General features: G+C 47.1%; 52 protein-coding genes (1 of these 52 running past the window's edge). 29 read left to right on the top strand and 23 right to left on the bottom strand.

The window, feature by feature from the left end:
- The 6 genes from ssuC to QN395_RS04990 all read right to left on the bottom strand — a co-directional run.
- A protein-coding gene (gene ssuC, locus QN395_RS05015; RefSeq protein ID WP_323492146.1) for an aliphatic sulfonate ABC transporter permease SsuC crosses the window boundary here: on the bottom strand, positions 1–732 show its 5' portion. The gene continues 195 nt to the left of window position 1, outside the view; the window shows 732 of its 927 coding nt (coding positions 1–732); it begins with the start codon at positions 730–732; the stop codon falls past the left edge of the window.
- A 9-nt stretch (positions 733–741) separates the two neighbouring features.
- The gene (gene ssuD, locus QN395_RS05010; RefSeq protein WP_322120049.1) at positions 742–1,902 is read right to left on the bottom strand and encodes an FMNH2-dependent alkanesulfonate monooxygenase; all 1,161 of its coding nucleotides are present in this window, start codon (positions 1,900–1,902) and stop codon (positions 742–744) included.
- An 87-nt stretch (positions 1,903–1,989) separates the two neighbouring features.
- Positions 1,990–2,991 (bottom strand): sulfonate ABC transporter substrate-binding protein, encoded by a 1,002-nt coding sequence (locus QN395_RS05005; RefSeq protein ID WP_322120050.1) that lies wholly within the window; start codon positions 2,989–2,991, stop codon positions 1,990–1,992.
- Entirely contained in the window at positions 2,991–3,908 is a 918-nt protein-coding gene (locus tag QN395_RS05000) for a sulfonate ABC transporter substrate-binding protein (RefSeq protein ID WP_322121634.1), read from the bottom strand. Before QN395_RS05000 ends, QN395_RS05005 begins: the two co-directional genes overlap by 1 nt.
- Before the next feature lie 236 nt (positions 3,909–4,144).
- Positions 4,145–4,786, bottom strand: a complete 642-nt coding sequence (gene ssuE / locus QN395_RS04995; RefSeq protein ID WP_322120051.1) for an NADPH-dependent FMN reductase — start codon at positions 4,784–4,786, stop codon at positions 4,145–4,147.
- A 116-nt stretch (positions 4,787–4,902) separates the two neighbouring features.
- A complete protein-coding gene (locus QN395_RS04990; RefSeq protein WP_322120052.1) occupies positions 4,903–5,943 on the bottom strand; it encodes a sulfate ABC transporter substrate-binding protein in 1,041 nt (346 codons plus the stop codon).
- An 87-nt stretch (positions 5,944–6,030) separates the two neighbouring features.
- On the opposite strand from QN395_RS04990, the gene QN395_RS04985 reads away from it, so the two are divergent.
- From QN395_RS04985 to QN395_RS04940, 10 genes are all read left to right on the top strand, one after another.
- Positions 6,031–6,216 carry a hypothetical protein gene (locus QN395_RS04985; RefSeq protein WP_322120053.1) on the top strand — a complete coding sequence of 62 codons (186 nt, stop codon included), beginning with the start codon at positions 6,031–6,033 and terminating at the stop codon, positions 6,214–6,216.
- A gap of 326 nt (positions 6,217–6,542) precedes the next feature.
- Positions 6,543–7,517, top strand: a complete 975-nt coding sequence (locus QN395_RS04980) for a sulfate ABC transporter substrate-binding protein (RefSeq protein WP_322121635.1) — start codon at positions 6,543–6,545, stop codon at positions 7,515–7,517.
- A gap of 181 nt (positions 7,518–7,698) precedes the next feature.
- Positions 7,699–8,424, top strand: a complete 726-nt coding sequence (locus tag QN395_RS04975; RefSeq protein ID WP_322120054.1) for a response regulator transcription factor — start codon at positions 7,699–7,701, stop codon at positions 8,422–8,424.
- Positions 8,414–10,054: a sensor histidine kinase N-terminal domain-containing protein gene (locus QN395_RS04970; RefSeq protein WP_416200123.1), complete on the top strand. Its 1,641-nt coding sequence runs from the start codon at positions 8,414–8,416 to the stop codon at positions 10,052–10,054. Before QN395_RS04975 ends, QN395_RS04970 begins: the two co-directional genes overlap by 11 nt.
- Before the next feature lie 87 nt (positions 10,055–10,141).
- Positions 10,142–10,483 (top strand): DUF4212 domain-containing protein, encoded by a 342-nt coding sequence (locus tag QN395_RS04965; protein ID WP_322120055.1) that lies wholly within the window; start codon positions 10,142–10,144, stop codon positions 10,481–10,483.
- Complete coding sequence (locus QN395_RS04960; RefSeq protein ID WP_322120056.1) at positions 10,483–12,537, top strand: sodium:solute symporter family protein; 2,055 nt, start codon at positions 10,483–10,485, stop codon at positions 12,535–12,537. The genes QN395_RS04965 and QN395_RS04960 overlap by 1 nt, the downstream gene beginning before the upstream one ends.
- Positions 12,538–12,674: 137 nt before the next feature.
- Positions 12,675–14,132 (top strand): circularly permuted type 2 ATP-grasp protein, encoded by a 1,458-nt coding sequence (locus tag QN395_RS04955; RefSeq protein WP_322120057.1) that lies wholly within the window; start codon positions 12,675–12,677, stop codon positions 14,130–14,132.
- 80 nt (positions 14,133–14,212) lie between these two features.
- Positions 14,213–15,163 (top strand): alpha-E domain-containing protein, encoded by a 951-nt coding sequence (locus QN395_RS04950; RefSeq protein WP_322120058.1) that lies wholly within the window; start codon positions 14,213–14,215, stop codon positions 15,161–15,163.
- Between the two features lie 133 nt (positions 15,164–15,296).
- Positions 15,297–16,136 (top strand): transglutaminase family protein, encoded by an 840-nt coding sequence (locus QN395_RS04945; protein ID WP_322120059.1) that lies wholly within the window; start codon positions 15,297–15,299, stop codon positions 16,134–16,136.
- Between the two features lie 188 nt (positions 16,137–16,324).
- Positions 16,325–17,200, top strand: coding sequence for a peptidase (locus QN395_RS04940; RefSeq protein ID WP_322120060.1), 876 nt, complete (start codon positions 16,325–16,327; stop codon positions 17,198–17,200).
- Between the two features lie 124 nt (positions 17,201–17,324).
- On the opposite strand, the gene QN395_RS04935 is transcribed toward QN395_RS04940, so the two are convergent.
- The gene (locus tag QN395_RS04935; RefSeq protein WP_322120061.1) at positions 17,325–17,885 is read right to left on the bottom strand and encodes a DNA-3-methyladenine glycosylase I; all 561 of its coding nucleotides are present in this window, start codon (positions 17,883–17,885) and stop codon (positions 17,325–17,327) included.
- A gap of 183 nt (positions 17,886–18,068) precedes the next feature.
- Here QN395_RS04935 and QN395_RS04930 point away from each other — a divergent pair, with 183 nt between their 5' ends.
- A complete protein-coding gene (locus QN395_RS04930; protein ID WP_322120062.1) occupies positions 18,069–18,584 on the top strand; it encodes a redoxin domain-containing protein in 516 nt (171 codons plus the stop codon).
- Positions 18,585–18,605: 21 nt separating this feature from the next.
- On the opposite strand, the gene QN395_RS04925 is transcribed toward QN395_RS04930, so the two are convergent.
- The 3 genes from QN395_RS04925 to QN395_RS04915 form a co-directional block, all read right to left on the bottom strand.
- A complete protein-coding gene (locus QN395_RS04925; RefSeq protein WP_323492145.1) occupies positions 18,606–19,178 on the bottom strand; it encodes a hypothetical protein in 573 nt (190 codons plus the stop codon).
- Positions 19,179–19,299: 121 nt separating this feature from the next.
- Positions 19,300–19,818 (bottom strand): hypothetical protein, encoded by a 519-nt coding sequence (locus QN395_RS04920; protein WP_322120064.1) that lies wholly within the window; start codon positions 19,816–19,818, stop codon positions 19,300–19,302.
- A 45-nt stretch (positions 19,819–19,863) separates the two neighbouring features.
- Positions 19,864–20,256 carry a VOC family protein gene (locus tag QN395_RS04915; protein ID WP_322120065.1) on the bottom strand — a complete coding sequence of 131 codons (393 nt, stop codon included), beginning with the start codon at positions 20,254–20,256 and terminating at the stop codon, positions 19,864–19,866.
- A gap of 343 nt (positions 20,257–20,599) precedes the next feature.
- Here QN395_RS04915 and QN395_RS04910 point away from each other — a divergent pair, with 343 nt between their 5' ends.
- The 3 genes from QN395_RS04910 (at position 20,600) to QN395_RS04900 (ending at position 23,512) form a co-directional block, all read left to right on the top strand.
- Positions 20,600–21,364, top strand: coding sequence for a ZIP family metal transporter (locus tag QN395_RS04910; RefSeq protein WP_323492144.1), 765 nt, complete (start codon positions 20,600–20,602; stop codon positions 21,362–21,364).
- A 79-nt stretch (positions 21,365–21,443) separates the two neighbouring features.
- Complete coding sequence (locus tag QN395_RS04905; protein ID WP_322120066.1) at positions 21,444–22,214, top strand: C1 family peptidase; 771 nt, start codon at positions 21,444–21,446, stop codon at positions 22,212–22,214.
- 143 nt (positions 22,215–22,357) lie between these two features.
- Positions 22,358–23,512 (top strand): putative zinc-binding peptidase, encoded by a 1,155-nt coding sequence (locus QN395_RS04900; RefSeq protein WP_323492143.1) that lies wholly within the window; start codon positions 22,358–22,360, stop codon positions 23,510–23,512.
- 351 nt (positions 23,513–23,863) lie between these two features.
- Here the strand turns inward: QN395_RS04900 and QN395_RS04895 are convergent, their stop codons facing one another.
- The 3 genes from QN395_RS04895 to QN395_RS04885 form a co-directional block, all read right to left on the bottom strand.
- The gene (locus tag QN395_RS04895; RefSeq protein WP_322120068.1) at positions 23,864–24,721 is read right to left on the bottom strand and encodes a sulfurtransferase; all 858 of its coding nucleotides are present in this window, start codon (positions 24,719–24,721) and stop codon (positions 23,864–23,866) included.
- Between the two features lie 11 nt (positions 24,722–24,732).
- Positions 24,733–25,698 carry a DMT family transporter gene (locus QN395_RS04890; protein ID WP_322120069.1) on the bottom strand — a complete coding sequence of 322 codons (966 nt, stop codon included), beginning with the start codon at positions 25,696–25,698 and terminating at the stop codon, positions 24,733–24,735.
- 119 nt (positions 25,699–25,817) lie between these two features.
- Positions 25,818–26,927, bottom strand: a complete 1,110-nt coding sequence (locus QN395_RS04885; RefSeq protein WP_322120070.1) for an aromatic ring-hydroxylating dioxygenase subunit alpha — start codon at positions 26,925–26,927, stop codon at positions 25,818–25,820.
- A 728-nt stretch (positions 26,928–27,655) separates the two neighbouring features.
- On the opposite strand from QN395_RS04885, the gene QN395_RS04880 reads away from it, so the two are divergent.
- Positions 27,656–28,537: a triacylglycerol lipase gene (locus tag QN395_RS04880; protein WP_323493095.1), complete on the top strand. Its 882-nt coding sequence runs from the start codon at positions 27,656–27,658 to the stop codon at positions 28,535–28,537.
- 176 nt (positions 28,538–28,713) lie between these two features.
- Entirely contained in the window at positions 28,714–29,685 is a 972-nt protein-coding gene (locus QN395_RS04875) for a lipase secretion chaperone (protein WP_322120072.1), read from the top strand.
- Positions 29,686–29,698: 13 nt separating this feature from the next.
- Here QN395_RS04875 and QN395_RS04870 read toward each other — a convergent pair whose 3' ends face one another.
- Both QN395_RS04870 and QN395_RS04865 read right to left on the bottom strand, forming a co-directional pair.
- The gene (locus QN395_RS04870) at positions 29,699–30,361 is read right to left on the bottom strand and encodes a phytanoyl-CoA dioxygenase family protein (RefSeq protein ID WP_323492142.1); all 663 of its coding nucleotides are present in this window, start codon (positions 30,359–30,361) and stop codon (positions 29,699–29,701) included.
- A gap of 52 nt (positions 30,362–30,413) precedes the next feature.
- A complete protein-coding gene (locus tag QN395_RS04865) occupies positions 30,414–32,675 on the bottom strand; it encodes a DUF1631 family protein (RefSeq protein WP_322120074.1) in 2,262 nt (753 codons plus the stop codon).
- 437 nt (positions 32,676–33,112) lie between these two features.
- On the opposite strand from QN395_RS04865, the gene QN395_RS04860 reads away from it, so the two are divergent.
- The 4 genes from QN395_RS04860 to QN395_RS04845 all read left to right on the top strand — a co-directional run bounded on the left by QN395_RS04860 (position 33,113) and on the right by QN395_RS04845 (position 38,504).
- Entirely contained in the window at positions 33,113–33,385 is a 273-nt protein-coding gene (locus tag QN395_RS04860; protein WP_322120075.1) for an exodeoxyribonuclease VII small subunit, read from the top strand.
- Positions 33,382–34,269 carry a farnesyl diphosphate synthase gene (locus tag QN395_RS04855; RefSeq protein ID WP_322120076.1) on the top strand — a complete coding sequence of 296 codons (888 nt, stop codon included), beginning with the start codon at positions 33,382–33,384 and terminating at the stop codon, positions 34,267–34,269. Before QN395_RS04860 ends, QN395_RS04855 begins: the two co-directional genes overlap by 4 nt.
- 3 nt (positions 34,270–34,272) lie before the next feature.
- Positions 34,273–36,165: a 1-deoxy-D-xylulose-5-phosphate synthase gene (gene dxs / locus QN395_RS04850; protein WP_322120077.1), complete on the top strand. Its 1,893-nt coding sequence runs from the start codon at positions 34,273–34,275 to the stop codon at positions 36,163–36,165.
- A 152-nt stretch (positions 36,166–36,317) separates the two neighbouring features.
- The gene (locus QN395_RS04845) at positions 36,318–38,504 is read left to right on the top strand and encodes a prolyl oligopeptidase family serine peptidase (RefSeq protein ID WP_322120078.1); all 2,187 of its coding nucleotides are present in this window, start codon (positions 36,318–36,320) and stop codon (positions 38,502–38,504) included.
- A gap of 204 nt (positions 38,505–38,708) precedes the next feature.
- Here QN395_RS04845 and QN395_RS04840 read toward each other — a convergent pair whose 3' ends face one another.
- Positions 38,709–39,260 (bottom strand): cob(I)yrinic acid a,c-diamide adenosyltransferase, encoded by a 552-nt coding sequence (locus QN395_RS04840; protein WP_322120079.1) that lies wholly within the window; start codon positions 39,258–39,260, stop codon positions 38,709–38,711.
- Between the two features lie 139 nt (positions 39,261–39,399).
- On the opposite strand from QN395_RS04840, the gene QN395_RS04835 reads away from it, so the two are divergent.
- Positions 39,400–40,290 (top strand): LysR substrate-binding domain-containing protein, encoded by an 891-nt coding sequence (locus tag QN395_RS04835; protein ID WP_322120080.1) that lies wholly within the window; start codon positions 39,400–39,402, stop codon positions 40,288–40,290.
- 85 nt (positions 40,291–40,375) lie between these two features.
- Here the strand turns inward: QN395_RS04835 and QN395_RS04830 are convergent, their stop codons facing one another.
- From QN395_RS04830 to QN395_RS04810, 5 genes are all read right to left on the bottom strand, one after another.
- Entirely contained in the window at positions 40,376–42,739 is a 2,364-nt protein-coding gene (locus tag QN395_RS04830; protein WP_323492141.1) for a putative bifunctional diguanylate cyclase/phosphodiesterase, read from the bottom strand.
- Positions 42,740–42,842: 103 nt separating this feature from the next.
- Complete coding sequence (locus tag QN395_RS04825; RefSeq protein WP_322120082.1) at positions 42,843–43,745, bottom strand: aldo/keto reductase; 903 nt, start codon at positions 43,743–43,745, stop codon at positions 42,843–42,845.
- Between the two features lie 149 nt (positions 43,746–43,894).
- Complete coding sequence (alaC, locus tag QN395_RS04820) at positions 43,895–45,139, bottom strand: alanine transaminase (protein WP_322120083.1); 1,245 nt, start codon at positions 45,137–45,139, stop codon at positions 43,895–43,897.
- A 293-nt stretch (positions 45,140–45,432) separates the two neighbouring features.
- Complete coding sequence (locus tag QN395_RS04815; RefSeq protein WP_323492140.1) at positions 45,433–46,614, bottom strand: anhydro-N-acetylmuramic acid kinase; 1,182 nt, start codon at positions 46,612–46,614, stop codon at positions 45,433–45,435.
- A gap of 107 nt (positions 46,615–46,721) precedes the next feature.
- The gene (locus QN395_RS04810; RefSeq protein WP_322120085.1) at positions 46,722–48,089 is read right to left on the bottom strand and encodes a M23 family metallopeptidase; all 1,368 of its coding nucleotides are present in this window, start codon (positions 48,087–48,089) and stop codon (positions 46,722–46,724) included.
- Positions 48,090–48,376: 287 nt separating this feature from the next.
- On the opposite strand from QN395_RS04810, the gene tyrS reads away from it, so the two are divergent.
- The 4 genes from tyrS (at position 48,377) to QN395_RS04790 (ending at position 51,665) form a co-directional block, all read left to right on the top strand.
- Entirely contained in the window at positions 48,377–49,645 is a 1,269-nt protein-coding gene (tyrS, locus tag QN395_RS04805) for a tyrosine--tRNA ligase (RefSeq protein WP_322120086.1), read from the top strand.
- A gap of 55 nt (positions 49,646–49,700) precedes the next feature.
- Positions 49,701–50,162, top strand: a complete 462-nt coding sequence (gene dtd, locus QN395_RS04800; protein ID WP_322120087.1) for a D-aminoacyl-tRNA deacylase — start codon at positions 49,701–49,703, stop codon at positions 50,160–50,162.
- Between the two features lie 22 nt (positions 50,163–50,184).
- Positions 50,185–50,832: a histidine phosphatase family protein gene (locus tag QN395_RS04795; protein ID WP_323492139.1), complete on the top strand. Its 648-nt coding sequence runs from the start codon at positions 50,185–50,187 to the stop codon at positions 50,830–50,832.
- Between the two features lie 113 nt (positions 50,833–50,945).
- On the top strand, positions 50,946–51,665 hold the full coding sequence (locus tag QN395_RS04790) for a hypothetical protein (RefSeq protein ID WP_322120089.1): 720 nt from the start codon (positions 50,946–50,948) through the stop codon (positions 51,663–51,665).
- Between the two features lie 79 nt (positions 51,666–51,744).
- On the opposite strand, the gene QN395_RS04785 is transcribed toward QN395_RS04790, so the two are convergent.
- Positions 51,745–52,302: a 5-formyltetrahydrofolate cyclo-ligase gene (locus tag QN395_RS04785; RefSeq protein ID WP_322120090.1), complete on the bottom strand. Its 558-nt coding sequence runs from the start codon at positions 52,300–52,302 to the stop codon at positions 51,745–51,747.
- 239 nt (positions 52,303–52,541) lie between these two features.
- Between QN395_RS04785 and QN395_RS04780 the strand changes: the two genes are divergently transcribed.
- The 4 genes from QN395_RS04780 to QN395_RS04765 all read left to right on the top strand — a co-directional run bounded on the left by QN395_RS04780 (position 52,542) and on the right by QN395_RS04765 (position 57,496).
- The gene (locus tag QN395_RS04780) at positions 52,542–54,458 is read left to right on the top strand and encodes a transglycosylase SLT domain-containing protein (protein WP_416352041.1); all 1,917 of its coding nucleotides are present in this window, start codon (positions 52,542–52,544) and stop codon (positions 54,456–54,458) included.
- Positions 54,459–54,516: 58 nt separating this feature from the next.
- Positions 54,517–55,242 (top strand): glutathione S-transferase family protein, encoded by a 726-nt coding sequence (locus QN395_RS04775; RefSeq protein WP_322120092.1) that lies wholly within the window; start codon positions 54,517–54,519, stop codon positions 55,240–55,242.
- A gap of 107 nt (positions 55,243–55,349) precedes the next feature.
- Positions 55,350–56,627: a multifunctional CCA addition/repair protein gene (locus QN395_RS04770; protein WP_322120093.1), complete on the top strand. Its 1,278-nt coding sequence runs from the start codon at positions 55,350–55,352 to the stop codon at positions 56,625–56,627.
- Between the two features lie 185 nt (positions 56,628–56,812).
- Positions 56,813–57,496, top strand: a complete 684-nt coding sequence (locus QN395_RS04765; protein WP_322120094.1) for a GNAT family N-acetyltransferase — start codon at positions 56,813–56,815, stop codon at positions 57,494–57,496.
- Here QN395_RS04765 and QN395_RS04760 read toward each other — a convergent pair.
- The coding region (locus QN395_RS04760; RefSeq protein ID WP_323492137.1) for a hypothetical protein at positions 57,470–57,671 on the bottom strand (202 nt) is incomplete at its 5' end. The genes QN395_RS04765 and QN395_RS04760 overlap by 27 nt on opposite strands.

Below are 57,671 nucleotides of genomic sequence, written 5' to 3'. Positions count from 1 at the left end.
GATTAATAAGACCCAGACCAGGCCAAGTGAAAACCGCACTCCGACCAAAATCGATGGCAACGCACCCGGCAAAATCACATCACGATACAGCGGCCAGCCTGACAGTCCATAGCTTTGCGCCATTTCAATCAAACCCTTGTCGACCGACCGAATGCCATGAAAAGTGTTCAGATAGACCGGGAAAAAGACCCCGATCGATACCAAAAATAACTTTGCACTCTCTTCAATTCCAAACCACAAAATAACCAATGGAATGAGTGCCAGAGCGGGAATATTGCGTATCATTTGCAAGCTCGTATCCAGCAAAGTCTCTGCAATTTTGAAGCTACCCGTGAGCAAACCGAGCAGCAAACCCAAGCCACCGCCGATGAAAAAGCCGGATGATGCGCGCCATAAACTGGTTTTCGTATGCAGCCATAAATCACCAGAAACCGCAAGCGTCCAGAAAGCCTTTGCGACCGCCCACGGCTCCGGCAAAATTCGACTGGACAACCAGCCAACCTGAGCCGCAAATTGCCATAGTCCGATTAACAGTACTGGGACTACCCACGGTAAAAATGAACGCAGTGAACTCCCCAGCAATGATTTGGCATGCCGGATCACTGTGTGGCTAAGCACACCAAATCCGTCTTCGGCTAGCGAACTAGAGGTCGGTGACTGCTGACGAAAACGGGACTGTACGCCGTTCGCAAAAACGAACTCATCGGACACTTCCGTGATGAAGGGCTCCATACATCCTCTCTAACTTTGTGAAACCTTGGGCTCAATACTATTGGCAATAATCTCGCCGAAAGGGCCTGTCATCGTACTGACTTGTCCCGCAGTTGCCTTACCAATCAGAGGGAATACCAGTTCAGCAAAACGGTAGGATTCTTCAAGATGCGGGTAGCCAGACATGATGAAGGTATCAATACCTAAATCAGCATATTCCTGCATGCGGGCGGCAACCGTCTCTGGGTCGCCCACCAATGCTGTGCCAGCACCGCCGCGCACCAGGCCAACGCCTGCCCACAAGTTCGGGGAAACTTCCAGCTTGTCGCGCTTACCGCCGTGCAAAGCCGTCATACGCTGCTGACCGACTGAATCCATTTTAGAAAATGCTGCCTGCGCGCGGGCAATGACTGCATCATCGACATGACTGATCAACTCTTCTGCGGCTTTCCATGCGGCATCGTTGGTCTCACGGACAATCACATGTAAGCGGATGCCAAATCGCAAGGTACGGCCATGTTTCGCAGCGCGGGCACGCATATCCCTAATTTTTTCTGCGACGGCAGCAGGAGGTTCGCCCCAGGTCAGATACACATCCACCTGCTCGGCTGCGAGTTCATGTGCAGCCTCAGATGAGCCACCGAAGTACAGTGGTGGATAAGGCTTTTGTACTGGCGGATACAAAGTCTTTGATCCCTTGACCTTGATATGTTTGCCTTCAAAATCAAAACCACCACTCGCACCATCAGCGCCCTCACCTGACAGAGAGGCACGCCAGACCCGCAAGAATTCGTCTGTGATTTCATAGCGTTCAGAATGGTCCGTCCATAAGCCATCGGCTTCCAGCTCCACTTGATCGCCGCCGGTCACGACGTTTATCAACAAACGACCGTTAGAGAGACGGTCAAAAGTCGACGCCATACGAACAGACAAACCAGGCGTGCTCAGACCTGGACGGATAGCGACCAAAAATTTAAGATTCTTTGTCGCGCCAATCAAGCTCGAGGCAACGACCCAGGCATCTTCGCAAGACCGTCCCGTCGGTAATAACACACCGTCATAACCTTGGGTATCGGCGGCCACTGCGACTTGGCGCAGATAGTCGTAGCTAATTTGGCGCGCACCCTTCATGGTACCTAAATAGCGGCTATCACCGTGGGTAGGGATAAACCAAAATACATTGAAACTCATGACAAATCCTCGAAAATAAGTACGACTTCAGTATGAAATATGAAATTTGGGATATTGAATTTTGTGATTTTATTGCGTCGGTGTATCTCACTTAGCCCCAGGCGGCAACCAGACAGCATCTCTAATATTGACGGACTTCGGTATCAACTTCTGCTGGTAAAAATTGTCGGCCACACGTTGCTGCTCATCGATAATATTCTGCGTTAAGTACACCACTGGAGAGCGCGGTCGGCGATCTAAATAGGTAGCGATGGTCGCTTTATCCAGGCCAGTACTGGCGGCAATTGCCGCAATTGCCTCCGGACGATTGCTATGTACAAAAGTGTCGCTCTTCGTCAACTCCTCAAACAATAGTTGAATGACTTTTGGATATTTTTCTGCAAAACTACGGCTAGATAAATAGTGCGATAAGTTATTCACCAATCCGTTACCCGTCACCAGCACACGCGGCTTGGCAGTTTGTTCAATCGCAGCCCAATAAGGATCCCAGATCGCCCAAGCATCAACGCTACCGCGCTCAAATGCGGCACGTGCATCAGCCGGCGCGAGATAAATTGGTGTGATATCGCTCCACTGCAAACCGCCTTGCTGAACCGCACGCAGCACGTGGTAATGCGCGCTGGAACCTTTTTGAAAAGCGATCTTTTTTCCTTTCAGATCACTCAGCGTTTTGATGGGAGAGTCTTGCTTTACCAAGATTGCACTGACTGACGGCTTTGCAGGTTCTGCGCCAACATACACCAGACTGCTACCTGCAGCCTGGGCAAAAATCGGCGGTGGTTCACCGGTCGTCGCAAAATCGATACTGCCGACGGATAGCGCCTCTAACATTTGAGGTCCGGCGGTAAATTCGAACCAGGTAATCTTGACGCCCCCTGGCTTTGCGCTCCCTAACAGCTGTTCTAACGATTGACGTTGCTTTAACAAAGTGAGGTTGACCGAACTCTTTTGAAATCCAATACGCAGTTCGGAAGGCAGGTCAGCTTTCGATAATGCCGCCATCGCAGAATGAGGCAGGATCATTATCGTAGTAGCTGCGACGACAAATTTCAGAAGCGATATCGCATGACGGAAGGGAGAACTCATCATCACTTCGCCACGTTAAATACAACATCTTTAATGCTGATTTTTTTAGGAATCAACTTAAGATCAAAAAAGACATCTGCAATACTCTGCTGCTCTTTAATGACTTGCTCTGAAATCGGCCTGACGCCAAAACTAAAACGCTTGGTCGCCAGATCAACGATGGAAGCGTCCAACCCTAATTGTGTCTGCAGTACGGTCGTGACTTCTTTCAGATTTTTACTGCCCCACTCATCAACCTTGGCAATTTCTTCTAGGACAGTGCGTAAAATATCCGGATGCTTTTGTGCATATGGACGGGCTGCCAGATAAAACTGGTGATTGCTGACGATCCCTCTACCGTCGATCAAAATACGCGCATCCAGTTGCTTTTGCGCTGCAGCTAAAAATGGATCCCAGATCACCCAGGCGTCGACGCTGCCGCGTTCAAAGGCAGCACGGGCATCGGCAGGTGCCAAATAAATCACTTCTATATCTTTGTAGGCAATGCCGGCTTTTTCCAGCACCTTGACCAGCAGATAATGCACATTCGAACCTTTATTCAGTACGATCTTTTTACCTTTCAGATCGGCTGCGGTTTTCAATGGGGAATTTTTCGGTACGATCACGGCCTCGCTAGACGGTGCTGGCGGTTCGTTACCGACATACAGCAAATCAGCGCCTGCAGCCTGAGCAAAAATCGGTGGCGCTTCGCCCACGGTACCAAAATCAATACTGCCGACATTCAAGCCTTCCAACAATTGCGGTCCTGCCGGAAATTCAGTCCATTTAACGTCGATGCCTTGTGCCGCCAAACGGGTATCCAATGCGCCAGTCCCTTTTAACAACGTTAGCGTGCCGTATTTTTGATAACCGATACGTAATATGGTTTTGGCTTGCGCCGAAGCTAATGTAGGAAATACGCTCAATGACCCGCCAACCATGACGCTAGCGATGGCAGCGGATAGTGTTGTCAAGGAACGGCGTTTTGCTCGCTGCTCCAAGGTCAATTCTGATGCCGTTGAAAATAGCGAATGCGATTTTTTTTGGTTTTTGCTCATGATATGTTTCAGTCTGTCAGGTTTGAAATGGTGCTATCCCTACCGCGAGCTACAAGCGGTATAAGTCGGAACAAATAATCCAAGTGGAACGCTAAGAAAAATTCTTAGCCATCAACAAGCTAAGCCGTACAGGGCACTTTCTCAGCAGCTTGACTAAGACTCACGGACGTTACATCGACTGGCAAAGTAACTGAAACTGACGGTACTGAAGCAGACTTCAGGCGATTGAATTCGCTCAACGCCAATCCTTCATTCAGGTGATGTATCCCATTATGCAAACGCTTTTCGATCGCAGGATCAATTCGTAATCCATCTTGTTCGGACCACTCAATTTGAGCGTCTGTCGCATAAACGCTGGGCAGAATATGTCGGGCGTCTAAGGCCGCTAATACTGGACGTAAAGCATAATCCAGAGCGAGCATATGTGACTGGCTGCCCCCCGTTGCAATTGGCAGAACTAATTTGTCTTTCAATCCATCCTGGGGCAACATATCTAAAAATAATTTTAGTAAACCGCTGTAGGCAGCTTTATAGACTGGTGTCGCAACAACAACCGCATCGGCCTCGGCGATCTGCTGACGAATCGCTGCCAGCTCAGTATTTTTAAAGTCTGCATGCAATAAAGCCTGAGCCGGCAGATCACGCAATGAAATATGACTTACATCATGACCAAGCTCACTTAATTTATTGCCGACAAAGTGCAACAGACGACTCGACCGCGAAGGTGTTGAAGGGCTGCCAGATAATAATAGGATGGTCATGATGGAATACTCTTTTTTAGTTTGCCGATGCGAATTAAGAATCATCGCAAAACGATTTGGTAAAAGAAAAATTTAACCCTCTTCCCTCATTTTCATTTTGCGAAAATTCAATATCATTATTTCTTGCTTGGCTGATAGATCTGATCAAATACGCCGCCGTCAGCAAAGTGTGTTTTTTGTGCTTTGGTCCATCCACCAAAAGTGTCATCAATATTGAACAATTTGATCTTGGCAAAATTGCCCGCGTATTTTTGGGCAGCTTTTTCAGAGGTTGGACGATAGTAGTTTTTAGCAATAATTTCTTGTGCTTCTTCCGTGTACAAATAGTTCAGATAAGCTTCAGCGACTTTACGCGTACCGCGTTTATCGACAACCTTGTCAACAACGGCAACCGGTGGCTCTGCCAGGACACTGATGGAAGGAGTGATAATTTCAAATTTATCTGCGCCAAATTCTTTGAGCGCCAGATAAGCTTCGTTTTCCCAAGCCAGCAACACATCGCCAATACCGCGTTCTGCAAATGTGACGGTTGATCCACGCGCACCGGAATCCAGAACAGGAACATTTTTAAAGACTTTAGATACATAGTCTTTTGCTGTGGCTTCACTACCGCCCGGCTGTTTCAATGCATAGCCCCAAGCAGCTAAATAGCTCCAGCGAGCGCCGCCAGAGGTTTTAGGATTGGGTGTAATGACAGAGACACCAGGCTTGATGATGTCAGCCCAGTCTTTGATTCCTTTTGGATTGCCTTTGCGCACTAAAAAGACAATCGTTGAGGTGTACGGAGAACTATTATGTTGAAGGCGTTTCTGCCATGCTTTATCCAACAAACCTGTCGCAGCAATTGCATCGGTGTCATAGGCCAATGCTAGTGTCACGACATCGGCATCAAGACCATCAATTACCGCGCGAGCTTGCTTGCCAGAACCACCATGCGACTGCTTGATACTGACGTTGTCACCCGTTTTGGCTTTCCATTGCTTTGCAAATGCCTGATTTACCTCCTGATACAGCTCGCGAGTAGGATCGTAAGAGACATTGAGCAAGGTAACATCAGCGGCATGGGCAATACCGGAATGACCGCCAGCAGCGGCAACGATTGACAATGAACTTACTAAAATGAGCTTTTTAAGGGAATTGATGCGTGGCAGTTTCATCTACAGTCCTTGAACTAAATTATTTTTCGAGAAGTGAAGAGTAAAACGGCCAGAATGAAAGGAGAACGAATAGTTTCGCGTTTTAATATGACTTTTACGTATATGGAAAAAGTCGATTTGTTCTTGGGTCAATTACTTATCTGGTATGAAAAGATGACGCCAGAGATCATCGCCAACCAGCAACGCGTAACAGATACCTTCGCTCAATTGAAGCTGATTCCCAAAACCATCAAGGTCAATGATAAGGTATGGAACTGGAAGCCAGCGAAGTAAGACTCAAGACAAGCTTAAATATATGATTAAATAAAAGCTTAAATACAAACCTAAAAAGTCAGCCACTCGGTTAAGTATTAAAATTAGATATACTCCCCTATAAATTCAAAAAATATTACCTATTGACCAGACTTTATTTGGACAACTTAAATATACTTAATGGGAGTATATTAATTTAACCCCCTAAGAATAAGTCGTCTTTCTCATGAATTCAGTTTTTTTACGAAAGAAAATGTATGTCCATTCATCCAGCTAACAAACTCCCTTTTTCGCTATTTCACGCAACGGCGTTGAAACATACGATGCGTCCTTTGTTGGCGAGTGCCATGTTATTGGGATCGATCTTCATGGCAGCGCCTGCTGCCCACGCAGATACCGCATTGCTTAACGTCTCTTACGACGTCACACGCGAGCTGTTTAAGGATATCAACCCGGCATTTATCGCCGAGTGGAAAAAAACCACAGGCGAAACCATTACCGTCAACCAATCACACGGCGGCTCTAGCAAACAGGCGCGTTCGGTAGCCGATGGTCTGGAGGCGTCTGTCGTTACCATGAATCAGGCTAATGACATTGATTTCCTGGCCGACCAAGGTGTAGTTGCCGCTGATTGGGCAAAACGTTTTCCGAATAACGCAGCGCCGTTTTATTCCACCATGGTATATCTGGTGCGCAAAGGCAATCCTAAAAAAATTGCTGGTTGGGATGATTTGATCAAACCAGGTTTGAAAGTCATTATTCCTAATCCTAAAACCTCAGGCAATGGTCGTTATTCTTATCTGGCGGCTTGGGGTTCTGTGATTAAAAAAGGCGGTACCGAGGCGCAGGCGCGTGATTTTGTCTCCAAACTATTTAAAAACGTACCGGTACTCGATGGTGGCGGACGCGGCGCCACTACTACGTTCACCCAACGTGAAATCGGCGATGTGCTGGTGACATTTGAGAATGAAGTACAGCTAGTACGCAATGAGTTTGGCGATAATTTTGAAGTAGTCTATCCAAGCTCATCTATTCTGGCGGAATCGCCCGTTGCGGTTGTTGATAAAGTCGTGGACAAGAAAAATATCCGCAAGCAAGCAACGGCTTACCTGCAATTCTTATACTCGGAAGCAGGTCAAGATATTATCGCCAAGCATTTCTTGCGCCCTCGCTCGGCGATCGCCGCAAAAAAATATGCGACGTCGTTTAAACCAATTACCTTGTTTACCGTCGATGAAGTTTTCGGTGGCTGGAAAAATGCGCAGAAAAAGCATTTTGATGATGGTGGCGAATTCGACAAGATTTTTCAATCGCATCGGTAAACAGCTCATCTCAGGAAAGAATACCAATCGGACTTACGTCAAATTGTCGCATTTTGGTATCGAGAAGAGACCGCAACCATTCATTTAGAGCTTGTCACAGCAGACCACTCATCTTGCTGTGACAAAGTCCGCTAAACGCAATAAACTAAGCTGAGAGACAAACACTATAAGAAAATACCCCATGCGCATATTGCTCGCCGAAGATGACAGCGTACTTGCCGACGGACTGACCCGTTCGCTCAGACAGTCTGGCTATGCCACCGATTGTGTCGCCAATGGCGAAGAAGCGGATACGGCTTTAACGACCCAAGATTTTGATTTGCTGATACTGGATTTAGGTCTGCCACGACTCAGCGGGCTAGAAGTATTGCGACGTTTGCGTGCGCGTAATTCCCATTTGCCGGTGCTAATCTTAACGGCCGCGGACTCCATTGAACAACGCGTCAAAGGCTTGGATCTGGGTGCAGATGATTACATGGCGAAGCCCTTTGCCTTATCAGAACTGGAAGCCCGAGTAAGAGCATTAACCAGACGCGGCGCTGGTGGCGGCCCTACCGTGATCAAACACGGACCGTTGACTTATGATCAGGTCGGTAGAATTGCTTACATTCATGAGCAAATGCTGGATTTGTCTGCACGTGAGCTGGGTTTATTAGAAGTCTTATTGCAAAGAACAGGCAGATTAGTCTCTAAAGAACAGTTGGTGGATCACCTGTGCGAATGGGGCGAAGAAGTCAGTAATAATGCGATTGAAGTTTACGTCCACCGCTTAAGAAAAAAAATTGAAATCGATGGTGTGCGCATCGCCACAGTACGCGGCTTGGGATATTGTCTGGAGAAGTTTTTTGTCGCTGCCTCGACGAACACCACCACCACCACACCAAAAACGATCAAGCATGATGGATGACGAAGGCGCAAAAGTAGCGATGGCATCGCAAGCGCCGGAGCATCTTGCTCGCAAAGATAACAACACCAATAGTCACAGCCAACCGCCAGAAAAAATCCAGCGCTCGCTTTTTGGTGAAATTCTCGATTGGATGCTGGCACCGCTGTTATTGCTCTGGCCTATGAGCATCGCCATCACGTATCTGGTCGCCAAATCGATTGCCAATCAACCGTTTGACCGGGCGCTGGAAGACAATGTGCTGGTACTGTCACAGCAAGTCAAAGAAGTCGATGGTAAAGTCGTCACGCAATTATCGAACCCTGCCCGCGATATTTTGCGTGCAGATGATTTGGATAGTATTTACTTCCAGATCAAAAATAGCAAAGGCGATCTGATCGATGGTGATAAAGATTTGCCCATGCCAGCCGAAGATGACCGCCCTACCCCCGGCACTGTACAAATCAGAAATGAATACTTGCACGGTATCGACATTCGGGTCGCGTATAGCTACATCAATCTGAACAAAGTTAACAAAGAAATCAGTGCGAAAGTAGCCGCGAAACTAACTGGAAATTCAGTAGATCATTCGGCTGACAAATCTAGGCAAGCAGTGCTGTCTTCGAGCCAAGTACAAGAATCCCAACTAGTCTTAGTACAAGTTGCGGAGACCTTAGAAAAACGCGCCGTACTTGCAAATGAAATTATCAAAGGCGTAATCCTGCCACAATTTATTATTTTGCCGATAGCACTTGCCTTAGTCTGGTTTGCTTTGAGTCGCGGACTATCGCCGCTAGCCGAATTACAACACAGAATACGCGCCAGGCGGCCCGACGATCTTAGTCCGATAGACTCGCGCCACGTACCGGAAGAAATCACGCCTCTGGTGCGCTCACTCAATGAGATGTTAGAACGTTTAGCACAAACTATCGTCATCCAAAAACGCTTTATCGCTGATGCAGCACATCAGATGAAAACTCCACTGGCTGGTATGCGCATGCAATCTGAATTAGCCTTGCGCCAGACCGATCAGACAGAAATCCATCGTTCACTTTTGCAGCTAGCTAAAAGTTCGGAGGCGGCTACCCGCCTGATCAACCAACTGCTGACTTTAGCAAGGGCAGAAAATCAAACGCCAGCCACCAAACCCTTAGAGTCGATTGAGCTCTGTGAGCTGGTACGCAGCACCGTACATGACTGGATACAGACCTCGTTCTCTTATGAAATTGATCTGGGATTAGAGCAGCCAGATTTTCCTGTTTTTATATTTGGCAGTCCGCTGATGCTGCGCGAGTTATTAAGTAATCTGATTGATAACGCGATTCGCTATACACCAAAAGGGTTAAGCGTCACCGTCAGAATCCGGGTGAGTGAAGAGCAGGCGCTGGCAATATTGGAAGTGGAAGACAATGGACCCGGGATTCCAGTATCAGAACATGAGCATGTGTTTGAACGCTTCTATCGTATTCTGGATAACAATGTACAAGGCAGCGGATTAGGGCTTTCTATCGTGCGCGAAATTGCTCAGCAACATAATGCGCCTATCGACATTATGGCGAATCCACGCAATCAAAATCCGCATTATCCAGGCTGTATATTCCGGGTGTCATTTCAGATGAATCCCCATGCCAGTTTACGTGGGGATATTAGCTAGCTTAATGCTAAATAGCTTAATAGCTTAATAGCAGCTCAATTTTAGAATCCCTCAACAAATGTTATTTAGAGACCTAAAAACCTTGATATGGAAGCAGATAAAAGTATCAGTGCGCTGGATAAATCAAAAGCTACTGCAGCCACTCACTGGCGGCGCAGCAGATACCTGACTGCATTTTTACTGACGAGCTGGTTTTTTTTGACATTTGGCATTCTGTTTTTTGCCAGAGAATTATCTGCCTATACTTTTTTTGGATGGCCGTTTTCTTTTTATATGGCAGCGCAAGGATTGACCTTATTTTACGTGGCGCTGCTGGCTATTTTCTCACTGTGGATGCGTAAAATTGAAGACGCTTACCATACTGAAATTTCAGAAAAAAATCCTGATCTATCTCAAATAAAGGATAGTAACTTAAAGGATATCCGCTAATGGCACAGGCTGGATTCTCTAAACGACTAACGCGCTATTACGCCTGGTACACGCTGCTGTTCATCCTTTTTTTGATCAGCCTTGCGGTACTGGAAAAAGAAGGCGTACCCCGTGCCTGGATAGGTTATCTGTTCATGTTCTCTACCATCGTGATTTACGCTGGTATTGGCGTCATGAGCCGCACCTCGGATATTTCTGAATACTATGTCGCTGGCCGGCGTGTACCGGCTGTTTTTAATGGGATGGCAACGGCGGCAGACTGGATGTCGGCAGCCAGTTTTTTAAGTCTTGCGGGCGGCTTATATTTACAGGGCTTTGATGGTCTTGCCTACATCATTGGCTGGACCGGTGGTTTTTGTCTGGTTGCGTTGTTAATCGCACCGTATATACGCAAATTTGGGCAGTACAGTATTGCGGATTTTTTAGGCACCCGTTATGCCGGCGCGAATGGTAGCAATATCGTGCGCGTCCTAGCCGTGATTGCGACGATCTTTATTTCATTCACCTACGTCGTCGCCCAGATTTATGGTGTTGGTTTAATCACCTCGCGCTTTACCGGTGTGGATTTTTCTATCGGCATTTTTTTAGGCCTGGCAAGTATTCTGGTCTGCTCTTTTTTGGGTGGTATGCGGGCAGTGACATGGACCCAGGTTGCGCAATACATCATCATCATTATTGCGTACATGATCCCGGTCACATGGTTATCAGCAAAGCATGCCCAAACACAGACCCAGATGCCGATCCCGCAAATTGCCTACGGTTCCAAACTATCGCAATTAAGCGCTAAAGAAAAACTGTTTGCGAATGATCCGAAAGAACAAGAAGTCCGGGCTATTTTTAAACAACGCGCTGAGGTATTCCAGCAAAAAATCCAGCATCTGCCTGCCTCATGGGAAGAGGGGCGATTGGAATTACAGCACCAGCTAGATGAGCTTAAATCTGGTAATGCCTCACTGATAGAAATCAAAGCAGCAGCGCGGGTATTAAGCAATTATCCTAAAACACCGCAAGAGGCGCAGCTGCGATGGACTGACGCCAAGAGTGCCAATCTGGCACGCGCAGAACCCAGCGTCACTACTTACATGCCGTATGCCGCAAAAGATAAAAACGAATCTGACATCAAGCGTAATAATTTTTTGGCCTTAGTATTTTGTCTGATGATGGGTACTGCGGCCTTGCCCCATGTACTAATCCGTTACTACACTACGCCATCAGTGCGAGAGAGCCGTGAGTCGGTCTTCTGGTCACTATTTTTTATCATGCTGTTGTACATCACGATCCCCGCTCTGGCGATTTTAGTAAAGTACGATATTTATACCTCACTGGTCGGTACCGAATTTTCTAAATTGCCATCATGGGTCACCTATTGGGCCAGCATCGACAAACTTAATCCGCTGGTGAATATTACTGATATCAACCACGATGGCATTGTCCAGCTGGCAGAGATTGCGATTGATGGTGACATCGTCGTGCTCGCGACACCTGAGATTGCAGGTTTGCCTTATGTCATTTCCGGTCTGGTTGCCGCAGGTGGTCTGGCGGCAGCTTTATCGACTGCGGATGGTTTGCTGCTGACGATTTCCAATTCGCTGTCGCACGACATTTATTACAAAATTGTTGATCCCAGTGCTTCGACACAAAAACGGGTGACAATTTCTAAGCTACTGTTGTTAGTAGTAGCACTAGTTGCTGCCTATGTGGCATCGCTTAAACCTGCGGATATTTTATCGCTAGTCGGTGCGGCATTTTCACTGGCAGCATCTACCCTGTTCCCTGCACTGGTATTGGGCATCTTTTGGAAACGTGCGAACCAACAGGGTGCCATTGTGGGTATCATCATCGGTTTTATTGTGTGTGTTTATTACATGCTCAACACACATCCACTATTCGGTGGTAGTGTATTAAATCAATGGTGGCATATCGCTCCGATTTCCGCCGGGGTATTTGGTGTGCCGGCAGGGATCATCAGCATGCTACTGGTCAGCCTGATGACACCTGCACCAGATCCTCGCACAGTGGATTTGATCGACTATATTCGAGCCCCTGATGTTTGATCTAGGTTTGATATGGCTTTGATCCAAAGATGACGTAACGTGAAGTATGTTTTGCAATGCCAAAAATACACTGGCATAGTTCTTGATAGTAGAAACTGAAACTATAGTAAAAACTCAAATAACAGCGAAACCACATCATGGCAAAATTTTTTAATGAAATGGCTGCTGATGGCATAGAGTCAGCAAGCTCAGCAGCTGGCTCGGCAGCAAATATAGAAAATCACATCCGTGATCATTACCGCGAATTTAATACCTGGTTAAAGCAACAATCTCCAGAGACTATACAACGTAAGCGTGCAGAAGCTGATCTGACATTCCGTCGCGTCGGTATTACCTTTGCAGTGTATGGCGACGATGCCGGTACCGAACGCCTGATCCCCTTTGACATTATTCCCCGCATTATTCCTGCTAGCGAATGGTCACATTTACAGACTGGTCTAGTACAGCGCGTCAAAGCCTTGAATATGTTTATTCATGATATTTATCACGATCAAAACATCATCAAGGCGGGCATTATTCCCGCTGAACAAATTTATAAAAATGCGCAATACCGGCCAGAGATGCAAGGTATTTCGGTCGCCTCGGATATCTATGCCCATATCGCCGGTGTCGATATTGTGCGCGCCGGTGCCGGTGAGTTTTATGTGCTGGAAGATAATCTGCGGGTACCGTCTGGCGTGTCCTACATGCTGGAAGATCGCAAGATGATGATGCGACTTTTCCCGGAATTATTTGCCCGTAACAAAATTGCGCCGGTAGATCATTACCCTGATATGTTGCTGGACAATTTACGCTCGGTTGCACCGGTCGGCGTGAATGACCCGACGATCGTCGTGATGACACCAGGGATGTATAACTCCGCCTATTTTGAACATGCATTTTTAGCGCAGCAGATGGGCGTGGAACTGGTAGAAGGTAAAGATTTATTCGTCAACGATAACGCAGTATTTATGCGCACCACACGCGGACCTAAACGCGTCGATGTGATTTATCGCCGGGTGGATGATGACTTCCTCGATCCGCTGGCCTTCCGTCCGGATTCGTCGCTTGGTGTGCCTGGTTTGTTGTCGGTGTATCGCGCTGGTCGCGTGACCCTAGCAAACGCAATCGGCACCGGTGTGGCAGATGATAAATCGATTTATCCGTTTGTACCGGACATGATTAAGTTCTATCTGACTGAGCAACCGATCCTGAATAATGTCCCGACTTACCAATGCCGCAAACCCGAAGATTTAGCCTATACCTTAGCGCATTTACCTGAGCTGGTTGTTAAAGAAGTACATGGCGCGGGTGGCTACGGTATGTTGGTAGGACCTGCATCGACCAAAGCGCAAATTGAAGATTTCCGCCAGCGTCTGCTCGCCAAACCTGACGGCTATATCGCACAACCGACGCTGGCATTATCGGCTTGTCCGACTTATGTTGAGAGTGGCATCGCGCCGCGCCATATTGATTTACGTCCATTTGTGTTGTCCGGCAAAACCATCTCGATGGTACCTGGTGGTTTGACCCGTGTGGCCTTACAAGAAGGTTCGCTGGTGGTTAATTCATCGCAGGGTGGCGGGACAAAAGATACCTGGATACTAGAAAAATAGTTTCCTCATTCGTTTGCTGATATCAGACCGGATCAAGTCCGATCGAATGCCCAAATAACTTGCCGCGCTGGAGAAAATTTATGCTGAGCCGCACCGCTGATCACTTATTCTGGATGGCACGCTATACAGAACGCGCCGAAAATACTGCCCGTATGCTGGATGTAAATATTCAAACATCGATGCTCCCGCAATCAATTGAGAGTGCAGAGCAAGGCTGGCGTGCGATGCTGGGTATTTCGGAATTGCAGTCCGCATTTGATAAAAAATACGGTGTACTCAATGCGAAAGACGTACTCGATTTTATGTTGCGTGACCCGGACAATCCATCGTCCATCGCAGCCTGCCTGACCGAAGCGCGCGAAAACGCCCGCGCCGTTCGTGGCACGCTAACCACCGAGGTATGGGAGACCCAAAACGCAACCTGGCTGGATATGCAGCAACATCTGAACAGCGGCGTACTGGAAAACGATCCTAGCCAGTTTTTTGAATGGGTCAAATACCGCTCACATTTGTCCCGTGGTGTGACGCTGGGTACGATGCTGAAAGATGAAGCTATCCACTTCATCCGTCTGGGTACTTTTTTAGAACGTGCCGATAACACTGCGCGTATTTTAGATGTGAAGTTCCATGGCGCCAAAGAAGCAGGCATTAGTGAAAAAGCTACTCAAAGAGATTTCTATTATTGGGCAGCTTTATTACGCTCAGTCTCCGGTTTTGAAATTTATCGTAAGGTATATCGCGACGTTATAACACCAGAGCGCGTGGCAGAGCTGCTGATATTGCGCGGCGACATGCCACGTTCTTTACTGGCCTGCATGGACGAGGTGGTACAAAACCTGAAGCAAGTCAGCAATGATGTCTCGGCCGATACTGAACGCTTTGCCGGCAAGCTACATGCAGAACTGCAATTTGCCTGCATTGAAGATATTCTGGAAGCTGGCTTGCATGAAACACTGACGGAATTTTTGCAAAGAATCTTTGAACTGGGCAATCGTGTCAGCCGTAACTTCCTGGTGCCGCTTGCGGCATAAATCACAAAACAATAAAGAAATAAAAAATATACTCCCCTCCAGTAATTTTAGATCGCCCATAGAATATTTGGACAATTGACCGATTATTTGAAAAATAAATGGGAGTATATTAAATGGGAGTATATTAATTCGTATGAAACTCTCAATCAGACACGAGACCATCTACCGGTATACCGCGCCTTTGGCTTACACCATACAGCAACTTCGTCTGACACCAAGGGAAGAGTTACAACAGCACGCATTGTCCTGGCACATCACTACTTCGGGTCAGCGTCACGCCTACACCGATGCGTATGGCAACCTGTCGCATATGCTAACTATCACTGGTCAGCATGATGCTTTGTCCATCGTCGCACAGGGTTTGGTCGAAACAATCTACCCATACCAAGGTCGTTTGAACGCAATCGAAACCTTGTCGCCGCTAATTTTTTCTGTCGCCACACGCTTGACCGAACCGACACCACAAATTATGGATTTCGCCGCCAGTAGTTTTGCGAGAAATTTTGCAGGGAAAACATTCAACACGCACGGGAAAACTAAAACCCCGGAAGCACTCAAATTAGCTGAGCTTATTTTTGGTGCAATCGAGTATCAAAGCGGTGCAACACAAGTGACGACCAGCGCAGACGATGCGCTAAGTCTGGGTCGCGGCGTTTGTCAGGATCATGCACATCTGTTTTTAGCCTGCTGCCATGCTCACAGTATTCCGGCGCGCTACGTTTCTGGCTATATTGATCCCGGTACCACTAGCCATGCAGAAAGTCATGCCTGGGTAGATGTTTGGGTGGAAGACAGTGATTTCTCGGGTTGGGTCAGTATTGATGTAACACATGCACGTTTGATGACCGATGCTTATTGCCGTCTGGCAGTCGGACGCGATTATGATTCCGCTGCGCCTATCCGTGGCGTGCGACGCGGCGGTGGAGAAGAAATGTTGGACGTCAATGTACAAGTCATGCCAGTTCAACAATAAGTACCATTTATAGTACTTGCATCTTCGAGGCGGTTTTGCGTAAGTCCTAAGAAACCGTTGGCAATTCACAAACGGATTACACACTATCTGACAATCAAGCGACATTCCACAGGCACTTAAGAGCCCTAAATCAGCTAAACCATTTTGCCTTAAGGTAAAATATGGCTTTAGTTTATTGGCTTGTAACAATGACATATTGTGTTGGCATGCGCCTGGACGCTGGGCTAGTTTTTCTCTCTGACTCTCGTACTAATGCGGGTGTGGATCAAGTTGGTACGTTCCGTAAAATGAGCGTATTTGAAAATCCGGGCGACCGTATGATGGTCTTGATGACCGCAGGCAATCTCTCTATTTCCCAATCGATACGCCAATTAGTCGCAGAACACGTGTGCTTTGATGGCAGCACGATCTGGAATGCGCCCAACATGTACGAAGCTGCCCGTATCGTCGGTGAAGCGGTGCGTACAGTACATAAACGCGACGCACAATCTCTGTCAGAATTCGGTATCGATTTTAATGTGAGCCTGATCTTTGGTGGACAAATTAAAGGCGAACGTTGCCGCTTGTTTCAGATTTATTCAGCCGGTAATTTTATTGAATCGCATAATGAAAATACCTATTTCCAGATCGGTGAAGCCAAGTACGGCAAGCCGATTATTGATCGGGTAGTCAATCCATTGACACCGCTGGACGAAGCCGCAAAATGTGCGCTGATCTCGATGGATTCTACCTTGCGTTCCAATGTATCCGTCGGCTTGCCATTAGATATGCTGGTGTACGAAACCGATCGTCTGGCCGTCACCCGTTTCGTCACGATTGATGAGAAAAATCAATACTTCCAGATGATACGCAGTACTTGGGGCGAGCAACTCAAACACGTATTTGAAGGCATCGACGATCCGATCTGGGACGCAGCACCGGACGCCACCATGAACGTGCTGTCCTCTACCAATATGAATAGCAAACCAGTGCGTATCGCCCTGCCGCCGACAATTGCTCCCGTTGTTTTGGATGTCGCGCCTTTACAATCGCTGGCGCAAGAGTTCAACCAGACTCAGCATTGATCTACTTATTTATACAAGCTAAGGCGCACTCAAGCGCAACATACGATCAAAAGATCGATCAACAGATCGACTAACAGATAGCCTAACAAAAAGGCCAGCAAAAGCTGGCCTTTTTATTGGCTTATTATTTTGTGCGCCAATCGCAATCAGAAGCGTGATCTTGCACCATACCAATGGCTTGCATGTAGGCATAAATAATCGTCGAGCCAACAAATTTAAAACCACGCTTAATTAAATCTTTTGATATCTGGTCAGACAGTTCGGTTTTAATAATGCGTTCACCGCTATTACGAATCGGCTTGCCATTCACATGCGCCCACAAATAGCCATCTAAACTGCCGAACTCATCGCACAAACTCAGATAGGCATTAGCATTGGTAATCGCCGCAGCCACCTTCAGGCGATTACGTACTATCCCCGCATTTGCCAGCAAACTCGCTACTTTATCCGCATCATATACAGCGATTTTTTTTGCATCCCAATCATCAAAGGCAAGCCGGTAATTCTCACGCTTGTTGAGGATAGTTTCCCAACTCAGCCCCGCCTGCGCCCCTTCCAGATTCAACATTTCAAATAAACGCCGCTCATCATGACAAGGCACGCCCCACTCCTGATCGTGGTACGCCAGATAAAGAGGATTAGCTGGATTAGCCCAAGAGCAGCGTTGATGAGTTACAGAATTCATGGCGATCATTTTTTACTTTAAGTAGAGTCACTATTTTTGCATGATGTCCCGGATTATTTTAGAAATTGTTGTAAGATTTATTGCCCAGAACCGACACAATCACTAAGCAGATATTAGACCGTGACTAAACGCCTTACCTGGACAGGTACCTGTGTATTCCAAAAAAACTGAAAGAAAAGCTTAATGATGAACAGAAGAAAATTTATTCACACAGCCACACTGAGCAGTGTCGCCATCAGCAGCTCTTCGCTGTTTGCCCAAGAGAAAAAGGAAGCTGTGACTTTTACGATGCAAAGCACGGACATCAATGGCAAACCCTTAAAATTAACCGATTTTATAGGACTAACAGTGCTGGTAAGCTTTTTTACCAGCGGCTGCAATCTCTGCACTCGCGACCTTAAATTGATGCGTGAATTTTATGTAGGTAATGCGAACCGGAAATTTGTTCTGCTGGCGATTAATATAGACCAGGATAAAAGAGATTTTGATACCTATAATCAACTAGTTTCGCTCGCCATCCCAAAAGAGCAACGCTTCCCGACGGTGTGGCGTAATGCACCCGGCCACAAAGACAATTTTGGAACCATCGTCAAACAACCTACCCACTTTGTTCTGAATGCCCAAAACCAGTTTATCTTTAAGCGGGAAGGTACTTTTTTGCCAGACGACTGGGACAATCTCTGGCTTTCATTAAGCTAAAGAGCTTGTGAGCAAACTAATTTAAATAGTTTGCGCAGCATCCGGTGCTACATCGACTGATGCCATAAGCTCACGCTCGGCTTTCGCCCGTAATACTGCAAACCGCCAGCGTAGCAAACCGATTGCATATCCAATGTAATAGCTGGCAAGCAGTCCGAATACTGCCAATGTCAGCGGACTTCCCGCAAAATTCCCCATATCATGCGAGTCCAAGGGATTTAGCACATCCACATCAAGCATACGATACACAATACGGCAAAAAAACAGCAGCGACAAAGCAATACCCAAATGCGCGTTTGGCGTATAAAACAAACCTTGTGGCGTTGGCTCAAATACTGTTTTTTTGAGCCCATAGACAGCAAGACCCGATCCGATAATCAAACCTCCCGCCATATACATCAGCCTGTCAAGATGCGAAGAAGAGAGAAACGCCAGCAAGACTAACAAGCTAGGAAAAATAACCAAAGTAATCCACGGCCGTATTTTTGATAATCGTTGACGACCAACCAATTTACGCACACGCGAATACATGCGCCATGCGATTAGCGGCAATACGACAAGTAATGTAATCGTGGAGGAATTGGGAGCTTGCATAGTAAATCCTCGATAAAAATAAGCAAATCAACACAGCACAATCAACACACATTATCTCTGAACTCATGCATCTCACCTTAGATTTGCTTGTATCTAAATGTGTCTCTACTACGCATTGAAATTAAGGGCGTACAAACTCAAATTTATTGCGAAACGTGGTCGTACCGTCTGCACTCACCTCATCTTTAAACAACTTAAAAGCGCCGGCAGATAGCTCTAACCGGTAACGATCCAGCTTATCGCCGTCCTTACGTTCAAACAGAATTTGTCGGCCATTGCTGTCAACACTATTGGACGTAATTCGTCCAATGGATACCGCTTTTTCGGCAGAGCCTGAAGCCCAGGCGATTTCGTTTTTAAGCAAATCAAAGTTCATCCGCTCATACGAAAATACCGTCTTGGACGGACCATCATCAAACACATAATGCAGCACCAGCTCATTGGGCGCACCCAAAGCAATAAACAAGCGCGTCGGCAATGTCACCAACCGATCTGGCTTGCTGTAATCACGATAAGTCAGAGCACCTTTCCACTCACCCTGCACCGCTGACAAAGCAGCATCTGGCTTTGGATCATACAAAGCAAAAGCAGGTGCGGCAAATAGACAAACTAATAATGCAAGCGTTGTACGACGTTTCATAATGATGGCCCCGGAGAAATCTACAGCTTCAACACTTGCTGTATATCAGAAATTTATAGGTGAACAAAGTTCGATCAGCGATCCTTCTTTGGAGCGAACATATGCAACAATTTGCCCCCAAGGTTTTTGCGCCGGCTCTTTTATCGCCAGTGCGCCAGCGCTGACTGCCTTTGCATATGCAGCGGCCACATCCTCAGTTACGAATGCGAATTCCACACCGAAAGGTGGGACATTAGGATCGGCTCTTTGATAATGCCCATCCAAGTTAATCTCGCCCATCGCATGCGATGCGAATGCTAGAACAGTATCACCGGTTTCCAGTTCGCCATATTCACCAGACTCATGCAAATAGCGTGTCTCAAAACCAAATGCTTGGTGGTAAAAATTGAGCGTATCCGAAACAGACTCGACGTACACAATGGTGTAAGCAAATTTCATAAGATATTTTCCAAAAGTAATTTTTATATTTATCTGAGATGGCAAAAGAACATACAAAGTGCTTTACCATTGATTTTAATTAAGCTTAACGATACTGTATTTTTGATCAGTATTCAAGAAAGGATTAGCGTCCTTTTAACTGCGATCAGCAACAGAAGAAATCTTCATATCGGATCAATTAATGACCGTGAACAGAAGTCGAAAAGAACTTAAAAACAAGCCGGCATCCCAAAGTCAAATTTGCACAAAACCTCACTCTGTGTTCTAATTTGCAACCAAGTTGCACTAACTGCATACTTACTGCATACCATTGTCTGATTCGAGGCTTAAAATTCACTCCACGTTGTTATCCATTCTTTTTGCCACCACCATCGCTGGCGTACTAAGCATTACTGCTGCGGCAATTTTTTCTTTCTCGCTATTGTCCAAAGTCGTTGAGCGTATGGTTAGTTTGTCGGTTGGCATCATGCTCTCTACCTCCTTATTGCATGCCTTGCCAGAAGCGTTTGAATCTGGTGCAGATCCACGCACTTTGTTTGCGTGCTTACTCGGAGGTTTACTCGCATTTTTTTTGCTCGAAAAATTGGCTATTCTGCGTCACTCGCATCATCACGAAGGCGATGGCCATCATCATGAGCATGGTCATGATGCGCACGAAGCAGGCAAAGCGGGCTGGATGATTCTGGTCGGTGATGGCTTGCATAATTTTACTGATGGGATATTGATCGCTGCCGCTTTTTTAGCAGATCCCAAACTGGGTTTGGTGACAGGTCTGGCGATCATTGCGCATGAGATACCGCAAGAGATCGGCGATTTTATCGTGTTGCTCAATGCCGGTTTTTCACGCGCACGCGCTTACATGTACAACTTAATTTGTAGCTTGATGGCAGTAATTGGCGGTGTACTCGGCTTTTACACCTTAGGTAGCGCCAGCAACTTGATTCCGTACGTGCTTGTGTTTGCTTCTTCTGGTTTTATCTACATTGCATTAAGTGATTTAATGCCGCAAATGCAGCGCCGTGCCAGCGTGCACGAAACAATTCCGCAAATTATTCTGATTGCGCTGGGCGTGGTGCTGGTGCTATTTGTGACGCAGCACCGGGCGTAAGTCCTCTTAATCCTTTTCGATATCATGAGTAGCGTTGTAGACTAATGCTTCAGACGATCATGGTAAAAAAAGGAATAACATGGCACAAAAAATTGCAGGCTATGGCTGGTTGCCCGACTTGCCAGATCATCGTGATCACTCATTTGATCTTCCCCCGAATTACCTACATCAACTCCCCACCAAAATTGATCTGCGTCCTCACTGTCCCAGTGTATTTAATCAAGGTGACAGAATAGGCAGTTGTACCGCCAATGCTGTCTGCAATGCCTTCCGTTTTAATCTGATGAAACAGGGTATGCAGCGCCCTTTTATGCCGTCACGTTTGTTTGTGCATTACAACGCACGTGTGATGATCGGCACCGAGCGGCAAAACCATGGCGCGCAAATCCGTGATGCCATTAAAAGTGTTGCCAAGCAGGGAATCTGTCGTGAAAGTAACTGGCCATATATCGCCAAAAAATATGCGCTGAAACCACCAAAAGCTGCGTATGACGAGGCGCTGCAACATCAGGCGATCTGTTATCAGCGCCTGCAACAAAAACTCGATCATTTAAAAGTTTGTCTGGCAACCGGGCATCCGTTTGTGTTCGGTATCACACTGTACGATGAGTTTGAATCTGAGAAAATGACGCAGCACGGGGTGTTAGCGATGCCCAAAAAAAATGAAGGTTTGGTAGGCGGTCATTCAGTACTGGCAGTCGGTTATGACGATAAAACCGAGCGCTTTATCGTGATGAACTCCTGGGGCGATGCATGGGGCAAAAAGGGATTTTTTACCGTGCCTTATGCGTATTTACTAGAACCCAACCTGGCGGCAGATTTTTGGACGATACGTGCAGTAGAGGGATAATTTTAGCTTAAATTAATATACTCCTTATGAGTATTTTTTAATAATCCAATTATTATCTGACTTTCAAGACAATTTAATTCAACATGAAAGGGAGTATATGGCGTTCCGTTTTACTCTCTTCAGCGGATCTTTGAGTAATTTATATGAAAACTTTTCACTGTGATAAATGTAGCCAGCAAGTTTTTTTCGAGAACACGTTGTGTGGTGCTTGCGGGAGCATGCTGGGTTATCAGCCCGAGATTCGGGCGGTAAGCAGCTTTGAGCCATCGGATAACGGTTATTGGCGCAGTTTAAATCCCGTCAATGCGGGACGTGTTTTTAAGCAATGCAGTAATTATGCGAATCAACATGTCTGTAACTGGATGCTGGATCTGGACGATGCCCATGATTTGTGTGCGTCGTGCCAATTAACGGTTGTGATACCGACATTGTCGAGCGAAAAAAATCACTTGTTTTGGCAGCGACTGGAGTCCGCCAAACGTCGACTTTTATACTCGCTCTGGTTTCTCGGTTTAAAACCGGTATCTAAAGAAGAAAATGAGGAAACCGGCCTGGCATTCCAATTTTTGGAAGACGAGAGTGGTAGCGAAAAAGTCCTGACCGGGCACGACGACGGCTTAATTACTTTAAATATTGCAGAAGCAGACCCCGCCAAACGTGAGGGAACGCGCGAGCAAATGCATGAGCGTTACCGCACTCTGCTTGGTCATTTTCGGCATGAGAGTGGGCATTATTATTTTGACCGGCTGATCGCTGACGGTCCTTGGGTTGAGGGATACCGCCAACTTTTTGGCGACGAGCGGCAGGATTATAGCGAATGCCTGAAATCGCATTACGCCAACGGCGCGCCCGTCAATTGGGAGCAATCTTTTATTAGTAGTTATGCCGCATCGCATCCCTGGGAAGATTGGGCAGAAACCTGGGCGCATTATCTGCACATGATCGATACGCTAGAGACCGCACATGCTTGTGGACTATCACTCAATCCACACAATGTCGCAGAGCCGGGCATGGTGATCAGCGCATCACCGATGAAGATCGATACTTTTGAGGAAATTATCAAGGACTGGTTTGCACTCACCTATGTGCTCAACAGCCTTAACCGCAGTGTCGGCATGCCAGATTCTTACCCCTTCACCTTACCAGCACCCGTCCAGGAAAAGCTGCATTTTATCCATCGTGTGGTGTTGGGTTATGCAGAACCAGAGCGCCAGGGAATGACGCAGCAGCAAACCCAATCGCAATCGCAATCGCAATCGCAATCGCAATCGCAATCGCAAATGATAGGAGTTACGTAAAAACGGAACACTATTTGTGCCCATTCACATGCAATCAGATGGCTGGATGTAAAACATTAAGACCGCTCAACACAGAGACCGAGGAACAACAAATATAGAGGAAATCAAGAGCGCAACGAAATTCTGCCTTTCTCCCTCCTTGTTCTTTCTCTGTGCCTATCTGGAGTAGGGATCTTGGTTGTTTGCGCAAACCCCAAATAACATACTCCCAATATGTATATTTAATCTGTCCAAGTAATATCTGGACAGCAGGCCGATTTTAAATAAATTAAAGGGGAGTATATTTCGCAATACTGGTTTGCATACCGTTTTTGTGCAGCTTGTTTGCTTGGATCTACCCATCAGCCTGACTTATTCACCATCACCAATAACATATGGGCGCGCAGGCTCTGCACACCACTCGCTCCACGATCCCGGATATAAAGCAGCGCCCGGCAAACCCGCGATTTCCAAAGCTAACAAATTGTGGCAGGCCGTCACGCCTGATCCACATTGCATAATCGCCTTGCTGGCATCTGGCACAATTGCACTCCATTCTGCCTGTAATTCTTGCGGTGATTTGAAGCACCCATCCGCTTGCAGATTATCTTTAAAAAAACGATTTTTTGCGCCGGGAATATGGCCGCCAATCGGGTCCATAGTTTCGTTCTCACCGCGAAAACGGTCTGCCGCGCGGGCATCCACCAGCGTGCGCGAAGCCGTAGCAAGGTTAACCAGCACGTCACCGACGTTGACGCTGCTGACCAGACTAGCGCCTAAGCTAATGCTGCCACGCGCTGGCTCTGGCGCTTTGTCTGTGGTTGGCAAGCCTTGCGCCTGCCATGCAGGCAAGCCGCCATCCAATACCGCAACCGCTTTATGCCCAACCCAGCGCAACATCCACCAGAGACGGGCGGCAAACATGCCGCCGTGTGCATCATAGGCAATGACTTGCGTAGAATTAACAACTCCCCAGGCACGCAGGATTCGGATGAAATCTTCTTTTTCCGGCAATGGATGCCGCCCATGAAAAACGCCATTGGAAGATAATTTAGGGCCCGACAATTGGTTGTCCAGGCTGGCGAATTTAGCACGCGGGATATGCGCCGCATCATAGGCTTTTTTACCCGCGCTGACATCTAGCAAATCATGCCGGCAATCTAAAATGACCCAATGTGGATTGTCAATCTGAGCCGATAACTCCGTGGCAGAAATCAGTGTGGTATGCATGCGTACTCCTTTTATTCAGTCGCGATAGGGTCGATGGCGATTACTGGTTTGTTTCTGGCATTATAGAACGTCGCAATCAATCCACTACTTAAGATCACGGCAATGCCTAACCAGCTCATCGGGCTTAAGGCATCGTTCCACAATAACAGATCCCAAATGCTGGAAAATACGATGCCAACATATTGTAAATTGGCGGTGACCAAAGCATTGCCAAGGCGATAGGCGCGTGTCATCGCAAATTGGGCTGAAGCCGCAGTCAAGCCTATGGTCATCAGCAACAACAAGCCTTTGAACTGATGCGCATGCCAGCCAGCCGTAAGCGAATGTGCAGCTAAGTTGCTACTGCCAGCATCCTGACCAAGCCCGTAGTCCAGCCCGTAAGTCAGTCCATTAATCATTGTGCCGAACAAACCGGCAATGGCGCAGGTGAGTGAAAAATAAAATACCACACGATATTCTGGCTCGCCCATCAAACCCATCTGACGCACTTGCATGTAAGCCAGCGCAGCGAGCATGCCAGAGATGAGCGCCACGATCCCACCGACCATCTGATCTGCATGCATGCTGGGACGCAGCAACAATAAAACGCCGATAAATCCCAAAGCAATGGCTGCAAGCAAACCCCATTCAATCCGCTGTTTTCCTTTTAACCATGCCCCACCAAACAAGATCGCAGCGATCCAGATCGGTGACATGTAATTGAGCGTCACCGCCATCGCTAACGACAAACGGCTGATCGAATAAAACCATAACCACAAAGCGATCACGCCTACCGTGCCGCGCCACAAATGATGACCTGCCATGCGAGTGCGCAAACTATAGCCTTGCATCCTCACTAGCAAATAAATCATCACCATCCCGACCAGGCCACGATAAGCAACGATTTCAGAAGTTGAATATGTATCCGAGGCGAGCTTGACGCATACGCCCATGATGGAGAATAAAAAGCTGGCTACCAGCATCCACAAAGACTGCATTTATTTGACCCCGGTTCTTTTTCACTCTTTTAATCGGTCTGATAATTGATGTAGTAATCGACAGGCTAAAAAGGAGTAACAAAAAATTAAGGGGAAGCTGCGGCTTCCCCTTAATTTTTTTAAAACTGTATTTTGCGTCGATACCACTCATGAAAATGCTGCATGCCATCTTCCATCGGTGATTGATAAGGACCAACTTCGCTGACACCACGGTCTAGCAAAATTTTGCGCCCCGCATCCATGCGCAAAGCAATCTCATCGTCCTCAATACAGGTTTCCATATAAGCAGCGCGTTCAGCCTCGATAAATTCACGCTCAAACAGGACGATCTCTTCGGGATAATAGAATTCCACTACATTGCGTGTCTTGCCAGTCGCGGTCGGCCATAAAGTCGATACCACCAGCACATGCGGATACCATTCGACCATGATATTCGGGTATAGCGTTAACCAGATCGCACCGTATTTAGGTGTTTCACCGTTACGGAACTTGAGGATTTGCTCTTGCCACGCTTGGTATTTAGCAGAACCGGATTTGAGTAAGCCATTATTCACGCCGACCGTTTGTACGCTGTAATCCTCGCCAAACTCCCAGCTTAAATCATCGCAAGTGACAAAACTGCCCAAGCCCGGATGAAATGGTTCTACATGATAATCTTCCAGATAAACTTCAATAAAAGTCTTCCAGTTGTAATCACATTCATGCACTTCCACATGGTCTAGCATGTAGTCGCTGAAATTGAGGTCTTTGGTGACGCTGAGCTGTTCCATTTTTTCCATCACGTTATAGCCGTTTTGCTCGAACAATAAACCGTTCCAGTTTTGTAGCGGCGTGCGTGACAGATTAAGGCAAGGCGTGTCCTCAAAATGCGGTGCGCCAATCAGCTCACCTTTTAAGTCATAGGTCCAGCGGTGTAAAGGGCACACGATGTTGCTGCTATTACCGCGTCCATTAAACATCAGTGCTTGCCGATGGCGGCAGACATTGGACATCAGCTCAATTCCGTTAGCGCCGTCGGCATGACGCACCAGCATGCGGCCTTCATTCTCAGCGACGAGCGTAGCAAAATCGCCGACATTGGGCACCATCAATTCATGACCGACATAGCGTGGGCCAGACTGGAAGAGTTGTTTGATCTCGCGTTGCAACAGCGATTGATCAAAATACACATGAACAGGAAGTTGCGCGTCGGAGCGCGCGAGTTTGGAAAAAGAAGCCAGATCGGACATCCCTACCCCCCAAATTAATTTGCACCAACCTAAAGGAGAAAGAATCCACAAAAACCTGCTTTTAACTGCTGATCGTGAATAAGAAAACGACGATCTCCAGCGAAAAGCTCACACAAAAAGAATGAAGAGGAAATTTTGGACAAGACCGCGGATTATACCTGAATCGGCTTTATCGGGGTGCTCTGCGGCAAATTAGACTTTTTTTGATTTCAAAATAAACAAAAAGAAATCAAAAAGTCAGCGTTGTTTGTTGTGACAAACCGACGTTGCAAGCAACAAAACGACGGATAAATCAACTTTAGTGACAATCTTCTAATTTTTACTTATCGGCAAGATAGTCAGGTTTAAAACCTAGCTTAAGCAAATAGGCGTAAACAAAAACACCAGCCATCGCCCTACATTTTTAGTCGCAAAGTGCCTAAAACCGATCCAGCAAGCATCAATAAGCTTTCATTCGCCATCGATTAATTCATCTCATCAATGTCCAATCAAAAATGGGCTGACTTCATTAAATCTGTATTTCAGCACGATTTTTATGCTGCGCTGCGCCTTGCTTATTGATTAGGCAAAACCTAGTCTGAAAATCCCATTTTTTAAAAGGAGCGACAGTAAAGGACAAATGACATTGTCCGGTTTCATTTTGGCTATTTGAAAAAAATAATTTAAGAGACAAAAAAATGAACAAAAAAGGTATGAAAAAAATCGGGGCATTACTAGTTGGATTGGCTATGCTTCCTACAACATCATGGGCCTCTGGTTACACAGAAACAAAATATCCCATCGTGCTGGCACATGGTTTGTTTGGCTTCGATAACATCGGCCCTGTGGAATATTGGTATGGCATTCCATCCGCTTTACGCTCTGACGGCGCCAAAGTGTATGCAACCCAAGTCTCCGCTGCGAATAGTACCGAAGTACGGGGCGAGCAATTACTGACTCAGGTCAAACAAATCATTGCGGTCACTGGCACCGGCAAAGTCAACCTGATTGGACATAGCCACGGCGGCCCGACCGCACGTTATGTGGCATCCGTCCGACCTGATCTGGTGGCATCGGTGACCACCGTAGGCGGCGTCAATCGCGGCTCCAAAGTGGCTGATCTGCTGCTGGGAATCGCACCTGACGGCTCGCTATCAAACGCAGTGGTTGTGTCGATCACCAACGGCCTGGCAAGCATCATTAACTTCCTCTCTGGCGGCAAAGGATTAACTCAGGATTCATTGGCAGCAGCAAAATCATTGAGTACGGCAGGATCACTCAAGTTCAATGCCTCCCATCCAGAGGGCGTACCAACCAGCGCCTGCGGTGAAGGTGCCTACCAAGTCAACGGCGTGTCGTATTTCTCCTGGAGCGGTGCCAAGGCCTATACCAATGTACTCGATCCAATCGATCCGGCATTAGCCTTAACTTCGCTGGCCTTTACGGGCGCAAAAAATGACGGATTGGTCGCAAGCTGCTCCGCGCATTTAGGCAAAGTGATCCGTGACGATTACGCGATGAACCATCTGGATGAAGTGAACCAAACAGTCGGCCTGGTGAATATTTTTGAGACCAATCCGGTGACGCTGTATCGACAACACGCCAATCGCTTAAAAAATTTAGGGCTATAAAATTAACTAAATTCTATTGCGTCTACAATTTTAAACATCTAAGACGGATAGCGTGCATCAAATACGACCATGAGTTGTTATTTGATGTACGCAACTTGTTAGCCGCTAATTGACTTATCCATCTCCGTAATTTTTACGGAAGCAGGAATGACCACATCAGAATGTTGATCGAGATAATGAGAATACAAAAAAGCTACGCCACCATCACTATCGCATCCATCGTCATCGCTATATTCACGATGCTGCAACTACGTACCGACCCGACTACAAAAACGCACTCAGAGCAGGTATTGAGCGATAAAGATTCGTTCGCATTTGTGCGCTCTATGGATGGCACTCAGGTTGACGGTCAGTTACAACAAGCAAGCACCGATATCTTAATTGTCGATGCCGGATTGCGCCACATGTTCGACTATTACTTAGCGGCGACAGGCGAAAAAACTTTGCCGGAAATCCGTGCGGAAATAGAAAAAGAACTAAGTAAAAAGTTAGGCCCCAAAGCGGCAGCACAAGCTAAAGATCTGCTAAGTCGCTACCTGGATTACAAACTAGCACTGGCAGAAATAGAGAAAAATCCTCAACTAGTGAATCCTACAAATGCCGGCTATGACAGCAATAAAATGACATCTGCAATCAAAGCACGGCTAGCAGGCATGCAAACTTTAAGGCAGCGTTATTTCAATCAAAACGAAAATACTGCATTCTTTGGCTTTGACGATGCCTACGACACCGACGCGATTACGCGACTGGAAATCGCACAAGATAAAAATCTGAACAACGTACAAAAGCAACAAAAACTACAAGCGCTGGACGCGGCCATGCCAGCAGCACTGCGGGCAGAAAAAGAAGCGCCTTATCAAATCATACGTATGGAAGAAAACGTCGCAAAAATGCGCGCGCAAGGTGCAAGCGACGACGATATTTATCGTATGCGAGCAGCAGCAACCACACCAGAAGCCGCCGCACGATTGGCTGATCTGGATAGAGAAGATACAGATTGGAAAAACCGGATTGCTACTTATCAGGCGGAGCGAAATAAAATCATCAGCAATGGAAAAAACGACACGGAACAAATGACGGCATTACAGCAAATTCGTAATCAGTTATTTGATACGAATGAGCAGAAACGTTTGGGGGCTTATGAGTGAACGAGTAGGCGATTCATATCGCATATCGCCAATTTAATCCATGACTCAAAATGGTTGGCCCATAAACAAAATGCAGTACTCGCCTTTTACTTTCGCCTGATGCTTTTGATGATGCATGCAATAGAAGAGGACTCATTATTAAAGCCCCGCCTTTCTCAACGGGGCAAATAACTTCTCCCATGCGATCACGTGTCTCTATAGCGGCCTGGTTGGATAACCGACCATTTTTATGTGACATCGGAACAACGCGCAAGGGGCCGTCAGTTAGGTCGCATTCATCGATATGCAAACGTACGGCAACCAATTGACGCAACATTTCATTAGTAGGCTGTACAAAGACCAATCCTTCTTTTTCAGACCAAACCGTTAAATCGGGATGAGTTATTCTCTTCTTGACTGGGATACTAAGATCTTGATGTAAAGGGACTAGCCAATTTTGGTCTTTGGACTTTTCAAAGTAAGTACATTGCACTGCGATAGCGTCCAATGGCAAGAATGGTCTAACCAAAGAGTGTTGGCGAATACGCAGAGCTAAATCGGAGCACCAACGGAAATCGAGCAGATGGCGAGTTCCAACGCTATTCACGAGTAGTTCATTTAGTTCAAATTCGAGATGACTAAAGGTGTCGGAGTCGAACAAAGCTTGAGTGATCAAAAAACCTTGATCGGCAAACACTTCCTTATCTGCAATTAGAGAAATTTGTCGCAATTTTCACAGACCCAAAAACCTAGTTTGTCGACTCAATCTCTTGTTCAGCATGCTCTTCTAATGCCTCACTTAAAGCGCGATCAACCAATTTATCGAGCATCAGAATTTCCGCACGTTGCTCACGGAAAGTCTGCTCTAATTCTTTTACCGCTAAAGAGAAGGATTTTTCTTTTTGACTAGTAGTAAAAATATACAAGCTACGCATAGGACTGACCCAAGCAAGCCGAGCTTTGTGACTATCACCATTTTTCTTGGTAAATTGTAGCCAGATCCCTCGTTCCAGATTTGCTACAACGTCGGCTGTTTCATCCGCCGCAACATCCACGTAGTCATCTTCTGCATGCTGCTTCTCTAGCTCTTGCGCCTCAGCTTGAGCACGTTTTTCCAAACGACGCTCAGCGGCTATCTGGGCGGCTTCTACAGCAATTTCTAACTGCTTTTCTGGCGATAATTCAAGGGGGGAACGGACGATAGATGCATGACACTCAGCAAGATCAGCAAAAAACTGGATGCGGTCTGCATCTTCCCATTTAATCAGGCTCAGCCACTTATTCAGTCTTGCCAAAATCGCTGGCAGACGGTTCAATAATTCTTGCCGTTGTGGCAAAGTAATCTTAGGCTTAACACTCCAGATTAAGTCATCCATCGTTTTGATCGCGTCCGTCACAGCATGCGGTTTGTCTTCTTGCACGCTGTACGCCAGTGTTAGTACTTTAGTCCAACGGTTTTCTAAAAAGCTTTCAACAAAAGCGACTACCTCGCCAGTACCGACTCGCAATGCAACTTCATTATTGGCAACGATATTGGCCTGTTTGAACTTTTCTTTTTGCAAGGCGCGTTTAATCGGCTCCTGCAACGCTTGGGTATTCGATTCATCTTCTTTGGCGACAAAGTTTTCCAGATCAGAGACGACTTCATCGAACAGACTCATCTGTTGGTCGAACTCGTTTTGGACGCGACTAACATTGCGCTGCATCGCCTGGAACAACGGATCTGCATGTCCCTTACTTTGATCCCAGGCGACACTCTGCTGCGTAAGCAGATCTATCATGCGACGTGCCGGATGGGTATCTTGAAAGAAAAATTCTTTATCGATCAATGCTGCTTTGAGCACAGGGATTTGCAGTACTCCAATCAATTCTTTGATTTGACTAGGAATCGATGGATTATGGAAAACTGTATCAAATATCTTAGAGAGTAAATCGAGAGTAGTTTTTTCTACGCTATTACCACTTGCCAATTCTGGCATTTGCTCGCGCATTTGCGATAGCCGTATCACATCTTGCGCACCAGCCACTAACTGGTGTATCGCCATCGTTTTTTGCAGATTCTCCAGATAATGGAAAAGCCGAGTATCGGTTTCTTGCTGCTTAGATTGTCCGCTGGCAGAGAATTGCTGGTCATGTTGCTGCTGATCCCTCTGCCTGCCTGTCTGACAAATCTTTTGCTGATCATTGGCATCGTTACTCGATGTTTCTGATGGAGTTTTTTCTGAGAAAATTTGCTTCAGCTTTTGACTAAAATCTTTTTTACCGAATTGACTAGAGCCTGGATTTTCTGTCTTTTTTATCCGATAGGATTCATGTAAATCAGGCAAGATCCCTTGGTACACCAAAAATTCATTTAATGCCTGAAAAATAGGCGACAGATCAAACAAAATATCTCCGCGTAGCAAAGGCAGAATCAGCGGATGGGTATTCGTATCAGGATTAAATTTGCACCATGATGCATGCACCACACGTAAAAAAAATTCTGGCCTGAATGGATTTTGCGTAATGCTCAGACTATCAATGCCAATGATGCAAGCCAGACGCATACTTAAAGCGGCCAATTGCTCTGCACTGGACAACTCCAGGGAGCGACTCGCACGCCCAAAAGCCAGTTTTTTGTCCATCTCCTCATATGACACCAGCGTCAAGGCAATGTCTTGTTGCTCGACACGCTCTGATTGAGGCTTAGTTGGTAATGAATTTGCTGATGATATTGATGACAAAGCCTGGATTTCTTTACGAAATGCCGCCTGGATATCAGCAGAACATAAATAGTAGAAAGCGTAACCGTTGTTCTTTAGTAACTGACCAGAATTAAAATTTAAATTCGCTTCCCGTGCGTCACCAACTTGCTCCGATGCGGCAAAAAATGCATTCGCTAAGCGTGCTGCAAAGGCATCCAGTTGCGCCACCACCAAGTGCGTCGCATGTGGAATCAGAGCACGCAAAATATCTGCACGCGCTAAAGGTGCTTTCTGGGACTGCCGATGATCGGGCGATTGTGCTGACATGACAGTTGTGTTTAAGGAAAGTTATTAGCAAAGTTTGTCAAACGAATATAGTGTAATCCCTTGTCGGAAGTCTTCGCACTGACTTCCACGATGGCCCAAATCATACTTATCAAGCCTTGCGCAACAGAATTTGACTTTATCTGAATTGTTTTAACTTGGTTTAACTTGGTTTGACTTGGTTTGATTTGGTTTGATTTGACTATATACGAATAATTTCCACATGGAAATGTTTGAATCGCAATTTCAGCTGCTTTTTTAAGCAAATTCTCTTTTTTACGATATCAAAAAAATAAAATCCATAAGAACATAAAAGTGAATAATGCCGAGATAGAAAGGATAGCTCTAAAAAAGCTGCTAATTATGCCAACTAAGCTGATTATCAACTGGGTTTGCACTAAAATGCAGGGTTAGACTCAATTTGCTCTTCAAGACTACCTATGCCAAAAAAATTACCCTCCATCGGACAACTCGGTCAGAACGATCAGCCAACTTCTTTCGAAGCAGCGATGTCGGAATTATTAGAACTGGTCGCCCAGATGGAAGCTGGTGAGCTGCCTTTAGAAGCCTCTGTCACGGCTTATCAACGTGGGGCCGAATTGATTAAATACTGTGCAGGCCAACTCGACAAAGTAGAACAGCAGGTCAAAGTACTGGAAGCTGGCATGCTGAAACCTTTCGTTGCAGATAATTCTGGCGAGGCCGATGCATGAGCGCGCATTTTCAGGATTGGATGAAATCCACTCAGCAGCAATTTGAAGTCTTATTAGCTAGTTTCTTACCAGATAGCGATGTGGTACCGGCAAAACTACATCAGGCAATGCGTTACGCCGCTTTAGATGGCGGCAAACGCGTGCGTCCTTTGTTAGTGTATGCCGCCGGTTTTATGTTTGATGCGCCAGCGGATTTATTGGCGCGTGCCGCCGCCGCATTAGAAATGATTCACGCTTATTCATTAGTGCATGACGACATGCCCTGTATGGATGATGACGCTTTGCGTAGAGGCAAACCTACTGTGCATGTCAAATATGATGAGGCAACTGCCCTGTTGGTTGGTGATGCGCTGCAAGCACAAGCTTTTTTGGTCTTGGCAGAAGCAGAGAGTGAATCTTTACGGCAAGTTGCCATGCTGCGTTTGCTGGCACAAGCCGCTGGGTCAACCGGTATGTGCGGCGGTCAGGCGATTGATTTAGCCAGCGTCGGTGTCGCCTTAACAGTAGATCAGCTTGAACAAATGCACCGTTTAAAAACAGGTGCATTGCTGCGTGGCTCAGTCATCATGGGCGCGATGTGTGGCAAGACTTTATCCGCGGCGGAAGTCGCTGCGCTTGATGCATACGCCAGCGCAATTGGACTGGCATTTCAGGTAGTGGATGATGTCCTGGATGCCACCGCAGATTCTGTCACCCTAGGTAAAACTGCTGGCAAAGATGCAGCAGATAACAAGCCGACCTACGTATCCTTGCTGGGTCTGGAAGCGTCACAAGCGCTGGCAAAAAAACTATGCGACGACGCCCATGCTGCGTTGTTGCCCTTTGGAGAAAAAGCACACATCCTGCGCAACCTGGCAGATTTGATTGTGCAGAGGAAGGCGTAATTTATGACCACAACTAATAATACAAACACTCTGTTAGACAGCATTAATTCTCCAGCCGATTTACGCAAGCTAACACGTGCCCAATTAAAACCGCTGGCCGACGAGTTACGTCATTTTGTGATTGATTCTGTGTCTAAAACGGGCGGTCATTTATCGTCTAATTTAGGCACTGTTGAACTCACCATCGCGCTGCACTATGTATTTCAGACACCGGAAGATCGTCTGGTCTGGGATGTGGGTCATCAAACGTATCCGCATAAAATTCTGACGGGTCGTCGTGATCGCATGCATACCTTGCGTCAGTTGAATGGTATCTCCGGTTTCCCGCGCCGGGTTGAGAGCGAATACGACACGTTTGGTACGGCGCATTCATCGACATCGATTTCTGCTGCATTAGGGATGGCTTTGGCGGCAAAAACCAAAGGCGAGGATCGACATTCCGTTGCCATCATTGGCGATGGCTCAATGACAGCCGGCATGGCGTTTGAGGCCTTGAATAATGCGGGCGTCTACGACGATATTAACTTACTGGTGATTCTGAACGACAACGATATGTCGATCTCGCCACCGGTCGGTGCGCTCAACCGTTATCTGGCGCGTCTGATGTCTGGCAAATTTTATGCCGCAGCACGCAATGTCGGCAAATCCGTACTGCCAACGCCGGTATTAGAACTCGCCAAACGGTTTGAGGAACACGCAAAAGGCATGATCGTACCAGCGACGATGTTTGAAGAATTTGGTTTTAATTATATTGGCCCGATTGACGGTCATGATCTGGACTCTCTGGTACCAACCCTACAGAATTTAAAAAATCTGAAAGGTCCGCAATTCCTGCACGTGGTCACCAAAAAAGGCCAGGGCTATAAATTAGCAGAAGCCGATCCAATTCTTTATCACGGCCCTGGCAAATTCAATCCTGCTGAAGGCATTAAGCCCTCTACTACGCCTGCCAAACAAACTTACACGCAAGTCTTTGGTAATTGGTTATGCGATATGGCTGCCGCTGATCAACGCTTGATTGGCATTACGCCAGCGATGCGCGAAGGTTCTGGCATGGTGGAATTTGAGCAAAAATTCCCTGACCGTTATTACGATGTTGGCATTGCAGAACAGCATTCTGTTACGTTTGCCGGTGGCATGGCATGCGAGGGGCTCAAACCTGTCGTTGCGATTTACTCCACTTTTTTACAACGTGCTTATGATCAGTTAATTCACGATATCGCGTTGCAAAATCTGGATGTTACTTTCGCCCTGGACCGAGCGGGACTGGTCGGTGCTGATGGTGCAACCCATGCCGGCAATTATGATCTGGCTTATCTGCGCTGTATCCCTAATATGGTCGTGATGGCCGCCTCGGATGAGAATGAATGCCGTCAAATGTTGTCGACTGGCTTCCATTATCCAGGCCCGGCAGCTATCCGCTATCCACGCGGCGCCGGGATTGGTGCAGCGATCAATTTAGAACTCAGCACCCTGCCGATTGGCAAAGGCGAAATCAAACGTAAAGGCAAGAGCATCGCCATTTTGGCATTTGGCTCCATGGTGCAGCCGGGATTAAAAGCTGCGGAAAATCTGGATGCCACACTGGCGAATATGCGCTTTGTCAAACCGCTAGATACGGCATTACTGGCAGAACTGGCCAACACTCATGATTTGTTAGTCACGGTAGAAGAAGGCACTGTGATAGGTGGCGCAGGCTCCGCAGTCGCAGAAGCAATGGCAGCAGCAGGAATTACAAAACCATTGCTGATACTCGGCTTACCAGATCAATTTATCGATCATGGTGATCCGGCTTTACTACTTGCTAGTTGTGGTCTGGATGCAGCAGGAATTGAGGCCTCGATCAAAAAACGCTTTGGAACAGAAGCACTGAAGCTAGTAGCAAATAATCAGTAAGGAAATGAAAAAAGCGAAGCCAACAAGCTTCGCTTTTTTCATTTCTGATGGAAGAAACTCTGTCGCCTGACACTATTCGGTTTTAATTCAGTCCACATGAGTCAAACAAAAGCTCAACAATTTTTTGCGTATTAAATAACGGGGATTACTTTATGACGAAGAAAAATATGTATTCATTGAAGCTCAGTGCGGTAGCCGTTGCTGGCTTCAGTTTCTTGATCTCGAATGGTACTGCAATTGCTGCTGATAAAACGGCACCACCAACACGTATCGCTGAAGTGACTGATACCTATGGGGATATCACCGTCAAAGATCCCTACCGCTGGCTAGAAAAACAAAGTGATCCTGCTGTACATCAGTGGAGCGTGGCACAGGACAAACGCACACGACAATATTTCGATAGCCTGACATTCCGCAAACCCATATTTGATAATCTGATGGCGCAAATTTCTGCTTCATCCAGTTCTTACTATGATTTGCATACCGCTGGTGACAAAGTTTTTGCGATGTATAACCAGCCACCAAAACAGCAGCCAATGATTGCGGTGCTGACAAATGCAGCTGATCCTGCACTAGCCAAAATCGTTCTTGATCCAAATCTCATCAATTCAAAAGGTACGACGGCAATCGACTGGTTTGTTCCATCACATGACGGATCTAAAGTCGCTGTGTCAATGTCGGACAATGGAAGCGAAGATGGCTCAGTACACATCATTGACGTTAGCACAGGCAAACAAATCGACAAACTGATTCCATTGGTACAGTATCCAACTGGCGGTGGTAGCGTTGCATGGAAAGCGGACGGTACAGGTTTCTGGTACACCCGCTACCCAGGGAAAGATCAGCCAGCGAATCGTCAACATTTTTATCAACAGATTTACTTCCATAAAATTGGCACTGATCCATCAAAAGATGTTTATGTCCTAGGAAAAGACTTTCCTAAAGTTGCAGAAATCGCGCTTGATAGTCATCAAAATCCTAACTATGTGGTCGCCTCAGTTGCCAATGGTGATGGTGGCGAATTCGCACATTACGTGATCAGCCAGGACGGGAAAATCAAGCAAGTCAGCCGTTTTGAAGACAAGATTGTCGCGGCCACGATTGGCTCGGACAACGCCATGTATTTGGTATCACGTAAAGATGCTCCGCGCGGAAAACTCTTAAAACTAGCGCTGAATGATTTAGAGCTTGCACATGCAAAAGTTGTCATACCTGAGTCTGATGCGGTGATACAACCTGGTGGAGAATTCGGTGGCTCGCCAGTCATCGTTACAAAAAATGCTTTATACGTGCGTGAAATTATCGGTGGGCCATCACGCGTAGCCATCTATGACCATGACGGTAAATCACTTGGCAACCTTCCACTGCCGGATGTCGCTACCGTGGATGAAATTGACACGCTGAGCGACGGCTCCTTGCTCTATGCAGTTAAAACTTTCCTGACACCGCCTTACTACTCTCGTTACGACGAAAAATCGGGCAAGTCAGAAACCACGAAACTGGCGCAAACCAGCGCAACCTCCTTTGACGACACGGAAGTTGTGAGGGAATTTGCAACCTCCAAAGATGGAACAAAAATCCCCTTAAATATTGTCCGCCGTAAAGGGACGAAATTGGATGGGACTAATCCCGTTTTACTGAACGGTTACGGTGGCTACAGCGTCAATCAGACACCTCGCTTTTTAAGCCCGGCAACGCGTTTATGGCTGAATGCGGGTGGTGTATTTGTGATTGCTAATCTGCGCGGCGGCGGTGAGTTTGGCGAGGAATGGCACAGCAAGGGCGCGCTGACGAATAAGCAAAATGTGTTTGACGATTTCACGGCAGCGGCACAATACCTGATCGCACAAAAGTATACTTCTAGCGAACATATGGCCAGCATCGGTGGCAGCAACGGAGGCTTACTAATGGGAGCTGTCTTTACCCAACATCCTGATTTATTTAAAGCAGTGGTATCACAAGTTGGCATCTACGATATGTTGCGGGTAGAGCTAGATCCGAACGGCGCCTTCAATACCACCGAATTTGGCAGTGTAAAAAATCCGGATCAACTAAAGGCTTTGTATGCCTATTCGCCTTATCACCATGTTCAGGATGGCACGACCTACCCGGCGATTTTCATGGCAACGGGCGAGACCGACGGCCGCGTCAATCCGATGCATTCCCGCAAAATGATCGCTCGTTTACAAGCAGCGACTGCTGGCAAGCCGGTCTATCTCAGCATCAACTCACATGCAGGTCATGGCATCGGCAGCTCTCTCTCGATCAAAGCCAACCAGACTGCCGACGTGTATGCATTTTTGTTTGACCAACTGGGTATGACTTTCCCGGCGAAATAAATTGTCTGACGTATGTAAGAAAAAAGCCACGTAAGCCGAAAGGCAACGTGGCTTTTTTCTCTTCAGCATCAAGTAAAACAATATACTCCCATTATGTATATATTCATTGTCCATATAAATAATGGAGAATAAGGTATATTTTATTATTTTATAGGGGAGTATATTGATTTAAAGCGGAAATAGAAAAATCAATCGCCGACTAAATCAACGTTCGCGTTCTTTTTCCCACAGCACATCGGTGCCGCCTGCATAACGATTTAATACCCGCGACAAAACGAACATCAGATCAGACAGGCGATTCATATATTGCCTTGGCTGGTCATTGATCGTTTCTGCCTTACCAACGCTAACAATGGCTCTCTCCGCGCGGCGACATACGGTACGGCAAACATGTGCGACTGCTGCGGCACGCGAACCACCGGGTAAAATAAAATCCTTTAACGGCTCCAGATCGGCATTGTAGTGCGCCAATAAGGTATCCAGGCGAGCCACTTGCGTATCAGTGATCATGGTGTAACCGGGAATACATAGCTCTCCTCCCATATCAAACAGATCGTGCTGAATCGACACCAATTCGCGCTGCATTTGTGGCGGAATATCTTCACATAACAAGACACCAATCTGCGAGTTAAGCTCGTCCACGTCGCCCATCGCATGCACGCGTAGAGCGTCCTTATCAACACGGCTACCATCGCCCAAACCTGTAGTGCCTGCGTCACCCGTGCGGGTGGCAATTTTTGAAAGTCGATTACCCATAGCAAGAAATTTATTAAGTGAATGATGTCAGGAGGATACGGCAAAAAATCAAAGAACGCATCATAATGAAGTAAAGCAAGCGCATCTCCTCGGGTATGAAAATTTCTGAACCAGTCAATGCATTCAACACGGAAAAACAATGGCAACAAGATTACCTCCAGTACATGCTCTATCTGCATTTGAGTCAGCTGCACGCCACGCCTCATTTGCAGTGGCCGCAGAAGAACTCTGCATTACTCCTTCGGCTTTATCACACCGCATTCGCTTGCTGGAAGAACATTTATGTGAACGTGTTTTTGTACGCGAGGGACGCAGTGTCACGTTGACCGAATTTGGCCGGCGTTATCTGGACGTCGTGCGGGTCGCTTTACGTACTTTGTCCGACTTCCCTTTGCCGAATAAGACGACGCAAAATCAGTTACGCGTCAAAATCACCTTACCTCCGACATTCGCGCGCTACATGTTTATGCCGCGCTTAGCCAGCTTCACTAAATTACATCCTGAAATTGAAATCGAGATTTTTTTATTTGTGCCTCTGTATGATTTGAGCTTGTCTGAGAGTGATGTTGAAATTCGGTTTGGTGCGGGGGAATACCCAAATCTCGTGACCAAAAAATTATTCGTCGAGCCCTCATTTGCGGTCGCTAGCCCCGCTTATCTACAAACGCTACCTCCGCTCTTACAACCCAGCGATTTAAGACATGCAACTTTATTACGCTCCGCATTAGAGCCTTGGCAACCATGGTTTGAAGTAGCCAAATTAGATTGGGCCGAACCTACCACGGGCTTACGTATTGACGATCTTGGCTTGCTATTGGAAGCGATTAAACACGGTCATGGCGTCGGCCTGACCCGGCAACATTTTGCCCAAGAATTAATCGACCAAGGAGAAGTGGTACGACTGTTCGATACCCAGCTAGCAACGCCACCACATGCGTATTACTTGGTGCATGAAGCGCAGGCGATTATGCGGCCAGAAGTGCAAGTATTTATCGACTGGATGCAAAAGACCTATTTGAGTACGATATAGCAACTGACGTCGAAACACGAAGACCGAAACCAGCTTACCGCTTAAGCGCTCTATCGCCCCATAATCGCCGATACCTTACAGGCACCTAGCGTAGATTCTGTACGCTCTGTGTAGACTGCGCTTTTTCGTCCTGCTGTTTGAGCCAAGTCTCAATCGGCAATGGTCGACAATAAAAAAATCCCTGCAAACTTGAACAACCGCTCGAAATTAAGAAATCTACTTGCTCTTGAGTTTCTACGCCTTCAGCAACCACACGCAAACCCAAGTGGTTTGCCATCGATAAAATTGCCTGCACGATCGCGGTGTCATTCGGGTCGGCAGGCATATCTTGTACAAAGCTACGATCAATTTTCAATTCATACAAAGGCATTTTTTTAAGATAAGCGAGACTAGAATATCCGGTACCGAAGTCATCAATAGAAAAACGAATGCCCATCTTGGTCAGTGCATGCATACGCTCTATCGTTTCCTGCATGTTATTAATCAACAAGCCTTCAGTCACCTCCAAAATTAAGCGAGAAGCCGGCGCACCGGTTTGCATCAAAACTGCGGCAACCTTATCAACAAAATTAGCCTGACGAAATTGTTTTGGGCTGACGTTAACCGATAGTGAAAGCGGCCACCCAGCTTGCTCTAAGCGGATTAAGGCAAGGCAACCTTGGCGCAAGGCCCAATCACCTAATTGCACAATCATGCCGCACTCTTCTGCGACAGGAATAAACACCGCTGGCGAAATAGGGCCACGCTGTGGATGGGTCCAACGCATCAGCAATTCTGCACCTTCTGGCTGCCCCTCATGATTCACCTGTGCCTGCATCACCATCTGAAACTGTCCATCGTTCAACGCGAGCACCAGATCGTGCTCCAGAATTAAACGTTGTTCCACTTCTGCTTGCATCGTCGATTCAAAAAAAGCGATCTGATTACGTCCAGCGGCTTTCGCACGATGCATCGCGGTATCTGCCTCTCTCAACAAATCATTAGTGTCCTGATCTGGCTTTGGAAGTAGTGTCACACCAATACTGCAACTAGAATTGTAAGCTTGTCCATCGATCTCAAACGGCAAAGCAACCGCACTACGAATTTTCTCGGCGACGGCCAAGGCAGATAATGCACCCACATTAATATCGTTAGAGATATTCGAAATGAGGACGACAAATTCATCACCACCGATACGGGCAACAGTATCTACCTCGCGTAATAATGTTTTAAGACGTTGTGTCACATGTAGCAACAACGAGTCCCCAATAGCATGTCCGCGTGCATCGTTAATATTTTTAAAATGGTCAAGATCAATAAATAGCACAGCACTGTTTAACCCGGTGCGACGCGCCGTTGCCAGCAAAATATCCAGACGGTCTATCAGTAAGCGACGATTTGGCAGACCAGTTAATACGTCAAAATACGCGAGGCGGTGAATGTGTTCGTCGGCATTTTTTCGATCCGTAATATCGCGCTCAACGACAACCCAGTGGCTTATTTTTCCGCTTTCATCAGCCATAGGAACAATATCGGTCTCGACCCAAAACTCCTCGCCCGATTTGGTGTAATTGATCAGTTCAGTATGCACAGCCTCGCCACGATCAAGCGCTTCGGCAATACGATTGATTTCATCCAATTGTGTCTTTGCACCATGCATCGACTGTCTAGTCTTTCCAACAATCTCGGCGAGCCGGTAGCCCGTTTTGCGCTCAAAGGCGTCATTCACAAAAACGATCTGATTCTCGCTACTAGAGTCAGTATCCGCTTTCAGTATCAACACCATGTCATTGAGTCGCGCCAGGGCAACGGTATTCAACCTTAACGCCGCATTCGCATCGCGCAAATTGGACTGTTCGTCTTTGAGGGAGGTCGCTACCGCCAATTGCTGTGCTAGCGATTGCTCTAACCGCTGCAAAAGTACGCCGCATGACACAGTGAGGATAGAGCTGATAAAAGTAAAATTGAGTGTAATGATCATCCATTGCACCAACGGCTGATCACTGAGATGATCGACATGAATGCTGGCTTGCGCCAGATAGCCAATTCCGAGCAAGGTCACAGCATTGACTATCAAAGCGACGACGGCGGGACGAAAGCCAATCAAGAGTGCCGTCATGACAGGGAATGCCATCAGATAAATCTGGCTGACTGGCCCGACTTTGATCAAAAACCATATACCTAAAAAATACAGCAGTACCACCAAATTCCATGCGCGGAATTTAAATGACAATTGTGGCAACCGCCACAAACAAGCAATCCATGCTAAGGCTATCACATCAATCGCTACCACCGACCATAGGCCTTGTTTAATTGCAAGAGCAATGCTGGGAATCGCAGTGATGAGGCCCAAACCAAATCCCACAAACACGATCGCAGACAGAACATCCGTCCGCCATTGCTGCAAATCGGCCTGCCCCCGCTTAGGCATTAGGATGATATGGCGCAACCATTGAAAGAAAGTCGTCAAACTGCCCATCCGTTAAAAAAGGGTAAGCTTTAGAAAACTTATTAAATATTTACTATTTATACACTTAAAAACTGAATACGACCATCTCCAAATAAGCTATTTCTTAATCAACGTTTTTACCCGCAGATGCACACCACACAGAAAACCATTGCTCGCGGCTTAAATTGATACTACAAGCAGCAACAGCTTCACGCACGGCGGTAATACGTCCCGTGCCAGTTAGTACAACAGGCTTAGACGGATGTCGCAAAATCCAGGCAATTGCGACAGTAGACATCGATACACCTAACTGATCTGCGATGACTTTCAATGCAGCGCTTACCCTCAAACCACGCTCGCTATCATCTTGCAATAAACGACCTCCCGCTAGTGCCGACCAGATCATCGGCGCAATCCCTAAGCGCTGACACTGGTCCAGCGTGCCATCGTGTAATGGCGGCAAATGCAGGGCCGACAACTCCACTTGGTTAGTCACCAGCGGAAAACGGGATGCCAGCAATTCAAATTGCGATGGCGTGAAGTTGGACACACCAAAATATTTGACCTTACCACTGTGCTGCAATTGCTGAAACGCTTCTGCTATTTCATCCGCATTCATCAAAGGATCGGGTCTGTGTATCAGCAGCAAATCCAGATAATCAATCCGCATGTTACGTAAGGAATTCTCGGCCGACGCAATGATGTGCTCACGGCTGGTGTCGTAATGCTGAAGTTGATGCGCAGGTCGCTGATCAGACACCAGCTTGATGCCGCACTTGCTGACGATCTCGATTTTGTGACGTAACTGCGGTGCCAAGGCCAGCGCCTCACCGAATAATTGCTCGCATTGGTAATTGCCATAAATATCGGCATGGTCAGTGGTGGTAATTCCTGATTCCAGAGCCTGCTCAATAAAACTGAGTCTTTGCTGCGGCGTCATCGCCCAATCTGCCAGACGCCATAAACCTAGTGCAATGCGAGAGAACTCTGGGCCTGAAGAGGCAAGACGAATACGTGGTGTGGACATAAAATCTTTAAAAAATAAAAGGGAAGGGAGAACTTTATTCAACCACAAAAACTAGGTCATTCATCGGCGCAAAGAATCTATTATTTCAGAAACGCAAAGAACGTAACAATGACGTTCTTTGCCAGCGTGAACTCGCTTTGATACTGCGCTTATGCTTCTACACCATCATCGCGAAACATCGTCTTCAGACCACGTAAAGCCTGGCGAATCCGCGCTTCGTTTTCGATCAAGGCAAAGCGTACATATTCGTCGCCATACTCGCCAAAACCGATACCGGGTGACACGCAAAGTTTGGCCTTTTCAAGAACCTGCTTAGCAAATTCAAGTGAGCCCAGTTGACGATAAGCCGGCGGAATATGTGCCCAGATATACATTGACGCTTTCGGAATATCGACCATCCAGCCCAGCTCGTGTAAGCCTTTTACCAAGACATCACGACGACGCTGATACTTGTCGCGAATCTCGCTGACGCAAGTTTGATCGCCTTCCAGCGCTGCAATCGCCGCTACTTGTACCGGCGTAAAACTACCGTAATCGTGGTAGCTTTTTATCCTTGCCAAAGCCGATACCAGCTCTTTATTGCCAACCATAAATCCGATCCGCCAGCCTGCCATGTTATAGCTTTTAGATAGCGTAAAAAATTCGACAGCGACATCACGCGCACCCGGCACCTGCATGATTGAGGGCGCTTTCCATCCATCAAAAACGATGTCGGCATACGCCAGATCATGGACCACCAAGATGTTATGTTTTTTCGCCAGTTTGACGACGCGCTCAAAAAATTCCAACTCTACGCATTGCGCTGTCGGGTTGGAAGGGAAGCCGAAGATCATCATTTTCGGTTTTGGATAACTCTCGCGGATAGCGCGTTCCAGTTCGGCAAAAAAATCCACGCCCGGACTCATGCGTATTGAACGGATATCGGCACCAGCAATCACCGCGCCATAAATGTGAATCGGGTAGCTGGGATTGGGTACTAGCACAGTGTCGCCCTTATCCAAAGTCGCCAGCATCAGATGGGCAAGACCTTCTTTAGAACCGATGGTGACGATCGCCTCGGTGTCAGGATTTAGGTCAACGTCATAGCGGGATTTATACCAATGTGCAATCGCGCGACGTAAGCGTGGAATACCTTTGGAAGCGGAATAGCCATGCGTATCAGGTCGTTGTGCGACCTCAACCAATTTGGCAACGATGTGGGGTGGAGTAGCGCCATCAGGATTGCCCATCGACATATCGATAATATCCTCGCCACGACGGCGCGCCGCCATTTTTAGCTCGGCAGTAATATTGAAGACATACGGTGGAAGGCGATTAATGCGGGAGAAAGTATAACTGCGGCTTGGTGTCGTATCACCCCGGCCCGGCGGAGTAGTGCTATCAATAATGGTCATGATGTATTTTCACGTAAGCGCCCGGATCCGTCCGAGCGACGTTGAAGCGTGTGCTTCATGGACGATCATAACCAGCGCCTCTGAATCGCGCAATGATTTTTATTCGATCAGAAAAAGTGGGGGGAATGGCTAGCGCAAAATGTCTCATTTCGAATTTATCCGCACGTAACAAATAAATATACTCCCCATATGTATATTTTATTGTCCATATAATACTTGGACAATAAGGCATTTTTTATAAAAAATAGGGGGAGTATATGCAATTTGGCAGTGCAAAAGTCTAAGCGATTACGCTAAGCGGGATATAAAGCGCCAAGAATCCGCAAACCTTTTGCGCCAGTTACTTCGGGCAAATTACCCGCCGAGCGATCAACAAATTGTTGTGCCAGCCAGGCAAAGGCCAGGGCTTCAACATGATGTGGCGAAACTCCCAGATCCTCAGTGCTTGCGACGGTTGACTGCGATCCCTTGCGACGCAATGTCGACTCAATATGTTGCATCAGACATTGGTTATAAGCCCCGCCACCGCAGATATAGATGCCAGCAACATCGGGTGCATAATTTAAGATAGCGTCAACCAGAGTCGTCGCAGTGAACGCACACAGCGTCGTCTGTACGTCTACTGCAGAGATATCCGCAAACGCTGACAACTGTAATTTTTGATTCAACCAATCGGGACGGAATAAATCACGCCCCGTACTTTTTGGTGGAGCCGTCTGTAAAAATGCCTCATCGCACAATGCAGCCAACAATCCGGTATGTACTTGCCCCTGCGCCGCCCAGGCACCATTTTCATCATAGGATTTAGCATGATGCTGCGCGATCCAGGCATCCATTAACACGTTACCAGGACCCGTATCGAAACCGGTAGTCGAGCCATCTGCCCGCAATATACTGATATTGCTGATACCGCCGATATTGGCGACGACCCTACATACGACAACCTGACCAAAAATCGCGCGATGAAATGCTGGCACCAGCGGTGCGCCCTGCCCTCCCGCCGCGACATCACGGCTACGAAAATCAGCGATCACATCGATGCCAGACAATTCTGCCAGCAAAGCAGGATTATTGGTCTGGCGCGTATAGCCTAGCTCTGGACGATGTCGTATGGTCTGGCCATGCACACCAATAGCACGCACACTATGCTGATCAAATGACGCCACTTTTTCAAGCAAGGCATTAACGCAAGCGGCGTATTGTCTGACCAGCATATTAGCGGCCAAAGCCTCTCGATGAATCTCATCTGCACCTGATTGCTGCAATGCCATTACATCAGCCCGTAAGGTATCTGCAAACGGAATATAAGCACTCGCCAGCAATCGCATGGTGTTGGCTTGCGCAGGGTCTGAGTGATCTGGTAACGCAACCAGAACGCCATCTACGCCGTCCAGACTGGTGCCTGACATTAAACCGATATACAAGTTATTAGTGAGATTTTTCATGGCGGGGGGGGCAAAGTTAAATTCAGGCATCGTCACCGACGCCTTAAAGCAGATTATTTATCAGGCTAAAAAAAAGGCTGAACATGGAGTTCAGCCTTCTATTGTACTTGTAGATCTGCTCGCAACTTCCTGGAGAATTACTTCGATGCGAGTCTCATCGTTGCTGGTGATCCTTGTGGACGCAACAAGGCAAAGCGATGCGCCATATCGTCCGCCACAGATTTAAAACGCGGCAAGTCGTTTCCGGCGAGTGGCGGTGCGTTGGGCACACTGACCGACATAGGATCACGTGCTTCATTATTCACCCGGAATTCATAGTGCAAATGCGGACCAGTTGACCAGCCAGTGGTGCCAACATACCCAATCACTTCACCCTGGCTGACTTTACTACCTTTATGGATGCCCGCTGCAAAACGGCTCATGTGTGCATACGCCGTGCTGTAATTAGACCAGTGCTTAATGACGACCAGATTGCCGTAACCACCGCTCATGCCTGCGGTCTCCACTACGCCGTCACCGGATGCACGGACAGGTGTCCCGACCACAGCGGCAAAGTCCACGCCTTTATGCGCTTTCCATTGACCGGAAATAGGATGCAAGCGCATCGCAAAGCCAGAAGAAATACGAGTGAATTCCAACGGTGATTTTAAGAATGCTTTCTTGAGGGATTTACCATCAAAACTGTAGTAACCGCCTGCGCCACCCGCCTCATCAAACCAGACGGATTGGAATAACTTACCGGAGTTGCTGAATTCGCCAGCTAATACGCGACCAGTTCGGATGAACTCACCATTCTGCCAAAAGCTTTCATACACAACGTTAAAATGGTCGCCGCGTTGCAGATAACGGAAATCTACATTGGTCTCAAACATACTGACGATTTGGGTCGCAATATTGTCAGGGATTTGTGCATCATCGGTGGCGGCGAACAAGGTCGAGCGGATATCGCCAGAGCGCATCTCTACTCGTTTTTCTAGCTTGGCAGTCGCATCGATAGAGATCAATTTACCCGCTGCATCGCGGGTGATGGTGATGTTGTGAACTGGCTTATCGTTGCTGTCGACCATGGTCGCTTGCAGCCACTCCAGCTCGCCTTCGTCATTGGTCTGAGCACGAATAGATTTACCAGTACGCAGCTGCATCACAGAACGGGCAACCGCGTCAGTTTTAATGAATTTAGTCGCCTCATCATCCTCAACGCCTAAGCGCAATAACAAAGAACCCAAACTATCACCACGTAAGACTTTTTCTTCGCGGATAAAATGCTGTTCGTTCTCTTCTAGGGCAGCAACTTGCTCATCTAATTTAGGCAAATCTAATTGCTGAGTGATTTTCTTGACTGGCAAATCGGAGGCATCCGGTGCCATCGGTGCAACACCGACTGCGCCAAAAGCACACACTGCAAAAAACAAACCGCAAAACGAAACAATTCGCGAAGTACGCGTAGTTCCGAATAACAACCTGCTGCCAGAAGTTAATTGATGGAATTTATCTGATAGACGCATGCAATAAGTTAAAATTAATATATTGAGTAATAAATTGATATAAAGAATTGAGTGCAGGAACGATAAAACGTTCAATGCAGAACGATATAAAAAGTAATTCCTAATACCAATTACTGACTATCGTTCCATCTCATTTTCATACCATTTTCGTATAGTGCCCGAGGCTGAATGCACGAAAAAATCTCGCTGGATTATAGCAAAGCTACCTTGCAAAAAAAACTGATTATGGGTGCAGACCACTCGATCGGCTAGCGGTGTTACAAAAAACTGATGTAGATAAAATCATAATGACCTCCATACAAACTCCCTCTCTTTCTTCAAAATCTGCAGCATCATCCACGGTCTTACCACTATCAGATGCCGTACAACATGCGCTGGCAGTTGCTAAACGCGGTGCGGATGAACTGTTAATCGAATCCGAATTTGCGCAAAAATTAGCTCGTAGTGAACAAACTGGCAAGCCTTTACGCATCAAACTTGGTCTTGACCCAACCGCACCAGATTTGCACCTGGGACATACTGTTGTATTGAACAAGATGCGGCAGTTGCAAGATTTAGGCCACACCGTCATATTTTTGATCGGCGATTTTACGTCGATGATCGGCGACCCTTCTGGACGCAATGCGACGCGCCCACCGCTGACCCGTGAACAGATAGCAGCAAACGCCCAGACTTACTTTAAGCAAGCCAGTCTCGTGCTGGATGCGAGCAAAACAGAGATCCGTTACAACTCTGAATGGTCAGATCCGCTAGGCGCACGTGGCATGATTGAATTGTCATCAAAATACACCGTAGCGCGGATGATGGAACGTGACGATTTCACAAAACGTTTTAAAGCAGGAACGCCCATTTCGGTGCATGAATTTTTATACCCGCTGATGCAGGGTTATGATTCTGTGGCGTTGCGCTCCGATTTGGAACTTGGTGGCACTGACCAAAAATTCAACTTATTAGTTGGTCGTGAATTGCAAAAAGATTATGGACAAGAGCAGCAATGTATTTTGACCATGCCTCTATTGGAGGGTTTGGATGGCATAGAAAAAATGTCGAAATCCAAAAATAATTACATCGCCATCACCGAACCTGCCAACACGATGTTCGCCAAAATCATGAGCATTTCGGACATCATGATGTGGCGCTATTACGAATTATTATCGTTCTGCTCAATGGAGCAAATTACAGCCCATAAAAAAGCAGTCGCCGAGGGACAAAATCCACGGGATATTAAAGTCGCCATTGCGCAAGAAATTGTCACGCGCTTCCATAATAAGCAGGCCGCAGACGACGCGCTGACGGACTTCGTCAACCGCTCCAAAGGTGGCATTCCCGACGATGTGCCAGAAATCGCACTCAGTGGCGCGCCGATTGCGATCGCACAACTATTGAAGCAAACCAATCTCTGCCCCTCCACCTCCGATGCGATGCGTATGATAGATCAAGGCGGCGTGCGTTTGGATGGCGCAGTTGTCAGCGACAAAGCCGTCAAAATTGAGGCGGGTACCTTTGTACTGCAAGTGGGTAAACGTAAATTTGCCAAAATCACTTTGTCGGCATGATCTGCGGTATGGATTACGTCCGGCATCTGCACCGCATCTATCAAAAAACGACAACATGATCGCACTACTACAACGCGTTAGTCATGCCAGTGTTGTCGTTGATAGCAACACCATAGGCTCGATTGGCACAGGTTTGCTGGTGTTGTTGTGCGCAGAACGCGGTGACAGCGAAGTACAAGCCGATGCCTTGCTTAAAAAATTACTGGCCTACCGTGTGTTTTCAGATAACGCTGGCAAGATGAATTTAAGCTTGACCGATACCGCAGGGGACTTGCTGCTGGTGCCACAATTTACATTAGCGGCCGATACCAATTCTGGTACGCGCCCCTCGTTTACTCCGGCCGCATCGCCAGAAGATGGTCGCAGATTATTTGACTACTTTGTCACTCAAGCCAGCACCAAACATAGCCAGATTGCCAAAGTCGCTACCGGACAGTTCGGCGCCGATATGAAGGTCTCGCTGACCAACGATGGGCCTGTCACTTTCTGGCTGCAAACCAAGAAGCCCGCTGTATAGTCAACATTCAGAAGCGTTATTTATGACCGATATTCTCTTGATCCGCCACGGCGAAACCGCTTGGAATGCGATCCGCAAACTACAAGGCCACTTAGACGTTCCGCTCAATGCAGAGGGCATGCGGCAGGCAAAAGCTCTTGCTGCGGCATTACAAAATGAAAAACTGGATGCCATTATTTCCAGCGATCTGCAACGTGCAGTACAAACCGCCGGAGAAATCGCTCGTCTGCAAGGTCTCAGTACGCGTATTGATGCTGGTCTGCGCGAACGCTGCTTTGGCGGCTTTGAAGGTTTGTTGTACAGCGATCTGCCACTGCGCTTTCCGGAGGCTTACGCAGTCTGGCAAGCACGTGATCCTGATGCACCGTTTCCACCCGGAGAAAATCAGGGCGAAACCATACGTCAGTTCCACACGCGGGTCATGACACATATCCTGCATTATGCGAAACAATTTGAAGGACAAAAAATCGCTTTGGTGGCGCATGGCGGCGTACTCGAATGCGCCTATCGCGCCGCTAACAATCTGGCACTAGATGCGCCGCGCGAAGTCACTTTATATAATGCCAGTATTAACCGCTTTCGGTACGACCCGACGCTGGCAAACGGTTTGCAATTGATCTCATGGGGCGAGATTGAACATCTGAATCATGATCTCACTGACGAAATTTAACGAGATTGCATCAGAGTCGCAGCTTGAATTGAGGCTTGAAAAATTCAGAATCGGCTTAAGATACTCAATGCAATTTATGTGCATTGCGAATGCTTAGTCACTAAGGAAGCTCCATGGGCCTAGATTTACTCAATTTAAAACAAGCGTCCAATGATTTTGAGAAATCGATGGAGCGTTTGATTGATCAAAATGTAGCTCCCTTAGTTGAGCGCTCGATACAGCAAGTGAGTACGGAATTATCCCAAGTTATTCAGCAAGCCGGCGCGCAGATTGATCGCAATATTGCTGTACTGTCAGAAGAAATTCACAACCAGCGCAGCATGACCAAGGACGATATTAAAGCCTTGATTGATTATTCAACCGAACAAATCGGTGCCGCATTAGATCAGCGCATTCTCGCTATCAAGCATGAGACTTCCACCTTGATCAATGAAAAAGTGGAGATGCTAAAAGCAGAGCTGGAAGATGCTGCAATCACCAGCCGTAAGACCATGTATGTGAACGTAGCGATCTCCATCGGTGCTGCGATTTGCATGGCAATCATCGGTTTAATCTATAAAAAAATCTCGCTGGGCGAACTCAATTTGCTAAACGTGTTCCGCGTCACTTTGCTGTCGTGTGCAACATTTACGTTAGTGCTGTCCGGCTTAAAAGGCTTGCAGCGCTGGCGCGGCATGAGGCGCGCAAAAAAAAGCGTGGCGACGGTGGCGATTTCTTATCTTGGTGTGCTGCGACCAAATGGCGCAATGGGATTATTTTTGCTCAGCGTGGCGTTGTTAGCCGGGTGGTGGCGCTATATCACTTTGCGAAGTGAACAGAACCTCCGAATTTGAACGTCCAATGATTATGTGGCCTCCGGACCAATATCGTGCCAGAAGCTGCAGAATGAATGGGCGTTGAAAATAAAATCAGTTAGCTCCTCTCCGTTAATATCCAATCTAACGGTACGTCATGCGAGCCAACTACAAATTCTGTGCTTGCTAGCGAGTAGGCAATTCCGATTGTTTTTGGCCTTGGTGTTAGCGCCAAAGTTCGGTCATAAAATCCACCGCCATAACCAAGCCGAAAATGCTGACTATTAAATCCGACACAAGGGATTACCAATACTTGCGGCTGCAAGAATTGCCAGGGTTTTTCTGGGATGGCGATACCGTAATCATCTTGCCCCATTGCATCTCCTGGCTGCCAGGCCGCAAATGATAGCGGCTTATATTTGGCAACTACAACGGGCAAAGCAAGCTGAATACCTAAATTGTGCAATTGGGCATAACAAGCGCGTAAATCTGGCTCTGCCTGAATCGGCCAGTAAACACCTAGGCTAGCGGGTTGATATGTACTGCACCATGCCAAAACTTGCTGAGACAAATGTAAATCCCATCGCTGCCTGTCATCTAGACTGGCAGAGCGGCGTTGATCTAGCAAGCGTTTGCGCAAACCACTGCGCGATTCGCCATGAAATTGATCAACCATGACCAGTCAATCCTGTTTTAGAGTTTTGTAATCGAAGGCTTGCGAGCTGAGTGGGCTGTGTCATACTGTCTTAAACGTCAAGATGGAAGCTGTAGAAAATGGATTTGCTCAATAAAATTTTATATAACAAAATAGCAGGTAGCAAAATTACTGCTAAAAATACTGGCATTAATATTCCTGCAATTAACTTCAAAATTGGCGCTAAAAATTGCCTGAAAATCTGTCTGTCGTTGGCAACAATGGTAGCAGTTTTATCTCCGTACACCAACGCAGAAGCGGCAAAACCGAGTAAAACCTTTGTCAATGATGATGATCGTTTTATGGCGCTGCGTGACGCTGCAATGCATGACGATGCCGCCCAGGCAGATGAGTATGCGGCCGCACTGGCGCAATACACTATTCCGTCGTACGTTGATTACTATCGTCTAAAAACTCGCTTGCGCACGGCCTCTGCGGACGAGTTTAAAAATTTCTTATCTAAATATGAAGGTAGTGCAATTGCCGACCGTCTGCGCAACGATTGGCTGCTACTCCTCGGCCAACGTGGTGAATGGGATACGTTTGATGTGCAATATCCGCAATTTGTCGTGGCTGATGATACTCAAGTTAAATGCTATGCCCTGCTCTCTAAAGCCACTAAACAGCAAAAAGTAGCGACCGAAGCACGTGCGCTGTTAACTGCGCCCCGCGACTACGGTGCCGGTTGCTACTCGCTAGTCACGTATTTATCGGCGAGTGGTCAATTCAGTGACAACGATCTTTGGGCCCAAATGCGTATAGCGGCGGAAAATGGCGCGCAGCCTTTGGCGCAACGCTTGGCACGGCTATTAGAGATTGGCGACAAACGGATTACCCAAGTATTTGAGAAGCCAGCTTTGATGCTAAAAAAAGCCCCTGAATCTGACAAAGTAGCGCATGAGCTGTACATCCTCGCATTAGGCAGGCAAGCAAAAGCCGACCCTCAGGATGCGGCCGATACTTTATCCCGTTTTAGCGCTAAGTTTTCTGAAAGCGAACGCGCCCAGGCTTGGGCGCAAATTGCCTTGCAAGCTGCGTTGAAGCTACAGCCAGAAGCACTAGGCTATTGGCAACGGACTGAAGGCGCAACGCTATCGTTGGAAGGCTATCAATGGCGCGTCCGCACCGCACTCAGAGAAGGTGATTGGAAGCTAGTAAAAAGCGCGATTGCCGCCATGCCAGCGAGTCTAAAATCTGATCCAGCATGGGTATATTGGCTAGCACGCGCACTCATGACCGAGGGAAAGACTGAAGAGGCACAAGTAATGTTTGCCAGTATTGGTGATCAATTACAATTTTACGGCCAGTTAGCGCTGGAAGAACGTGGTCAAAAAATTGGCGTGCCACTGACAATTAAACCAGTAACGGCAGAAGAACTCGCACCGATACAAGCGAACCCAGGCTTACAAAGAGCGCTGAAATTTTATGCCATGAATTTGCGTTTTGAAGGCACCCGTGAATGGAATTGGGAGCTGCGCAAAATGAGCGAGCGCCAACACATTGCCGCAGCAGAATTTGCACGTCAAAACGAGTTGTTAGACCGCATGGTAAATACCTCTGACCGTACTAAAGGCGAGCTGGACTTTAGCCAGCGTTATCCGACACCGTTTAATGACAGTATATATAAGACGACGCAAGCTTTGGGCTTGGACATGGCATGGGTATATGGCTTAATACGACAAGAATCCCGTTTCGTAATGAAGGCAAAATCGAATGTAGGCGCATCAGGTTTAATGCAAATTATGCCGGCCACTGCCCGCTATGTTGCCAAAAAAATTGGCCTTGGTAATTTCTTGCCTGAGCAAGTTAATGATGTCGATACCAACATCGCACTTGGCACCAATTATTTGAATATGGTCTTGACAGATTTAGGCGGCTCGCAAGCGCTGGCATCAGCTGCCTATAACGCGGGGCCAGGTCGTCCGCGTGCTTGGCGTGCCAGTTTGACGCGCCCTGTAGAAGGCGCTATTTTTGCAGAGACAATTCCGTTTTCAGAGACGCGTGGCTACGTGAAAAATGTCTTATCTAATGCTACTTACTATGCTGCGCTGTTCGAAAAAAAACCACAATCACTTAAAGCTCGCTTAGGCGTAGTCGTTCCAAAGGGTATGTCTGCGACTGACTCTGATTTACCTTGATTTTTAAAAAAAATATTCGATATTCAACCTGCTTTATACCTCACTCTTTGACCAAACTATGCAAGATACTGAACTAGAGACAACACTCGCTGCCATCTTCTCTGGGGATAAAAAAATACCCGTGCAACTAGTCATTGGTAATAAAAATTATTCGTCCTGGTCGATGCGTCCTTGGGTGGCGATGAAAGCATTTGGCATTCCGTTTGAAGAGATTCGTATTTTGCTGGATATGCCGGACACGACTGCGCAAATCTCAGAATACTCACTAGCAGGTCGTGTCCCTGTGTTATTGGCGAAAGATATTACGGTATGGGACTCTCTGGCTATTTGTGAGTTTCTGGCCGAGCAGTTTCCACTTCTGAATTTGTGGCCTGAGGACGTCGCAGCACGAGCAATGGCACGCAGCGTTTGTGCAGAAATGCACTCTGGCTTTAGTGCTTTACGTAAAGAAATGCCGATGAATATTAAAGCGTTTGCGCCAGGCGCGGGACGCACTGCAGGGTCGCAGGCAGATATTGGTCGCATCTCTGAAATTTGGGAAGACTGCCTCGCAAAATACGGCGCGCATGCGTATCTGTTTGGAGATTTTTCGATAGCAGATGCCTACTTTGCGCCGGTAGTGATGCGTTTTAAAACTTACGTAGTATCGCTGGCACCGGCTTTGCAAGCTTATGCAGAACGGATAGAAGCACATCCCGCAGTAGCACAATGGATGCAAGAAGCGCTGACGGAAGCAGAAGAAATTCGTTCTGATGAACCCAAGCCCAACAAGCCTGAAGAGTAAGCAAGTTTAAATAAATTTGCTGAAGCCAGCCGGATAAGTATCAATTATCAAGTACCGGTTAATTTTTCTTAAATTGATTCTGCACTCCTTAAATCTGCAATCATTGTATGAAATCCTATATCGTCGGCGGCGCAGTTAGAGATCGCTTACTAGGCTTGCCAGTGCAAGATCGCGACTATGTTGTGGTAGGTGCTACGCCAGCCGATATGCTGGCGCAAGGCTACACGCCAGTTGGAAAAGATTTTCCTGTTTTTTTACACCCCAAAACCCACGACGAATACGCCCTCGCACGTACCGAGCGCAAGACTGCGCCTGGTTATAAAGGCTTTGTATTCCACACCGATGCCAACGTGACGCTGGACGAGGATTTAATCCGGCGCGACCTGACCATTAATGCCATGGCTCAGGACGAAGCAGGCAATATTATTGACCCCTTTAACGGACAAACCGATTTACAACAACGCATATTCCGGCATGTGTCCGCCGCATTTGCAGAGGACCCGGTACGCATCTTGCGCTTGGCGCGTTTTGCGGCGAGGTTCTCGGTTGATCCGAATGCCTTTAGCGTCGCGCCAGAGACCATGTTGTTGATGCAGCAGATGGTAGCTGCTGGCGAAGTGGATGCCTTAGTACAGGAACGGGTATGGCAAGAACTATCACGTGGTTTGATGGAGGAGCGTCCCTCACGCATGTTTGAAGTGCTGCGCGAATGCGGCGCCTTGGCGCGGATTCTGCCTGAATTAAATGCTCTCTGGGGCGTGCCACAGCTACCCAAACATCATCCAGAAATTGATACCGGTGTGCATGTAATGACGGTAGTTGATTATGCTGCTAGCGAGTCGTACTCCTTACCGGTTCGCTTTGCCGCGCTGATGCATGATTTGGGTAAAGGCACCACGCTACCAGATCAGTGGCCACGTCATTATGGACATGAACAACGCGGTGTTGATCTGGTAGAAGCCGTTTGTCAGAGATTGAAAATACCGACTGATTGTCGCGATCTGGCCATCATGGCAGCACGGGATCACGGTAATATTGGGCGTGCTTTTGAATTACGCCACGACGCTATCATCAGCTTATTAGAACGTAGCGACGCGTTCCGCAAGCCACAACGTTTTCTGGACTTATTAAGCGCGGCAAAATCTGACTGTTTTGGTCGGGCTGATTTGCCTGATATCCGCTTTCCGCAAGCAGAATATCTGGCACAGGCACTGGCGGCAGCACAGCAAGTGCAGTCCGGCGCGATTGCGCAACAAGTCACGGCAAAAAATCTGCCCGGACAATCTCAGCAAATTGCGCTGGCAATACGGCTAGCCAGGGTTGACGCTGTACGTCAGTTTAAAGAGCAATTTCAGGCCAAAAATCCTAACGATATCGCTCACTAATCCCTTTAATAACAATATATCATCTGCTAAGCATAACACCCATTGCGCGATAACAGGCTCTGGCTATGCTGCTTAGCACAGTATAAATACTCTACTGCCTGCGATTTTCTGGAATAAACTTTAATCCTCACCTACAATTAAGCAATTATTGTGCGCCGCACAAATTTGTTTGTAGAAGGACAACCATGAACGCCTCTGATATTTTCCCTGCAAACAAAGAAGGCAATCCTCCGTCGCCTAAACCAGTAGCTAAATCTAGCGTTTTTGTGAAAGAGTTATCCGAGAAAGACAGACGCCGCATATTGCGACACTTTCTTGCGTTAAAAGAGAGCGATCGCCTGCTGAGATTTGGTACCTATTTGCCAGACGAAATGATTACAAAATATGTTCAGGGCATCGATTTTTCACGAGACAAGGTATTTGGCGTTGTCAGCGCACATTTTCGCTTAGTCGGCGTGGGTCATTTGGCTTTTGCACCCCGCGAGAAAGAGGACGAAGTAAGCAACAAAGATAAAGTCGCAGAATTTGGCGTCTCTGTATCTGAAAATGCTCGCGGCAAAAGCGTTGGTGTCAAATTATTTGAACGTGGCGCGATTCATTGCCGCAATGCCGATGTCGACACCTTATACATGCATTGCCTGTCGTCCAACCAGACGATGATTCATATCGCAAAAAAAGCGGGTATGGAAATTCACAGAGAATACGGCGAAGCAGATGCCTATTTAAAACTACTGCCGGCGGATGCATCCAGTATGTTTAAAGAAGCGCTACAAGAACAGGTAGCGTCATTAGATTACACACTCAAGGCCAATACGAGAGCGGCGGTGAAATGGTTGGGGAGTTTACCGAGAAGGAAGAATGAGAGATAGGTACAGCGGCAGCGTAGCCAGTGCGGTGTCATGTGATAAGGAAGGGGTATTGTTTGAATCGTCTAAAAAGACGAAGGCGAAAGCAAAGACAAAAAAAGGCAAAATTCTAAAAAGGCAAAAGCCCTTAACTCGGATGGAGTTAAGGGCTTTGCGGAATAAAAGCCTGACGATGACC

Source organism: Undibacterium sp. RTI2.2 (assembly GCF_035018705.1).
Lineage (GTDB): Bacteria > Pseudomonadota > Gammaproteobacteria > Burkholderiales > Burkholderiaceae_D > Undibacterium.
The sequence above is the reverse complement of the archived record's forward strand: the minus strand, read 5'-3'. Positions and strand labels throughout refer to the sequence as shown.

Bases quoted from the DNA above. Each gene is read 5' to 3' on its own strand.
- tyrS (WP_322120086.1), top strand. From the start codon at position 48,377: ATGACCTCCATACAAACTCCCTCTCTTTCTTCAAAATCTGCAGCATCA.
- QN395_RS04875 (WP_322120072.1), top strand. From the start codon at position 28,714: ATGAGAATACAAAAAAGCTACGCCACCATCACTATCGCATCCATCGTC.
- QN395_RS05005 (WP_322120050.1), bottom strand. From the start codon at position 2,991: ATGATGAGTTCTCCCTTCCGTCATGCGATATCGCTTCTGAAATTTGTC.
- QN395_RS04900 (WP_323492143.1), top strand. From the start codon at position 22,358: ATGAAAACTTTTCACTGTGATAAATGTAGCCAGCAAGTTTTTTTCGAG.
- QN395_RS04810 (WP_322120085.1), bottom strand. From the start codon at position 48,089: ATGCGTCTATCAGATAAATTCCATCAATTAACTTCTGGCAGCAGGTTG.
- QN395_RS04905 (WP_322120066.1), top strand. From the start codon at position 21,444: ATGGCACAAAAAATTGCAGGCTATGGCTGGTTGCCCGACTTGCCAGAT.
- QN395_RS04795 (WP_323492139.1), top strand. From the start codon at position 50,185: ATGACCGATATTCTCTTGATCCGCCACGGCGAAACCGCTTGGAATGCG.
- QN395_RS04990 (WP_322120052.1), bottom strand. From the start codon at position 5,943: ATGAAACTGCCACGCATCAATTCCCTTAAAAAGCTCATTTTAGTAAGT.
- ssuE (WP_322120051.1), bottom strand. From the start codon at position 4,786: ATGACCATCCTATTATTATCTGGCAGCCCTTCAACACCTTCGCGGTCG.
- QN395_RS04965 (WP_322120055.1), top strand. From the start codon at position 10,142: ATGGAAGCAGATAAAAGTATCAGTGCGCTGGATAAATCAAAAGCTACT.
- QN395_RS04975 (WP_322120054.1), top strand. From the start codon at position 7,699: ATGCGCATATTGCTCGCCGAAGATGACAGCGTACTTGCCGACGGACTG.
- QN395_RS04825 (WP_322120082.1), bottom strand. From the start codon at position 43,745: ATGTCCACACCACGTATTCGTCTTGCCTCTTCAGGCCCAGAGTTCTCT.
- QN395_RS04860 (WP_322120075.1), top strand. From the start codon at position 33,113: ATGCCAAAAAAATTACCCTCCATCGGACAACTCGGTCAGAACGATCAG.
- alaC (WP_322120083.1), bottom strand. From the start codon at position 45,139: ATGACCATTATTGATAGCACTACTCCGCCGGGCCGGGGTGATACGACA.
- QN395_RS04775 (WP_322120092.1), top strand. From the start codon at position 54,517: ATGCAAGATACTGAACTAGAGACAACACTCGCTGCCATCTTCTCTGGG.
- QN395_RS04950 (WP_322120058.1), top strand. From the start codon at position 14,213: ATGCTGAGCCGCACCGCTGATCACTTATTCTGGATGGCACGCTATACA.
- QN395_RS04960 (WP_322120056.1), top strand. From the start codon at position 10,483: ATGGCACAGGCTGGATTCTCTAAACGACTAACGCGCTATTACGCCTGG.
- QN395_RS04880 (WP_323493095.1), top strand. From the start codon at position 27,656: ATGCTTCCTACAACATCATGGGCCTCTGGTTACACAGAAACAAAATAT.
- QN395_RS04920 (WP_322120064.1), bottom strand. From the start codon at position 19,818: ATGAAACGTCGTACAACGCTTGCATTATTAGTTTGTCTATTTGCCGCA.
- QN395_RS04885 (WP_322120070.1), bottom strand. From the start codon at position 26,927: ATGTCCGATCTGGCTTCTTTTTCCAAACTCGCGCGCTCCGACGCGCAA.
- QN395_RS04980 (WP_322121635.1), top strand. From the start codon at position 6,543: ATGTTATTGGGATCGATCTTCATGGCAGCGCCTGCTGCCCACGCAGAT.
- ssuD (WP_322120049.1), bottom strand. From the start codon at position 1,902: ATGAGTTTCAATGTATTTTGGTTTATCCCTACCCACGGTGATAGCCGC.
- QN395_RS04915 (WP_322120065.1), bottom strand. From the start codon at position 20,256: ATGAAATTTGCTTACACCATTGTGTACGTCGAGTCTGTTTCGGATACG.
- QN395_RS04815 (WP_323492140.1), bottom strand. From the start codon at position 46,614: ATGCCTGAATTTAACTTTGCCCCCCCCGCCATGAAAAATCTCACTAAT.
- QN395_RS04895 (WP_322120068.1), bottom strand. From the start codon at position 24,721: ATGCATACCACACTGATTTCTGCCACGGAGTTATCGGCTCAGATTGAC.
- QN395_RS04785 (WP_322120090.1), bottom strand. From the start codon at position 52,302: ATGGTTGATCAATTTCATGGCGAATCGCGCAGTGGTTTGCGCAAACGC.
- dtd (WP_322120087.1), top strand. From the start codon at position 49,701: ATGATCGCACTACTACAACGCGTTAGTCATGCCAGTGTTGTCGTTGAT.
- QN395_RS04970 (WP_416200123.1), top strand. From the start codon at position 8,414: ATGATGGATGACGAAGGCGCAAAAGTAGCGATGGCATCGCAAGCGCCG.
- QN395_RS04945 (WP_322120059.1), top strand. From the start codon at position 15,297: ATGAAACTCTCAATCAGACACGAGACCATCTACCGGTATACCGCGCCT.
- QN395_RS05000 (WP_322121634.1), bottom strand. From the start codon at position 3,908: ATGGTTGGCGGGTCATTGAGCGTATTTCCTACATTAGCTTCGGCGCAA.
- QN395_RS04890 (WP_322120069.1), bottom strand. From the start codon at position 25,698: ATGCAGTCTTTGTGGATGCTGGTAGCCAGCTTTTTATTCTCCATCATG.
- QN395_RS04845 (WP_322120078.1), top strand. From the start codon at position 36,318: ATGACGAAGAAAAATATGTATTCATTGAAGCTCAGTGCGGTAGCCGTT.
- QN395_RS04930 (WP_322120062.1), top strand. From the start codon at position 18,069: ATGATGAACAGAAGAAAATTTATTCACACAGCCACACTGAGCAGTGTC.
- QN395_RS04835 (WP_322120080.1), top strand. From the start codon at position 39,400: ATGGCAACAAGATTACCTCCAGTACATGCTCTATCTGCATTTGAGTCA.
- QN395_RS04865 (WP_322120074.1), bottom strand. From the start codon at position 32,675: ATGTCAGCACAATCGCCCGATCATCGGCAGTCCCAGAAAGCACCTTTA.
- QN395_RS04935 (WP_322120061.1), bottom strand. From the start codon at position 17,885: ATGAATTCTGTAACTCATCAACGCTGCTCTTGGGCTAATCCAGCTAAT.
- QN395_RS04925 (WP_323492145.1), bottom strand. From the start codon at position 19,178: ATGCAAGCTCCCAATTCCTCCACGATTACATTACTTGTCGTATTGCCG.
- QN395_RS04790 (WP_322120089.1), top strand. From the start codon at position 50,946: ATGGGCCTAGATTTACTCAATTTAAAACAAGCGTCCAATGATTTTGAG.
- QN395_RS04840 (WP_322120079.1), bottom strand. From the start codon at position 39,260: ATGGGTAATCGACTTTCAAAAATTGCCACCCGCACGGGTGACGCAGGC.
- dxs (WP_322120077.1), top strand. From the start codon at position 34,273: ATGACCACAACTAATAATACAAACACTCTGTTAGACAGCATTAATTCT.
- QN395_RS04940 (WP_322120060.1), top strand. From the start codon at position 16,325: ATGACATATTGTGTTGGCATGCGCCTGGACGCTGGGCTAGTTTTTCTC.
- QN395_RS04955 (WP_322120057.1), top strand. From the start codon at position 12,675: ATGGCAAAATTTTTTAATGAAATGGCTGCTGATGGCATAGAGTCAGCA.
- QN395_RS04855 (WP_322120076.1), top strand. From the start codon at position 33,382: ATGAGCGCGCATTTTCAGGATTGGATGAAATCCACTCAGCAGCAATTT.
- QN395_RS04765 (WP_322120094.1), top strand. From the start codon at position 56,813: ATGAACGCCTCTGATATTTTCCCTGCAAACAAAGAAGGCAATCCTCCG.
- QN395_RS04985 (WP_322120053.1), top strand. From the start codon at position 6,031: ATGACTTTTACGTATATGGAAAAAGTCGATTTGTTCTTGGGTCAATTA.
- QN395_RS04780 (WP_416352041.1), top strand. From the start codon at position 52,542: ATGGTAGCAGTTTTATCTCCGTACACCAACGCAGAAGCGGCAAAACCG.
- QN395_RS04770 (WP_322120093.1), top strand. From the start codon at position 55,350: ATGAAATCCTATATCGTCGGCGGCGCAGTTAGAGATCGCTTACTAGGC.